This is a genomic window from Actinoplanes sp. NPDC049668 (assembly GCF_044465445.1).
In the GTDB taxonomy this organism is placed as follows: Bacteria; Actinomycetota; Actinomycetes; order Mycobacteriales; family Micromonosporaceae; genus Actinoplanes.
The window spans coordinates 148089-205445 of the sequence record NZ_JBITLR010000010.1 but is presented as its reverse complement, the minus strand read 5'-3'; the positions used below and the strand labels follow the sequence as shown (position 1 = coordinate 205445).

The following is a 57357-nucleotide window of genomic DNA, read 5'->3' as shown; positions in this document are numbered from 1 at the left end:
GCGACGTGGGCAACACTTTCGAAGATCCCCGGTTCACCGCCGTCGGCCTCTTCTCCGAGGCGTTCACGGGCCTGACCAGCCGCTTCGCCGTGCAGTTCGAGCAGCACCGGGTCTCGCCGGTCGAGTTCGAGGTGCTGATGCGCCTGGCCCGCTCGCCGCAGCACCGCCTGCGCATGACCGATCTCGCCGGCCAGACCTCGCTGTCCACCAGCGGCGTGACCCGGGTCGTCGACCGCATGGAACGTGGCGGCCTGATCCGCCGCGAGGCCTGCCCCAGCGACCGCCGCAGCTCCTACGCGGTCATCACCACGGCCGGAATCACCCGGCTCGAGGAGATCCTTCCCGGGCACCTCGAGCTGGTGCAGCAGTGGTTCATCGGTCAGCTGGAGCCCGCACAGCTCGACCAGATGCTGGATTCCCTGCGGATCATCCGCGACGCGGTCAACCCGTGCGCGACCGCGGGCAGCACCGGGGAGGACCACCACGGCCCGGCAACCGGCCCCGTCGTGCCGGTCGGCTGACCCACGAGACAACCGGCAGAAGTACCGGCAGAACCGCCGTGCGCCGCGGCAGAAACCCGCTTATCTTCGCAAATCCGCACCCCGCCACCGCTAGGGTGATCTCCGCAAGGGGGACGCGGCGCGGCCGAGGCCGAGGCGGGGCGATCGGGGGAGTTTTGTCCTCGCCGCGTTACCGGGGCGTTGTGACGACCGGCGTGTGGGGGCCACGGAAGACGCCGGTCGTCCCACGCCCCCGGAGTGAGCCTTACTCGATCTGCCGGGTCAGCTCCGCACCGAGCAGGTCCCGCTCGCCGGGCATCAGCGTGATCCCGCCCGTCCGGCAGAGTTCCCGCAGCCGCCGCACCGCCTGCTGCCGGCGATCCGGATCCGGGGTGCTGCGAACCAGTCCGACCAGCGCCTCGACCGTGTCCCGCGGATCATGCCGGCCGTCGTACGCGCCCGCGGCCGCCGCGAAACACTCGGCCGCCCGCGTCTGGTCGCCGCGGCGCAGCGCCAGCTCCGCCTCGACGATCGCGGCCGGCCCGTCGGCGGGCTCCGAGCTCTCCGCCGGGCGCAGCTCGGCCAGCACCGCGGCCGCCTCGTCGACCCGGCCGCCGCCGGCCAGGGCCAGCCCGACCGTGGCGAGCACCCGGCGCCGGTGTCCCGGGTCGCCGACGTCCTCGAGCTCGGCGATCGCGTCCCGGCCCAGCCGCGCCGCCTCGTCGAACCGCCCGTCCAGCCGTTCCACCTCGGCGAGGTTCGCCGCCGCGACGGCCCGCAGCCGGTGCTCGCCGCAGCGGCTGGCCAGCCGGTCGACCTCGGCGAGCCGGTCCCGCGCCGCGACCAGGTCGCCCACCCGGATCTCGTGCCAGGTCAGGTTGTTCTCCGCCACCGCCATGTCGCGGACCCGACCGCTGCCGCGAGCCAGCGCGAGCGCCTCCGTGCCGTGCCGCCGGGCCTGGTCGTAGCCGCGGGTCGTCATCCACAGCGCGGCGAGCTGGGTGTGCGCGGTGAGCTGGCCCGGCACGTCCTCGAGGGCCGAGAACTCGGCCAGCGCCGCCTCCGCCGAACCGATCTCCTCGGCGCCCGACCCGTGCTCGAGCGCCAGCTGGGCCAGCCCGACCTTCGCCCAGGCCCGTACGGCCGGGTCCGCGTCGGCCGTGCGCGGGTCGGCCAGCAGCCGGCGCAGCCACTGCCGTCCGGTGACGTCCCGGCCGCGGAACCGCCACCAGCGCGGCAGGGCGGTCGCGATGCGCAGGGCGGTGTGCGGCTGTTCCTGCGCCGCGAAGGTGAGCGCGGCGCCCAGATCGCCGGCGACGTCGTCGAGCCGGGCGGCCGCCTCGGCGAGCCGGGCACCGTTCAGCTCCGGCGCGGTCCCCTGCGCCAGGTCGGCCATGACCTCGGCGTGCCGGCGGCGGGCGGCGTACAGGTCACCGCCGGCGGCGGCGCGTTCGAGCGCGTAGTCGCGGACCACATCCAGCAGGCGGAACCGGAGCGCGCGGGCGCCGCGGGCGCTGAGCAGGCCGAGCTCCAGCAGCCGGTCCAGCAGGTGCACCGCGTCCTTGGACCGGCCGTCCTCGATGACCGCCTCGGCCAGGTCCAGCGACCAGCGGTTCCGGAAGGTGGCGAGCCGGTGCAGGTCGCGCTGCTCGTCGGCCGGGAGCAGGCGGTAGCTGGCCGCGACCGCGTCCCGCACCGAGACGACGCCGCCCTCGGCGGGACGGCCGGACAGATCGAGGACGCGGTCGCCGTACCGGTCGAGGATCTCGGCGACGGTGAGCACCCGGCCGCGGGCGGCGGCCAGTTCGAGCGCGATCGGCAGGCCGCCGAGCCGCCGGACCAGCGCGGACAGCGGCGCGACCTCGTCGGGCTCGACCGGCGCGCCGCGCACCCGGGCCAGGCGGTCGAGGAAGAGCGCCACGGCCGGGTAACCGGCCACGTCGGCCAGCGCCGGTCCCGCATCGCAGGGCGGCGCGACCAGCGGGGCGACCGGCCAGACCCGCTCGGTCGGCAGGCCGACCGGATGCCGGCCGGTGGCCAGGAAGCGCAGCGTGGGGTGCTGGCGCAGCAGCCGGCTCAGCGCCTCGGCCACCGCCTCCGGCGCGCGCTCGACCGCGTCGACCAGTAGCAGCGCGGAGCGGCCCGCGAAGCGTGGAACCAGGTCGTCCGGCCGGCCGACGCCGAACACGGCCGCGACGCCGCCCAGCACCTCGCCGGCGGTCGAGCCGTCGGTGACGACGATCCCGGCCACGCCGCCCGGGTGCTCCGGCGCGACCCGGTGCGCGAGCGCCAGCGCCAGGCTGGTCTTACCGACGCCGGCCAGACCGACGAGGGTGATGCCGCGCGGGCCGTCCTCCTGCGGCCGCGAGAGGCGGCCGAGCAGCTCGACCACGTCGCCGTCGCGGCCGATCAGGTCGGCGGCCGGCGGCAGGCGGACGAACCGGGGTTCCGCGGCGGCCTCGGACTGCTGGCCGCGCGCGGCGGCGAGGAACGCCAGCCGGTCCGCGCCGGCGAGGCCGAGCGCGGCGGCCAGCAGCTCCACAGTGGTGCGCTGTGGCCGGGACGCGCGGCCGCGCTCGAGGTCGCGGACCGTGCGGACGCCGACCCCGGCCCGGGCGGCCAGCTCGTCCTGGGTGAGCTTCGCCCGCAGCCGGTACCCGCGCAGCACGGCGTCGAACCCCGGGCCGACCTGGCCCGCCCCGTGCTCGGACGTCATACCTTCGAACCTAGGCACCCGTGTCGATGGATGCCGACTTCAACCGGCCATTTGTCGAGTAACCGACGGTTGCGCCGTCGGATTTACCGCAGAAACCGACCGGGCGTCCAAGATCTACAGTCCGAGCCCGCGGGCGATGATCATCCGCTGCACCTCGGACGTGCCCTCACCGATCTCGAGGATCTTCGCGTCCCGGTAGAACCGGCCGACGGCCGACTCGTTCATGAAGCCGTACCCGCCGTGCACCTGGGTGGCGTAGCGGGCGTTGTCCATGGCGGCCTCGCTCGAGTAGAGCTTGGCGAGGGCCGCCTGGTGCTTGAAGTCGCGGCCCGCGAGCATCCGCGCCGCGGCGTCGTAGTACGCGACGCGCGCGGTGTGCGCCCGCATCTCCATGTCCGCGATCATGAACTGGACGGCCTGGTAGTTGCCGATCGGCTGGCCGAACGCCTGGCGCTCCTTGGCGTACTTGACCGACTCGTCGACGCAGCCCTGTGCCAGGCCGACCGACAGCGCGGCGATGGCGATCCGGCCCTCGTCGAGGATCCGCAGGAACTGGGCGAAGCCCCGGCCGCGCTCGCCGAGCAGGTTGGCGGCCGGCACCCGGACGTCGTCGAAGGCGAGCTCGTGGGTGTCCGACGCGCACCAGCCGACCTTCGAGTAGCCCGGCGCGACCGTGAAGCCGGGCGTGCCCGACGGCACGATGATCGTGGAGAGCTCCTTGCTGCCGTCCGGCCTCGTGCCGGTCGCCGCCATCACCGTGACCAGGCAGGTGATGTCCGTGCCGGAGTTGGTGATGAACGCCTTCGAGCCGTTGATCACCCACTCGTTGGTCCGCTCGTCCAGGACCGCCCGGGTGGTGGTCGCGCCGGCGTCGGAGCCCGTGCCCGGCTCGGTGAGCCCGAACGCCGCGAGCGCCTCGCCGCTGGTCAGCCGGGGCAGCCAGGTGGCCTTCTGCTCCGGCGTACCGAATCGGTAGATCGGCATGGCACCCAGCGAGACGCCCGCCTCCAGGGTGATGGCCACGCTGCTGTCGACCCGGGCCAGCTCCTCGAGGGCCAGGCAGAGGGTGAAGTAGTCGCCACCCATCCCGCCGTGCTCCTCGGCGAACGGGAGCCCGAACAGGCCCATCTTGCCCATCTGCCGAATCAGGTCGTACGGGAAGGTCTTGCGCTCGTAGTGCTCACCGATGACCGGCGCGACCTGCTCGCGGGCGAACTCGCGCACGCTGGCGACGAGCGCCTCCTGCTCCTCACTGAGCCGGAAGTCGACCATGACGTGTCCTTTCTGGACCAGAGACCTGCTAGACCGGGGTGACGCCGTGCCGGCGCCGGGAGAAGCCGCGGTCCTTGCCGCGGGCGGCGGCGAAGCGGCTGATCAGCTCGCCCCGCAGGTCGGCGGGCTCGACGATGGTGTCGATCACCAGCTCACCGGCCAGTCGCATGATGTCGATATCGCGCTCGTACTCCGCGCGGCGCTCGGCCACGAAGGCCTCCCGCTCGTCCTCGGGCAGGGCCGCGATCTTGTTGGCGTACACCGCGTTCACGGCCGCCTCGGCGCCCATCACCGCGATCTTGGCGGTGGGCAGGGCGATGGTCGCCTCCGGGTCGAAGCCGGGGCCGGCCATCGCGTACAGGCCCGCGCCGTAGGCCTTGCGGACCACGACGCAGATCTTCGGCACGGTCGCCTCGGAGATCGCGCTGATCATCTTGGCGCCGTGCCGGATGATGCCCTGCTTCTCGACCGCGCTGCCGACCATGAAGCCGGGCACGTCGGAGAGGAAGATCAGGGGCACGTTGAAGGCGTCGCAGAGCTGGACGAAACGGCTGGCCTTGTCGGCCGAGTCGACGAAGAGCACGCCGCCCTTGAACATCGAGTTGTTGCCGACCACGCCGACGACCTCGCCGTTCAGCCGGGCGAAGCCGACCGTCAGCTCGCGGGCCCAGAGCGCGTGGATCTCGAAGAACGAGCCCTCGTCGACGATGCCCTTCACGTAGCGGCGCATGTCGAAGGCCTGCCGCTCACTCGCCGGCACCAGGGCGGAGAGATCCACCTTGGCCGGTTCGGCCGCGTCGGCGGCCGGCGGCTGCTGCGTGTAGTTCGACGGCAGGTAGGACAGGTACGAGCGGACCACCTCGAGCGCGTCCCGCTCGGTCTTGCAGAGGAAGTGCCCGACGCCGGACTCCGCGCAGTGCACCCGCGCGCCGCCCATCGCCTCGAGCGTCGTCTTCTCCCCGGTGACCATCTCGACCATCCGGTCGGAGCCCAGGTACATGCTCGCGTTGCCCTCGACCATCGCGACCACGTCGCAGAACGCCGGTATGTAGGCCCCGCCCGCGGCCGACGGGCCGAACAGGGCGCAGACCTGGGGAATCGATCCCGAGGCGCGGACCTGGGTGTGGAAGATCTTTCCGGCGCCGCGCGGGCCCGGGAACAGGTCGACCTGGTCGGTGATCCGCGCGCCCGCGGAATCGACGAGATAGACCATGGGTACGCCGTTCGCGTACGCCCGCTCGATGATCCGGATGATCTTCTCGACCGTGCGGGCGCCCCAGGAACCCGCCTTGACGGTCGAGTCGTTGGCCATGACGCACACGTCGCGCCCGTCGATCCGGGCGTTGCCCGTGATCACGCCGTCGGCCGGCAGGCCCTCCGCCAGGGTGTTGGCGTACAGCCCGTCCTCGACGAAGGAGCCGTCGTCGACGAGCAGCGCGATGCGCTCGCGGGCGAAGAGCTTGCCCTTCGCGGCGTTCGCGGCGTGGTAGCGATCCGCACCGCCCGCCATCGCCCGCTTGCGCGCCTGCGCGAGCGCCTCTTGGTCGACTGCCACCTGGCCCCCTTCATGCTTCCCTGAACGATCGTTAGGGTAGCGCATTCCGGTGGCTGAGACCAGAGACGCCGAACGGGAGCCCCCGCTGCTCGCGGGGACTCCCGTCCGTCTGGTGCGGCCGGCGCTGTGGAGGAGCGCCGGCTTACTGCCCGACGCCGAGTGGCGTCGCTCGGGTCACGCCCGGGACCGGCGTGACCCGGGCCTCTTGCGAACTAGCTCACTTGTTGAGCGTGTCCATGACGTTCAGGCCAGCGACGTTCAGGCCACCCGCGTTGCTCAGGCTCTGGGTGAGGCCATCGATGCTCTCGATGCCGCTCGACTCGCCAACCATGGCCTTCTTGGCGCCCTTGCGACCCTGGTCGCCGTAACGGTCGTCGTTGTCGCCCGCGTACTGGTCGTCGTTGTCACCGGCGTTGTCGGGACGGGTGGCCGGACGCGCCGGACGCGCCGGACGGTTGCCCTTGCAGCCCTTGACGACCGTGACGCTGCTGACGCAGCCGCTGGTGCCGATGTTGTTGGCGCAGGACGCACCGGCGTTGGTCGCACCGAGCAGCGCGAACGAGTTGCCGCAGATGTTGACCGGGATGTTGATCGGCGCGGCGACCTGGGTGCCGTTACCGATGCCGAAGTTGCCGGCCGTGCTCTGGGTGAGCACGTCGGGGATGCCCGACTCGGTCTTGGCGGCGGACCGGGAGTGGCCCGCCGACTTCTTCTCGGTCACCTTGGCCGACTCGATGTTGTTGACGCAGGAGGCCTGCGCCTGGGTCAGCGCCAGGACGGCGAGCGAGTTGCCACACATGTTCACCGGGATGCTGACCGGCGTGTAGAACTGCGTGCCGTTGAAGAGCCCGACGTTGCCGGTGCTGCTCTGCCCGACGACCTTGCCGCCCCGGCAGGCCCGGCCGGCGCCGCCGCGGCACTCTTCCTTGCCGCTCTCGATCCGGTTGACACCGGTGCCGGCCGCGCTGGTGATGCCCAGGAACGAGACGCCGTTGCCGACCATGTTCACCGGCAGCGAGACCGGCATGTACACCTGGGTGCCGTTGCCGATACCGAAGTTGCCCTGCGAGACCTGACCGACCTGGTCACCGCCCCGGACCACGACGCGGCGGTTCTTGCCGCCCTCGGCCTTGCCGGACTCGATGAAGTTGCCGCTCTGCGCCGCCGCGGTGCCGAAGCCCAGGACGGAGTCGGAGTTGCCGGTCAGGTTCACCGGGACGGACACCGGTGCGATCACCTGGGTGCCGTTGAGCACGCCGATGTTGGCACCGGAGCTCTGGGAGTTGACATCGGCGTGCGCGGCGCCCGGGGCGAACAGGAGCGCGCCCGCGGCCAGGGCACCGACGTTCAGAGTCTTACGAACCCAAGTCTTCATGGAAAGAAGATGCCTTTCAGAATTGTCAGAGAATGGTGAGACGCGTATTCAATTGATCGGTGCTTTCGGGCGCAGCGGTGCCCTGGCGTTATTTCGACTGCCCTGACCCCGCCTGTCGACATGCGCCCTGGATTTGTGGCGCCTTCGGTGCGGTGAAAGTGATGACCTGGGCCTAGAGGTGATTCGCCGCCTGTTCGCAGGCGGGTGAGGAATCGGGCCCGTGGTGCGGGCGCACGGATCCGCTGATGATCAGTGGATTTGGTACGCGCCGGCCGGTGTCAGCACTAGTCAGGTGAGACGGTCGGTGCCTCGGCGTCATGCCGCCGGACCTCGACATCTGTCGCGATCGGCAGCCGGTGGCGAGCCACCGTGCTGTCCGCGACCTTGGCCGGAAGGAAGGCCGCTGAGCCACCATCCGTCGCAGATCCCGGCCCGGAGGCCGGGACGCCATTCGCTGCCCCGAGGTTTCCCCGCAGAGGTGCGGGTGCGTCACCGCCGGGTGTGTCGCTGACCATCTTCGGCTCGGCCACCGTGACGGCGGCGTGGTGCCGATCGGCAGCAATCGAGTGCTGCCGGGTGACGGTCGTTCTTCCCACCGTGCCCCGCCGGTCGAGCGCAGGCTCTACCGCCGGAGTCTCCTCGCCCGTGACAACCGCTCCGCCGAGCTCGTCGGCGCCGACCTCGTCGACGCCGATCCGGTCCGCACCGGAACGCTCGGCATCCGCCTCGGGTACGTCGTGCTCCGAACCGGAGACGACGACTCGGTGCGCGGAGTGCTTCACCGGCGTCGCCGTTGCCGCCAGGTCGTTCAGGAGGCGGCCCTGCGGCAGATCGGTGATCGAGGCGAGTTTGCGGGTGTCCACCGCTTCGCCGGCAAGGCGAATTGGGCTGGTCAACCCCCTGACGACGCCGTTGACCCCGCCGTGGGCGGAATCCGCGCCGCTCCTGCTTCCTGTGGTCCGGTTCAGCGTTCCCGCGACCCTGTTGGGCAGCGCTACCGCGGAACCGAGACCTCGGTGGTCGGATTCCAGTGGCTTGGTGGCCACCTTGAGGATCCGATTGACCACCGGCTTGTGGCGGTCGCTGCCGTGCACCGCGGTACCGATGATCGACGAGTCGAGGGTGAGTCCCCCGTCCGCCGAATCACGGTCCGCAGCTTGCGCGGCAGCACCGGTGAGCAGCCAGGCGGCGCCGGCCAGGCCGCCGACGACCAGTGCCCGCAGGGCCCACCGGGAACCGGTGCGACCTGCGCGGTGCCCGCGGCGCCGCTCCGCCCCCTGGCTGTGGGGCGGCATGGGCGCGGCGACACCGGTGGACGGAACGGACGCGGGCGGGAATGCCGTGCGCGCATCGCGCTCGACCTCCGGCCCTGTCATTGGTCCCGCCCCTCGTCGTCGACTTCAGACCTGCAACCGAATACGTCTCGAATGAACGAGGCGATATCGGCCGCTCGGTATTGGTAACGAAGCGGCACAGCGGGAGTCACGCAAACAATCGGGAAAAATGATCGCTTCGCGGGAACGCCGAAACGATCGGGAAAGCGGAGGTGAATCAGACCAATCGGGCACGAGGGCCGGCGCGGAGAACACCCGAGGGCAGCGTGCGCCCGAGCAGGCCCTCGGCGAGCTCCGCCACCCGGATGAGTTCTTCCAGGTCGATTCCCGTGTCGATGCCCATGTCCTCGAGCATGTGCACGACCTCCTCGGTCGCGACGTTGCCCGAGGCACCCGGCGCGTACGGACAGCCGCCGATGCCGCCGACGCTCGCGTCGAACTCGGTGATGCCCAGGTCCAGGGCGGTCAGCACGTTCGCCAGCCCCGTACCCCTGGTGTTGTGGAAGTGCAGCAGGTCCGGGCGTACCTCCGACAGCAGGTCACGGACCCGGCGCGGGGTCGCCATGCCGGTCGTGTCGCCGAACGCGATGCGGTCCGCGCCGTCGGCGCGGACGCGCTCCACAATGGAAGCCACCCGTTTGGGGTCGATGTCACCCTCGAAGGGGCACCCGAAGCTGGTCGCGACGATCACCTCGAGCTTGGCGCCGGCCTCGTGGATCAGCGGAATCAGACCGGTGATGTCGTCGAGCGACTCCTCGGTCGAGCGATTGAGGTTCCGGCGGTTGTGTGTGTCGCTGGCCGACACCACCACCTCGATCTCCTTGAAGCCCGCCCGGATCGCGCGCTCAGCGCCGCGGGTGTTGGGGATCAGCGCCGAGTAACGGATGTCCGGATTGTGCCAGGAACGCGCCCAGACCTCGTCCGCGTCGGCCATCTGCGGAATCGCCCTCGGGTGCACGAACGAGACCGCCTCGATCCGCCGCACCCCGGTGCGGGAGAGGGCGTCGATCAACCGGACCTTGTTGTCGGTCGGAATCGGCTCCTCGTTCTGCAGTCCGTCGCGGGGCGCCACCTCGCGGATCGAGACGGTCTTCGTCATGTCAGGTCACCCCTTCTTGGGCTTCTCACGCATGCGGCCGACGATGCCGGTGTCGTAGTCGCCGGAGAGGAACTCGGCGTTCTCGAGCAACTCGGCGAAGAACGGCAGGTTGTTCTTGGGCCCGACGATCTCGAATCCGGCCACCGCGGCCCGGGCCTTGGCGATCGCGTCGGCCCGGTCCGCGCCGACGAGGATCAGCTTCGCCATCAGCGAGTCGTAGTGCGGCGTGACGGTGGTGTCCGGCCCGTAGCCGGAGTCGACCCGGACGCCCTCGCCGGACGGCTCGATCCAGGTCGCCACCTTGCCCGGGCCGGGCAGGAACCGCTTCGGATCCTCGGCGTTGACCCGCAGCTCGATGGCGTGACCGGTGGTGGCGTGCACCGTCGCCGGGTCGAACGTCGGCGCCTCACCCGACGCGATCCGCAGCTGCTCCTCGACCAGGTCGATGCCGTGGATCAGCTCGGTGATCGGGTGCTCGACCTGGAGCCGGGTGTTCATCTCCAGGAAGAAGAACTCGCCGGTCGCCGGGTCGAGCAGGCACTCGACGGTGCCCGCGTTGCGGTACCCGACGGCCTCGCCGGCCCGGACGGCCGCGGCCAGGAACCGCTCGCGCAGCTCGGGGCCGACAGCGGGCGAGGGTGCCTCCTCGACCAGCTTCTGGTTGCGGCGCTGCACCGAGCACTCGCGCTCGCTCAGCGCGACCACGCGGCCGTCGGCGAGGCCGAGGATCTGCACCTCGACGTGGCGTACCCGGGGGAAGTAGCGCTCGATCAGCACCGACCCGTCGCCGAACATGCGCTCGGCGAACGCGCGGACCTTGTCGTACTCGGTGCGCAGGCCGGCCTCGTCGAACGCGGTGGCCATGCCCATGCCGCCGCCGCCCGCGGCGGCCTTGACCATCACCGGGTAGCCGATGGTCGCGGCGGCCTCGATCGCGGCCTCGACGGTCGCCGCCGGGTCGTGCGTGCCGGGGGCGACGGGAACGCCGGCCTCCGCCATCAGGTTCCGAGCATTGATCTTGTCGCCCATCGCGGTGATCGCATCGGCGGACGGACCGACCCACACCAGGCCGTTGGCCTCGACGGTACGGGCGAAGTCGGCGTTCTCGCTGAGGAAGCCGTAGCCGGGGTGGATGGCCTGTGCGCCGGTCGACTTCGCCGCGGCCAGGATCGCCTCGGTGTTGCGGTAGCTCAGCGCCGGGTTGGCGGGGCCGACGCAGACCGCCTCGTCCGCCTCGATGACGAACGGCATGCCCTCGTCGGCCTCGGAGTAGACCGCGATCGACCGGATACCCAGCCGCTTCGCGGTGCGGATGATCCGGCGGGCGATCTCACCACGGTTGGCGATGAGCAGCGATTCGATCATTTCTCTCCCTCGTGCGGGCGCGCCGAGGCCGCGCCTGTCTGTCCAGGCCGGAGCCGCGCCCTATCCACCGGGCCCGGGCCCGGTCCCGCGGTTATCTGCCGATGAGGGCGTGTGCCGTCGCCTCGCGAAGCAGGACCGCGCGGCGCCGGCGGTCCACCTCGCCGCCCAGGAAGGGCGTCGAGTTCATCAGGCCGAACGCCGAATGTGCCAGCACCCGCGCCTCGCCGCCCTCCAGGTCGGGGCGCAGCGTCGCCAGCACGCCGACCCACTCCTCGACGTAGAGGCGCTGCAGGCGGCGGATCTGCCGGCGCGGCTCCTCGGGCAGGCGGTCCAGTTCGTGCAGGTGCAGGGCGATCACCGCGGGGTTCGCCAGGGCGAACTCCACGTGGAACTCGATCAGGTCGGTGAGTGCGGCGTGCGCGTCCTCCCGGTGCCGGCCGACCCGCTCCCTGCCGCCGTGCAGCAGGCCCTCACTGACGGGGATGAGCGCGGCCACCAGCATGGCCTCTTTGCCGGCGAAGTGGTGATAGAGGGCCGGGCCGGTCACGCCGGCTGCGGAGCCGATGTCGTCCATCGACACACCGTGGTACCCCCGGGCGGCGAAGAGGCCGACCGCAATCTCGAGGATCTCGTCCCGGCGCGAGCGCCGCCGGGGGGCCGGCGGGCCGGGACGCTGCTGCTGATCTACCGTCACCTGGCAACTCTAACCTGCTGTCAAGCCGATGCCTTAACGGCCGTTCAGCTGATTACTGCTCCTCGACGCCTTCGGTCCGGCGCAGCCTCGCCGCCTGCTCGTCCGCGCCCCGGGCCTCCAGCGCCTCGGCGAGCACCCGCGCCGCGACCTGCCGCGACGGCGCGTCCTGAGTCATCTCACCGAGGACCGGCCAGAGCAGGTCCTCTGTCTCCTGCGGGCGGCCGGCGCGCAGCAGCGCCTCACCGAGCATCGTCGCGACCTGCTCGGCCTCGCTCCGGGCGCCGATCGCGCGCAGCCGCTCGGGCGAACCCGTGACGTACGGCACAGCCTCGACCGCCCGGCCGCGGGCCAGCAGCAGCCGGCTCATCTCGAACCCGAGCATGGCCCGCTCCCAGATCGCGTCCGGCTGCCCGGCGGCGCCGTCACCCAGGCCGGCATGCCGGCGCTCGGCCAGCTCGAAGGTCTCCTCGGCCGCCGCGACGTCGTCGGCCCAGTGCAGGGCCATCACCCGGCGGCGCAGCAGCCGCAGCTCGCCGATCGGGTCGCCGGCGACGCGCAGGTCCTCGGCGCCGGCCCCGAACCACTCCGCCGCCTCGGCGTCGCGGTCCAGCCGGAAGAGCAGGTCGCCGCCGTTCTCGCGGATCTGACCGCGGCCGGCCAGGTTGGCGCCGAGCCGCTCGACCAGCGTCTCGTAGAGCGCCAGCGAGCCGGCGCTGTCACCGAGCTCGCGGTAGAGGCCGGCCAGCAGGAAACGGGTGTTGTCGGCGGCCTCGTCGTGGCCGAGCCGCTCGAACGCCGCCAGCGCCTCCTCGCCGACCTCGGCCGCCTCGACGACCCGGCCCGCCTGCCGGTAGGCGTCGGCCAGCTCCTGCCGGACGAACGCGCCGCCCTCGTCGAGCTCCTGCTCGGTGCAGAGGGCGACGGCCTCGACCAGGTCGTCGACGGCCTCGTCGGCCCGCTCGAGCTCGACCAGCGCCCGGCCGCGGCCAAGCCGCGCCGTCAGCGCGCCCTCCGGGTCGACCGCCGCCAGCACCTCGCCGAACGCGGTCACCGCCTGCTCGGGGTCGTGGGTGAGCTGACCGAAGAGGACCGAGGCGTCGGCCAGCCGCGCGGCGGGCCCGTGCTCCAGGAAGTAGGCCCGGGCGTCGGTCGCCGCGGCGAGGGCCTCGTCGTTGCGGCCGGCCGCCGCCCGGTTCGAGGCGCGCCGCGCCAGGTAGAAGGCCGCCAACCGGGCGTCGCCGGTCTCGGCCGCGGCCAGCTCCGCCTTGTCGTGCGCCTCGTTGGCCTCGTCGGGGCGGTCCTGCAGGAGATTGACCAGCGACAGCCGGGACCAGGCGGCCGCGCGCCGGCGGGCGTCGCCGTGCTCCTGCTGGTAGGCGGCGTCCGGCTCGACCAGGGCCCGGCCCTCGTCGGCCCGGCCGGTGCAGGCGAGCGCGACGCCGAGCCGGCCCCTCGCGACCGAGGCGTCGATCTCGCTGCCGGCCTCGGTGAACAGGTCGATCGCCCGGCTCCAGGCCTCGGCCGTGCCCTCGCGGTCGTCGGCGCGCCACCGCTGGCCGCCCAGCAGCATGGCCCGCCGCGCCTCGCGCATCGCGTGCGGCGCCGCCTGGGCGAAGCGGGCGTCGTAGATCGCCAGCACCGCGTCCGCGGCGTCCTCGCGATCCTGGTTCTCGTGCTCCTCGGCCAGCTCGAGCAGGGTGTCCGCGGAGGCGTCGGCCGGCACCTCCACCGGCGACGGCTTCGCGGCCGCCCGTGCCTGCGGCTTCGGCGCGGGACGGCGGCGGGTCGACGGCGAGAGCGGGAGCACGACGTCATAGGGCTCGGCGGCGATCTCCTCCGCGATCTGCCGGCTCTGGGTCGTCGTGCCGTTGCGCGCGTCGAAGCGCAGCGCCAGCCCGGTCGCGTGCGCCGCCAGCTCCTCGGCCAGCGCCGCGGCGGCGATGTCGCCCTGCTCCCGGCGGTGCACGATCGTGTCGCCGTGGCCGAGCTCGACGAGCCGGCGCAGCAGCAGCGCCGCCGACGCGGCGAAGTTCATCCCCGCCGCCGGCGACGGCGCTCGCTCGAGCCAGTCGACGTGCCGCTGCAGAATCTCCAGCCCGCGGTTCTCGTTGCCGGTGCGCGCGCAGAACGCGACATGGTCGCCGATGTCCCACAGATCGGCGAGGTTGCCGCGCATCAGCCGGTACGACCGGCGGTGCGCGTCCGCGGCCTGCTCCAGCCTGCCGGTACGCAGATAGGGCACCATCAGTCCGCGGAGGATCGTCTGCGGCTGCTCGTTGCAGGTGAGCCGGCCGGCCAGCACCGGCTCGGCGAGCGCGACCGCCTCCTCGTCGCGGCCCCGCCCGGACAGGTAGGTGACCTGCGACGACGGGTCGCAGCCCGCGCAGTCGGAGAGGTCGTCGCGGGGCGTGGTGTTCCACCGCTCGTAGAGCGTGTCGGCCTCGACCTCGAGACCGACGTGCCGGGCCACCACGTAGCGGTGCTTGTGCACGGCCTGCAGGCTGTGGCCGGCCTCGCGGTAGCGGCGCTCCATGTCGTCCAGCACCGCGTAGGTTCGCTCGAGCGGGACCTCCGGAAACTTCGTCAGCGCCGACACCATGTACTTGAAGTGCCAGTACAGCGTGTGCCGGCTGCGCGCGTGGAACGGCGCCGGGTCGCGGTCGAAGTCGCTCAGGCACCAGGAGAACGTCACGAACGACTTCGCGACCTCGCCGCCGTAGGTGTACGCGGTGGTGGCCAGGATGCGCGCCTCGTAGCCGAGCTCCCGCTCGCCCAGGGCGTCGGCGTGCCGGATGACCTGCTCGACCAGGGCGATCTGCGCGGCGCCGTACGGCATCCGGTGCGCCTCGCGGAGCAGCGCCCACAGCTCCTCGACCGACCTGCTCACCGCTCCTCCCCGGGCACCGCCCGGCCCAGCAGGCCGAGGAACGACGTGTTGAGCAGCGCCGCGTCGGCGGGCCTGATCGGGTGGTAGCCGAGCAGCAGCGCCTGGCCGTACAGCGCCTCGACGGCCAGGGCCGTCAGGTCGGGATCGCCGAGCGCGGTCACCCGGCGCACCAGCGGGTTGCGGTGGTTGAGCACCAGCTGGGGCCGCTCGGGCGCCTCGGTGTCGGCGAGCGCGTCGAGCACGCCGCCCCACAGGTCGTCGGCCTTCGCGCGGGTCGCGGTGAACTCCTCGTGGAGATGCGCTGCCCGACTGACCAGGTAGAGGGCCGGCAGATTCGCCGGCTCGAAGGCGCGCACGACGACCTCGCAGCCGAGCCGGTCGAGCCGGCGCTGCGCCGCCGACAGGAACGGGCGCAGCCGCAGCTCGACCGCCGCGTCCAGCGCCTCGAACCGGGTCGCCAGGTCGGTCGGCTCCAGCCGCTCGACCTTGATCTCCCGGTCCAGCTGCGGCAGCCGCTCGATGATCTCCGCGTCGTACGTGTAGCCGCCGTTGATCAGGCCGACGTCCTGGGCGGCGGCGACCGCCGCGAGCTGCCGGAACTCGTCGGTCGTCGCCGCGTACCGCAGGAGGCCGTGCCGGGCCCGGAACTCGGCGAGCGTGGTCTGGCCGGCGTTGGTCTCCATCGGCCACCACTGCTCGACCAGGCGCAGCATCTCGTCGTCGTGCAGCGCCAGCGCCTTGACGCCCAGGTGATGGATGCGCAGGAACTCGGCGAGCCGGCGCGGGTCCGACGACGAGAGCCGCACCAGCCAGCCGCGCAGCTGATCCGCGATGGCCTCCCGGGTGGCCTCGAGCAGGCTGTCGTCGTAGAGGGCCTCGCGGCTGGCGGTCGGCCGCAGCTCGGTGCTGTCGACGATGCACCGGGCGAAGAAGGCCCACTCCGGCAGCAGGCCCTCGACGGCCTCGGCGAGCAGCATGCGCTTGAGATAGACCCGGTGGCCGCCGCGGGTCGCGGGATTGACCGGCGTCGGCAGCACGAACGCGGCGCCGGTGAGGCCGGCCTCGGGCACGTCCAGCTCGATCACGTCGAACGGGGTGAAGCCCAGGGTCCGCTCCGCGTACGCGATGCAGGCCCGGCGGCCGGCCGCCCAGGGCACCTCGCCGACCGTGACGACGGTGCCGTCGACGGTGACCTCGACCGGCAGCAGCGAGCCGTAGAGCGTGGCGAGCTGGGTGACGGTCGCCCCGACCAGGTACATCTCGGCGCCGCGACGCGGTAGCAGGGTGACCGTGGTGCCGGGCTCGCGCTCGGGCCCGGTCCGCACGTCGTAGCGGCCGTCGGCGTAGCCGGTCCACAGCACGGGCGGGGAGCCGGCCTGGCGGGTGTGCACCCGGATCTCGTCGGCCACCAGGAAGCAGGAGAGCAGGCCGATGCCGAACTGGCCGAGGAACTCATGGCGGGCGAAGCCCAGCTCGTCCCTTTTGGAGCTGCGGCCGATGGTGGCGAGCAGCTCGTGTACCTGCGCCTCGGTGAGGCCGATGCCGTCGTCGGCGATGCGCAGGCTGCCGTCACCGGTCGCGTCGGCGGACTCGATGACGATCCGGCCCGCGGTGGCCGGCTCGCCCTGCCGGACGGCGGTGATCGCGTCCACCGCGTTCTGCAGGAGCTCGCGCACGTAGACCCGCGGACTGGCGTACAGGTGATGGCTGAGCAGGTCGACGATGCCCCGAAGATCGACCTGGAAGGTGTTGCTCACTGCTGGTTCTCGCCCTCCCGTCGGCGCTGTGGTCGCTCAGGCTACAGGGAGGCTACGACGTTCCGGAGTTGATTACGCCCGCGTCGACCAGCGCGGAAACCCGGCCGGGGCGTAGTCGACGGTGGACACCCGGCTCATGAGATCTTGCCGGGCTCCGTGCCCTTCACGATGGGTGCCCGGACCAGGTTGCCCCACTCCGTCCAGGAGCCGTCGTAGTTGCGCACCTGCGGAAAGCCGAGCAGGTGCTGCAGCACGAACCAGGTGTGGCTGGACCGCTCACCGATGCGGCAGTACGCGATGACGTCGTCGCCGGTCTCCAGGCCCAGCTCGTCCCGGTAGATCCTGGTGAGCACGTCGGCCGCCTTGAACGTGCCGTCGTCGTTCGCCGCCGACTTCCACGGCTTGCTGACCGCGCCGGGGATGTGACCGCCGCGCAGCGCACCCTCCTGCGGATACGCCGCCATGTGGGTCAGCTCGCCGGTGTACTCCTGCGGCGAGCGCACGTCGACCAGCGGCCGGCCGCTCGCGACGTGCGCGCCGACCTGGTCGCGGAAGGCGCGGATCTGGCCGTCCTCGCGCACCGGCACCGGATAGCGCGCGGTCGGGCGCTCGGTGCGGTCGCGGGTCAGCTCGCGGCCGTCGGCGACCCACTTCTGCCGGCCGCCGTCGAGCAGCCGGAGGTCACGATGTCCGAAAAGACTGAAGACCCAAAGGGCGTACGCAGCCCACCAGTTGAAATTGTCGCCGTAGAACACGATCGTGTCGTCGCGCCCGATGCCCTTGGCCTCGCACATGGCGGCGAAGGCGGCGGGGTCGAGGTAGTCGCGGACAAGCTGGTCGTTCAGCTCGAGATGCCAGTCGACCTTCACCGCGCCGGGGATGTGACCGCTCTCGTAGAGCAGCACGTCCTCGTCCGACTCGACGACCACCAGGCCGGGGTCGCCGAGATGCGCCGCGAGCCACTCGGCGGTGACGAGCATGCCGGGGTGGGCGTACGCCTGCAGGTACGGCGCCGGATCGTTCTCGACTGACATGGTTCACACGCTATCGCGTCGGCGGCGGATAACCGGATGTTCTGGGCGCCGGCCGTACCTAGGCTGCGAATCATGCTGCTGCGAATGTCCACGATGCTGCTCAAGACCCTGCGCGAGGAGCCGGCCGAGGCGGAGGTGCCGAGCCATCGGCTGCTGCTGCGCGCCGGTTACATCCGGCGCGCGGCACCGGGCGGATTCACCTGGCTCCCGCTCGGCAGGCTGGTCCTCGACCGGGTGACCCAGGTGATCCGGGAGGAGATGACCGCCATCGGCGGGCAGGAGGTGGCCTTCCCGGCCCTGCTGCCCCGCGAGCCGTACGAGGTGAGCGGCCGCTGGACGGAGTACGGCGACGAGATCTTCAAGCTGCGGGACCGCCGCGGCGCCGAGTTCCTGCTCGCGCCGACGCACGAGGAGCTGTTCGCCCTGCTGGTGCAGGACATGACGAGCTCATACCGCGACCTGCCGCTGACCCTGTTCCAGATACAGACGAAGTTCCGCGACGAGGCCCGGCCCCGCGCCGGCCTGCTGCGCGGCCGCGAGTTCCTGATGAAGGACTCCTACTCGTTCGACCTCGACGACGCGGGCCTCGGCGCGGCCTACGCCCGGCACCGGTCGGCCTACCAGCGCGTATTCGAGCGCCTCGGGCTCGAGCACACCATCGTGTCGGCGACCTCCGGCGCCATGGGCGGTTCGGCGTCGGAGGAGTTCCTGGCCTCCGCCGAGGTGGGCGAGGACACGTTCGTGGGCTGCACCGCCTGCGCGTACGCGGCGAACACCGAGGCGGTCGTCACCCCGGTCCCCGCGGTAGCCGGGCGCGAGCACCCCGGGCTGACGGTCCACGACACCCCGGACAGCCCGACCATCGCGTCGCTGGTCGACCTCGCCAACGAGCGCGCGCTCGACGGCCGCACCGACTGGACGGCCGCCGACACGCTCAAGAACGTCGTCTTCACCGTCCACCACCCGGGCCGGGAGGACGAGCTGCTGGCGGTCGGCGTGCCCGGCGACCGCGAGATCGACACCAAGCGCCTCGACGCCGCCCTGAGCCCGGCCACCGTCGCCGTGTTCGACGACTTCGAGGCGCGCCCCGACCTGGTCAAGGGCTACATCGGCCCGCAGGGCATCAAGATCCGCTACCTGGCCGACCCGCGCGTCGCGCCCGGCACCGCGTGGCTCACCGGCGCCAACGAGCCCGGCCGGCACGCGACCTCGGTCGTCGCGGGCCGGGACTTCACCCCCGACGGCACCGTCGAGGCAGCCGAGGTCCGGGCCGGCGACCCCTGCCCGGCGTGCGGCACCGGTGCGCTGACCATCCGGCGCGGCATCGAGATCGCGCACATCTTCCGGCTGGGCCGGCGCTACACGGACGCCTTCAAGGTCGACGTGCTGGGCGCGGACGGCAAGCCCGCGCGCCTGACCATGGGCTCCTACGGCATCGGCGTCTCGCGCGCGGTCGCCTCGATCGCCGAGCAGCACCGCGACGACCGCGGCCTGCTCTGGCCGGACGAGGTCGCGCCCGCCGACGTGCACGTGATCGCGGCCGGCAAGGAGGGCCAGGTCGAGGCCGCCCTGGCCCTGGGCGCGGAGCTGCTCGCCGCGGGACTGCGGGTGCTGGTCGACGACCGCCCGCAGCTGTCGGCGGGCGTGAAGTTCACCGATGCCGAGCTGATCGGAATCCGCCGGATCGTCGTGGTCGGCCGCCGTCTCGCCGAGGGGTACGCGGAGCTGCGCGACCGCCGTACCGGCGAACGGCGCGACGTCCCCCTCACGGACGTACTGCGTGTAATCAAGGAGCAGGCCGGGTAAGCGGCCGGAGACGGACACGACACGGGTGGAGGGCTACGGCCAATGGCGAGGACAGCTGTCGCTGACGTGATGACCCGGCGAATCGTCTACCTGCCCGGCGACACGATGCTGGACGAGGCCGCGCAGGCGATGCGCGACCAGGCGATCGGCGATGTGGTGGTCACCGACGGCCCGACCCTGGCCGGCATCGTGACCGACCGCGACATCGTGGTGCGGGCCGTCGCCGCCGGCCTACCGACGCAGACGACGACGCTGGCGTCGATCGCCTCCCGCGAGCTGATCATGGTCGAGCAGTCGGCCACAGTGGAAGAGGCCGTGCAGGCGATGCGCGACCGGGAGGTCCGCCGGCTGCTGGTCTGCGACGCGGACCGCAACCTCGTTGGCATCCTCAGCCTCAGTGATGTTGCCCTCCTACCGGCCTCGGCGGCGCGGGCCTCGGCACCGGCACAGGCGCGGCCGACGTAGGGTCGAGACGTGAGCGACATGCCGCCGAAGCTGGCCGAGATCGTCGAGGACTTCGCCTCCGCGCCGCGCGACGTCGTGCTGGAGATGCTGCTCGAGTTCTCCGACGCCGTGCCGCCCCTGCCCGACGGGCTCAAGGGCCACGAGGGCATGGAGCAGGTGCCGGAGTGCCAGACGCAGTTCTTCCTGCGCGCCGAGGTGCAGCCGGACGACACGGTGCTGACCTACTTCGACTGCCCGCTGGAGGCGCCGACCACCCGCGCGTTCGCCGGCATCCTGGCCGAGGGGCTCGAGGGCGCGTCGGCCGGCGCGATCCTGGCCGTGCCCGACGACCTCTACAACCGGATGGGCCTGGCGACCGCGATCAGCCCGCTGCGCATCCGCGGCGGCACGGCGATCCTGGGCCGGCTCAAGCGCCAGATCCGCGAGCAGGAGGACGCGAAGTCGTGAATGTCGAGGTCTGGTCCGACGTCATCTGCCCGTGGTGCTACATCGGCAAGCGCCGCCTGGAGACCGCGCTGCGGGACTTCGGCGGCGACGCGACGATGACCTTCCGGGCCTACCAGCTGGATCCCACCCCGGTGCCGCACCCGGTGCCGATCAGGCAGGCCCTGGAGGCGAAGTTCGGCGGCCGGGACCAGGCCGATCGGATGTTCGCGCACGTCACCACGATCGCGGCGGCGGACGGCCTGACCATGAACTTCGACACCGCGATCGCCGCCAACACCTTCGACGCCCATCGCCTGATCGCCTGGGCCGCCACCCAGGAGCTGCAGCTCAGCATGATCGAGGCGCTGCAGCGGGCGCACTTCACCGACGGCGTCGACCTGGGCTCGCACGCCGAACTGGCCCGGCTCGCCGGCTCGATCGGCCTCGACGGGCAGGCCGCGCTCGCCTACCTGGCGACCCCGGCCGGCACCGACGCCGTGAACGCCGACCTGGCCGAGGCGCGCCAGCTCGGCATCACCAGCGTGCCGACGTTCGTGGTCGACCGGAAGTTCGCGATTCAGGGCGCTCAGGAGCCGGCCGTGCTGCGCTCCGCGTTCGACGAGATCGCCCGCCGAGAGGCCGTTGACACCCCTCGATGAGGTTCCACGTGAAACGTCATCGACGGGCTCGATTGTCCCGCCGCATGGCGATCCGCTGCGCGGGATCCAGCCCGTGCGCGGCCTCCTCGTCCATCAGCCGCACCAGTTCGGGGCCGCGCTCGCCCGGGTCGAGCGCGACGAAGCCGATCCGCTCGTAGTACGGCCCGTTCCACGGCACGCCCCGGAACGTGGTCAGCGTCAGCGCGGGAACTCCCTGACCGGCCGCCCAGGCGCCGACGTGGTCGATCAGCCGGCGGCCGACGCCGCGGCGCGCGTGCGCGGGCAGCACGCTGATCTGCTCGATGTGCGCCAGCCCGTCGACGGACATGACCAGGACGAACGCGATCGGGGTGTCCGTGGAGTCGACGACGACCCAGCTGCGCCCGGCCCGCACGAACTCGGACAGGGCCTCGGTGGTGGGAACCGGGTGTTCGGCGATGTCGGGCATCCCGACGTCGCGGAAGAGCTCGCCGGCCGCCAGCTCGATCTGCTGGATGACGCTCAGATCGTCGAACCGGGTGAGCCGGATGAGGCTCACGCTTCGGCACCGACCTCGCGGGCCAGGCCGTCGATGACCTCGGCGCCGGGCAGCGCGCCCAGCGCCGCCCCCGGGATGGCGATCTTGCTGTGCCGGACCCCGGACCCGATGATCACGTGCGGCGTCGCGGCCACCCGGGCGTCGACGAGCACCGGCCATGCCGACGGGAGCCCGATCGGGGTGATCCCCCCGTACTCCATGCCGGTCAGGCTTACCGCGTCGTCCATGGGCGCGAAGCTGGCCTTCCGGGCGTCGAGGAGGCGGCGCACGGTCCCGTTCACGTCGGCGCGGGTCGTGGCCAGGATGACGCAGGCCGCGTACCTGGTGACCTCGCCGCGGCGCCCGGCGACGATCACGCAGTTCGCCGACTCCTCGAGGCGCACCCCGTACGCCTCGCAGAAGGCCGCCGTGTCGGCAAGGCCGGGATCGATCGGCGCGACCATGACCTGATCGCGATCGGTCAGAGCCTCGGCCGACCAGGCCTCGAGAGCGGCCGCGACCGGCGCCGCGAGCAGATCGGGCCGGGAAATCGTGGGTTCGAGCTTCAGGGTTCCGAGCACGCCCGACATCCTCCCCGAGCGCCCGCCCGTCGGCCAGCCGATTCACCGGCGCTCAGTTTTGCTGTGATCTTGCCGACATTCATTGGATGGAGGAGAGACGCAGCGCGCGGGTGGGCACGGTCAGCGGCCTCGCCCTGCTGACGGGCGGCACGGCCGTCGCCGCCGTGACCGGTGAGACCCAAACGATCTTCTCCTCCACCCTGCTCGGGCTGCTGGCGGTGGTGCTGGGCCACGCGCTGCTGACCGAGATCCACCGCCAGGCGCACCGCCGATCGCCGGGCTGGGCGGTCCAGGACACCGCCAACTCGGCGCTGCTCGCCGTGCTTGCGGCGGTCGCGCTGACCGCGACGGTCCTGCCCACGATCACGCCACCAACCCGGGCCGTCTGCCTGACCTTAACCATCGGGTACGCCCTGAGCTGCGTCTACTTCGTGCGCGAGCGCCGCCGGGCGATGACAACACCAACCACCTAGGCGACCGGCGCGACGTGATTCGGGCTCGATCAGGTGTCGCTGAGGTCCAGTCGCCAGCCGGTCGCATGCTCATCCGGATTCGGAAGCCGACCATGTCGATCCCGCTCCTACCGCCACGAACAACTCGAAAACAAGCTCCGGGTCGACTTGGATGACGGCCAACGACACCCATCGGCCGTGCTCGGGGCAGCTCCACGCCAGCATCTCGCTCGTCTGGCTGCGAAAGAAGGTCGACCGCCCCGGCAACCGCCTCGTCGGCGGGGCCTTCGCGCCAGGAGAGGTTGCCCTGCTCGGCCGGCCCCACCTCTCGCTGAGCGTCTCTGCGAGTCGGTCACGCTCTTGTTCGATGGCGCCCGGACGGGCTCGACGACCTCCTCGCTCCGGCGGGCGACATGGTGGTCCACGTCCTTGAACGCGTCCCGCCGTCCGTAGGCAGTCATCAGGGCGCCAACCGCCAGTTCGAACTCCTCGGGGTCGCTCCTTCACCTCGGGGAAGCTGGAGCCGGGCAGGTCGCGGGCGTCGTGATCCGCGAGGCGTCCTCAGTCCTCGACGAGAGGCAGGGCGACGATTATCGGCGGGATCGGAACGCCCGGCCCGTCCGGGCTCACCTCCGGCAGCGGCACCCAGGCGAGGGCGACCGGCAGCGGCCCGCCGACGTGCGGCCCGAGCTGCGGCTCCCCGTCGGCGACCGTCACCGCGAACACCGAGGTCATCCCCGACGGGTACGGGGTGTCCAGCACGAAGCGTGCCTCCTTCACCACCAGGCCGACCTCCTCGAGCACCTCGCGCCGGACGGCGTCCTCCGGTGTCTCGCCGGGGTCGATGCCCCCGCCGGGCAGCGTCCACCATTCGCGGTTGCCGTCGCGCAGGCTCCGCTCGTGCACCATCAATACCCGGCCGTCCCGCACGATGATGGCCGCGGCTCGCTTCCGTCCACTCACGAATGCAGGCTAGCTGCCTCACCGTGTCCGCAAGGTCACGGGGAACCCACGACAGCAAGAAACATGAAACCCCGCCGCCGAACCGCGGCCCCAGCCCACCACCGACGCCCGGCCGAGCGGTGCGCCACCGGTTTTCGCGCGACCGGCGGGTGCGGGCGCTGGTCGCCCTGCGCGCGCACCGCACCGCCTCGGCTCCGCAGGCACCGGCGAGACGGAGACTGAGCCTGCCACGGACCGTCATGATCCGCTAGACGCTGCGTAGCACCCGCTCGAAACTTTCCGGGCGCATCGGGCGTGCGTGGTCGCGCCGGCTGTCAGCGAGTGCCTTCAACACCGCGACGCGCTCCCGCTCCGGGAGAATTCCGGCGAAGGGCGAGGTCTCCCGCAGGTCGACCGCGAAGGCGGCGGACGACGTGAGCGCCTCGAGCACCGCCTCGATCCCCTCGTCGAGCACCGCGTCCCAACGGTCGAGCCACTCCCAGGCCCGGCCCTCCGGATGCATCCGCCGCAGCCGCCGCAGGTTGATCTCGGCCGCCGCCAGCACCGCCCGCGGGTCCCGGACCAGCCGGCCCGCGACCGCCCGGTGCAGCCACAGCTTCTCCTGCTGCTCCCTGTTCATTTTCGGACGGATCAGCGCCTCGACGTCGCTGCGGCGGATGCGCCGCTGCCGTTCGATCGTCACGTACGGCAGCAGCCCGCGCAGGCAGAGGTCGGCGACGTGCGCCCGCGACGAGCGCAACAACACGGCGGCCTCGCCGGTCGTCAGCAGCTCTCGGTTGCGCATCGTCACACGTGGATATTGGCGTTCCGCCGGACGCCGACGCAACAACCGAACGGCTCTTGACTCTTTCATCATGGCTTAGCGGAGATCACCCGGCCGGGCCGTCCACTCACGCGTGCGGACCCACCGCGACGGGACCGACGGTCAGCTCCGCCCGGCCCTCCAGGATCTCGGCGACCCGGTCGGCCTCGGCCTCCAGCAGCCGCAGCAGCCGCCCGTTCAGCGGCGCGAACGGCTCGACCGTCACCGCGATCCGGCGGCCCGACCTGCGCTGATGCCAGACGCCCGCGACAACCCCGTCGACCAGCAGCGCCGGCACGTTGCCCGCCTGGCCGTTGGTCAACGCCCGCTCGGCGGCCCGGCCGGGGAACAGGGTCGCCCGGGGCGTACACCCGATCAGGTACGCGTCGAAGTACGGCAACAGCCGGAGCCCGCCGTACCGGCAATCCTCGAACGCGGTGTCGCCCAGGGCGACCCAGGCCTCGACGCCGTCGAAGTCGACCGGCTCGATGAGACCCGCGAAGCGGGTGAAGAGCCCCGCCGCCCAGGCGGGCGAGGCGGCCAGCCAGCGCGCGAAGTGTGCCGGTGTCGCCGGCCCGTATGCCCGCAGGTACCGGGTGACCAGTGCCGCGAGCGCCTCATCGGCGGGCGCCGGCCGGAAGCCGGCGATCCGGCGCGCGGGACTCAGGTACGTGGCCCGGCGCGCGCGGTCCGGCCCGAAGCACATGGCGCCGCGGTGCATCGCCACGGCCTCGGCCTGCCGCCAGCGCGGCCACAGGTCCTGAAACGCCGGCATGACACGATCGCCGGCCCAGGGCCCGGCACGCTCCACGATCGCCGTGGTCAGCTCGTCGACGGTCAACGGGGCGTCCGCGGCCGCGACGGCGTCGGAGATCGCGGCGACCACCTGGTCGGTCTGGGCGCCGGTCATTCGCACCTCGGGCGCGAAAGGGCTCGGGCCGCTCGGCACGGCTTGGAGCGCGCCCGTCCACATCGGGAGATCCGCGGCGGCCAGCAGGTGCACCGTCCCGCGTGGACCGCGCGATTTGACCAAGGAACAACCGGCGGCCTCCGCCCAGAGCGCGCCGCGCACGCCGGCCCGGGTCACGCCGCCGGTCCGGATGCCGATCGACACCTCGGCGGCGGACATGACCTGTGCGTGGATCCCGAGCGCGCCGGCGGCGGCCGCGGCCGAGTCGCCGGCCCGGTCGCCGTCCGTGAGGTGATGCCGGGCCAGCCGCCGCGTGGACACTTCTTCCCAGGTCAGCCGCACTTCAGTCACCGTACGCCGCGGGTGGCGGCGGCGGGCCGCGGCGTACGGCCGAATCGCGATCGACCCGCGCCGGGGCCGCCGTCTAGGGTCGCCCGATGACCAGCCTCGAGCGGCTCCACGAGCGGCACGCCGCCGCGCTGCTGCGCTTCGAGCGGGAGAACAGGGTGTTCTTCGCGCGCTCGGTGCCGGACCGAGGCGACGACTACTTCGCCGGCTTCGCCGCGCGCCACGCGGACCTGCTCGCGGAGCAGGCCACCGGCCTGATCCATATGCATGTCCTGGTCGACGGGCGCGGCGCCGTGCTCGGCCGGTTCAACCTCGTCGACGTCGCCGACGGCAGCGCCGAACTCGGCTTCCGGGTGGCCGAGCGCGCGACGGGCCGTGGCGTGGCGACCGACGGCGTTCGCCGGGTCATCGAACTGGCCGCGGACGACTACGGCCTGCATACGCTTGTCGCCTCCGCGGCGCTGGACAATGCGGGCTCGCTCGGCGTGCTGCGGCGTACCGGATTCGCCGCGGTCGGCGAGGTGGTGCTCGGCGGGCAACCCTGCCTGCGGTTTGTCCGCGCTCTTACCCCCGCCCGGCCGGGGCCCTGACAAGGGGCCCGATGGAGCTGCGCCCCGGACTCTGCCCGCCGGCCGTTTCCGCGGAGCGCGTTACGCAGTTCGGCGCCATCGCCCGACTCCTCGAGTGCGGCGAACCGGCCACTCCTACAGCACTTCCTTACGCACAGGGAATCTCGCGATGTCGAGGATTTCGCACTCGTAGCGGCCCGCCCTTCGCGGCCGAGGGTCCCCGACATCACCCGCGACGAGCTGGTCGAGATCGTTCGCCGGATCCTCGCCGCCCCGGACTACTACTTCCGCCTCCTGTGACGACCAACGTTCAGCACCCCGGGTAGGAGATCTGATCTTCTGGCCGCCGCCGAGCTGGTGGACGCGCCGCAGGAGCGCATCGTCGACACAGCCCGAGTTACCGACGCATCACACTCCGACCGCCCGGCGGCACCACCTGCCGGCCGAAATCCCGTGAGAATCGTTCTGGCATAACGTCGGATCGGTGGCGAGCCGTTCGTAGGACAGGTGGGAGGCGGCAGAGCGACGCCGCCGGGACAAGGGAGCGATGGGATGACGCAGTACCTGATCTCGTTCAACGAAGGCGCGATGGACCACATCTCCGCCGAGGATCTGCCCGAGGTGGGCAAGGCCGCGCAGGCGGTGTGCCAGGACGCCGAGACCGCCGGCGTGTTCGTGTTCGGCGGCGGACTCCAGCGCCAGCGGGCAAGCGTCGTGACCAGTGACGGGGTGGTCTCCGACGGCCCATACCCGGAGACCAAGGAGGTCATCGGCGGTCTCGTGATCGTCGACGTCGCCACGCGCGAGGAGGCCCTGACCTGGGCCGCGAAGATCGCCGCCGCCTGCCGCTGCGCGCAAGAGGTCCGCGCGCTCGGGGCCGACCCCGAACTGGAAGCCCTGCTCAGCGAGGCAGACACCCCACGATGACACGCAGGCCGGTGACCCGGGACCGAGCTTGATCCGACTCCTGGTCCCGCCGCCTAACTTGCCGCCGCGATGATCGATCCTGGCGGTGCCCTCGGCCTCCCTGTCGAACCCAGGCCCGTCGATCCCGGCCGGCGATCTATCTCCTTCGTCGTCCGCGGCAGTGACACAGACAGCACCCGGGGCATCCGCTTCGAGGCGGACACCGACAGCGGCACGGCGTACTCAATCGGCTGGTCGATCGGATTCGGCGAGGGCACCGCCTGCCAGAAGTACTTCAAGCCCCAATGCGAAACGCCGTGGTCGACGACGATCCCCGAAACGGCGTACCGGCAAGGTGGCCTGATTGCTGACTTCTTTGACGGTGGGTGTCAGGCGAGGTCGGTCGGGTAGGGGCGGTCGGTCACGAAGCTCTTCATCACGAGGGTGGAGTTGAGGCGCATGACACCGGGCAACGTCGACAGCACGTCGTCCTCCAGTTGCGCGTAGGCGTCCAGGTCGGTGGTGCGTACGCGGAGCAGGTAGTCGGGGTCGCCGAACAGGCGCTGGGCGAGCAGGACGTTCGGAATCGCGGCGGCGGCCGCTTCGAAGCCCAGCAGGGTGGCGCGGTCCTCCTGCTTCATCGTGACGAAGACCAGGGCCTCGAACCCCAAGCCGAGGACCTTCGGATCGACGACCGCCCGGTATCCCACGATCGCGCCGGAGGCCTCCAGGTCCCGGACCCGGCGATGCGCCGGAGAGACCGTCAATCCGACCCGTGACGCCAGGTCGGTCAGACTCAGCCGGCCGTCAACCTGCAGCTCCGCAAGAATCTTCCGATCCAACGCGTCCATATCCACAATCTTTCCACAGCTTGCCTTTGACAGCGCAAAACCGAGAAGCACATTCTGTCACTGAATAGCTACGCTTCCTTCCGTGGAAGTCACCGTCGTACTCGGGTTCGCGGCGATAGCCCTCACCCTCATCGTGGTGCCAGGCCCGGACTGGGCATATGTGCTCGCCGCCGGAGCCCGCGACCACGTGGTGATCCCCGCCGTCGCCGGCGTCATGGCCGGCTACGCCCTCATCACCGCTCTTCTCGTCGTCGGTGTCGGCCAACTGGTCGCCACGGTCCCGCCGGCCCTGACCACACTCACCGTCGCCGGAGCCGGCTACCTCACCTATCTCGGCATCCGCGTCGTGCGCAGCCCGGGGCGCATCGAACAGGCCGACGCCGCACCGACGGCATCGCCGAGCCGCTACTTCGCCCGAGGCATCGGCGTCAGCGCGCTCAACCCCAAAGGGATTCTGATCTTCCTGTCGATCCTGCCGCAGTTCACCCGGACCCCGGGCGGCTGGCCCCTGCCGACGCAGTTCGCCACCCTCGGCGGTGTCTTCATCCTGATCACCGCCCTGTTCTACCTACCGCTGGGCTACGCAGCCGACCGCGTCCTCGGCACACGCCCCCGCCTGGCCCAGGTCACCATCAGAATCGCCGGCACCGCCATGATCCTCGTCGGCGCAGTCCTACTCATCGAGCGGCTCGTCGAAACCGCCCCCTAAGCGTTCAGACTGCGGCCGACAGTCCTGTAGGGACCTCTGTAATCGGCAGCCTCGCCCGGCTGGCTGATGCCGTCTGGGCCGGCCGCTTGGCATGATGGGGCCTTCATGAATACCGTTGATCTTTGCCGCGACAGCTTGGACGGGTTGTCAGTGGGCGATGCATTGGGTGCGCAGTTCTTCGTTCCAGGCACTTCTTATACCGAGCTGGTGGCCGGTCGCCCTCCTCGCGGCCCGTGGCCCTGGACCGATGACACCGAGATGGCCTGCACCGTCGTCAGCGAGCTGCAGGCTCGCGGCGACATCGACCCCGACCACCTGGCCGCCGCCTTCGCGCAGCGGTACGAGCCATACCGCGGCTACGGCGGGGGCGCGGTCGTCATCCTGCGCCAGATCCGTGAGGGAGCTGACTGGCGGCAAGTGGCACGCTCCGCCTTCGACGGCCAGGGTTCCATGGGCAACGGCGCAGCCATGCGCGTGGCGCCCCTGGGCGCCTTCTACGCCGGCGACACCCGGGCCGCGGCATTGCGCGCGATGCGCTCGGCCGAAGTAACCCACGCCCACGCCGAGGCTGTGCTCGGAGCTGTAGCAGTGGCCGTGGCCGCTGCCGAAGCAGGTCACGCTCGACGAATGGATCACCGGCCTGAGCCGGAGGCACTACTGCAGGTGGTACTGGAGCACCTCGTCGAGAGTCGTGTCAGAGCGGGCATCCGGCGGGCTGTCGTCCTTCTCGGTGCCAGCGTGGCCGAGGCCGCCTACGAGCTGGGCAACGGAGCGCGGGTGCTGGCGCAGGACACCGTGCCCTTCACGCTGTGGGTGGCGGCCACTTTCCTGCACGACTACCCCGCGGCGATCTTGGCTTGTATCGAGGCCGGCGGTGACGTGGACACCACCGCCTCCATCGTCGGTGGCATCGTCGCCGCCTACACCGGCACCGGCCCAGGCGGCATTCCCTCGTCCTGGCTCACCGCACGCGAGCCGCTACCGCCGTGGGGCCGCGACCTAAACACGTGTCGCGCATCCGATGCGGTCCCAGCGATCTTGCTGCCCGCTGCGCCGCAGGTCAGCGGCCATATCAGTGGAGCCCTGGGGACCTGAACCCCAAGGCGTGATCATGGAATGAGGAGGGTCCCACGCAACAAAGTCTCAAAGGTCGCGCCCACGAGGGCCGGTTGGAGCGAGCGGTTGGAGTCAAGCTGGGGTCACCTCTCCCGCCTGCCAGGCAGCGCCCCAGTGCAACCTTCCATGCCGCCATGCCAAGTAGACTTGACGTCAAGATAACTTTACATCAAGATGCGTCCATGCCGACGACCGCGACGCCGAGAGGGCGTACCACCAGCATCGACCGAATCGCTCGCTGGGCCCTCGACCCTGATGGCGATCTTTACGGCGACGAGCGTGAACGGCTGCACTGGTACGAGGGCATCGCGGTGGCGGCCTCCATCCAATGGCTGGCAGTGCCGTGGGTCGCTGCGGTCATGGTGTGGAGTCAGGGGCGCGACGCGGTCACGCCGTTGGCGGCAGTTCTAGCCGCGCTCTATTTGCCGGTTCTGATTACCGGGTCATACGTTCAACGGCGCCGCATCGAGACCACGCCGACGATCTGGTCCAGGAAGCGTGTCATCCTCACCGTGCTGCATACGCTGCCCTACCTGCTGTTCGCCGTTGGTGCGATGTACTTCATCGTCGACTCCGCTACCTTCATCGGCGCCGGCGTTGGGATTCTGGTCGGAGCCGTCGTCGGCATTCTCATTCTGCGTTTCAGGACCGTCCGCCGCCGTCGTCGCGACGCCGCCTACGCCGCGGCCGGAGACGTCGAGTAATGGCCCCACCTTCCGGTCCAGTGCGGTCTAGCACACATGACGGAATCACCGGCGATCTCATCCGTCAGACCAGACGTGCCGCCAGCCTCACTCAGCAGGATCTCGCAACAGCAGTCCAGGTCAGCCGACAGACGATTATCTCCATGGAAACCGGGGACTACGCGCCTTCGGTCTACCTAGCCATAAAGGTTGCCAGGGCGCTCGGGACGACAGTCGAGCACCTGTGGGGACCCTCAACGTCCTGAGCCCGCGGTGCCACGGGGGTGACCGAAGCTCAGACGAGTGGCGATTCACGTCGCTACTACCGCTTTGCCATCCCGTCCGCCGTCGACCCGCACACCGCGGAGCGAGCCTGGGTCGACGGTGGGCGGGATCGCGCCACCATCCCAGAAGCCTGAGCGATCCCGCCGGAGGAAGCCGGCCGATACTCGTCGCCGCCGGTGCGGACCGCCGCGTCGGCCCGGAGGCGCTGCCTGTGCTCTCTGCCGTGAGGGCCTGACCAAACCGAATTGGATTGCCGCGGTGTCGCCCGACCGGCAGGCTGTCCGGTCATGAGACCGCCAGAGGTGATCGACGCTGGCGAAGTCGTACTCCGGCGATGGGAGCATGCCTGGGCAGACGCTGCTACAGCCGCTGTCCGCGAGTCACTGCCGGAACTGAAGCCCTTCCTGTCATGGGCCTCCGATGCGTACGACGCCGAGACATCCCGTACCGCCATCGAGAGGGCGATGGAGAACTGGGACAAGGGCTCTGCGTTCAATTACGGCATCTTCGCCGGGGCGGGTGAGCTCGTCGGCGGCGTCGACCTGATGACCCGGATGGGGCCTGGCGTGCTCGAGATCGGTTACTGGATGCGCACGGCGTACACCGGGCGTGGCTACATGACCGCGGCCGTCGAGGCAGTGACCCGCGTGGCGCTCGCGCTGCCGGGCATCGAGCGCGTGGCAATTCGTCACGACATGGCGAACGCGGCCTCGGCCGCCGTGGCGGTCAAGGCCGGATTCGTCGAGGTTGGTCGCGTAGAAAGCGAACCGGAGGCGCCCGGCGAGACAGGTACGGACGTGATTCGGGAGCGCCGCGTCCATCTTCGTACGTAGCGGATCTGCGTCGCACGTGCACTTCGGGCCGCGCCGCGGGATCGTCGGAGACGCGCTCTAACCAGCCGCTGCCAGCCGCTGGGACATTCCGTGATGTGTCCCGGAAGTGTCCCCAACGATCTTGGCTTTGCGTTTTGCCTGGTGAGAGGCGTGGAAAGTGGAGCCCAGGGGACTTGAACCCCTAACCCCCGCCTTGCAAAGGCGGTGCTCTGCCAGTTGAGCTAGGGCCCCCGGTGGGTATTGCTAGCGCAGATCGGGCGACGTCGTCGCCTCGTGCCACAGGGCGCGCTCGTCGCTGGACGCCTTGACCTTCTTGACGATCAGGGCGGCCGCGCCGACGACCGCGGTAAGGATCAGGAGCTTCTTCAGCATGTCTGGATCCCCTCAAAATCTGCGGCTGAGGATGTGCACGGTGGGGCTAGCTGGAATCGAACCAGCGACCTCAGAGTTATCAGCTCTGCGCTCTAACCGACTGAGCTATAGCCCCGTGACAGCGATCCGAAGATTACCGTATCCCGTCTCGGTCCCCCAAATTGGGGGCGGCCGCCGTGTCTGGCACGGCGGCCGCAACCGGGAGTCTCGGGGTCAGTCCCGCTCGGCGAGCGTCAGCTCGATGCCGCCGACCAGGTCCGCGCAGACGTTGTAGATGAAGGCGCCCAGCGTGGCCAGCGCGGTGAAGAGCACCACGTTGACCGCGCCGATCAGCATCGAGGTGCCGATGACGCCCCACGCCGTGATGCGGAAGCCGCCGTCGGCAGCGCCGTCGGTGCCGCCGCTGGCGTTCACCAGGCTCTGCAGGCTGGTGTTGACCTCCTGCCAGACGCCCATGGCGTCCAGCGACAGGTAGAGCACCGAGGTGGCGACGACCACGACGATGAACAGGACCACCGACACGGCGAAGGCGAACTTCATCACGGACCACGGGTCGATCCGCTTGAGGTTCAGCCGGGCGCGGCGCGGGCCGCGGGCCGCGGCCGAGCTGACCGCCGAGCGGGCGGAGCGGACGGCCTCCGACACCCGGGCGGCGCCGACTGCTGCCGAGCCGCTCACGGCCGTGGCGGCGGCGGGCCGCTTGGGCGCCTCACCGGCACGCTGGGGGCCCGCGCCGGGCTTGGCCGACGGTATGACACCCGGGCGCCCGGGCTGTGCGGCCTGGCCCGGGGCGGCGGTTCCGCCGCTCGTGCCCTTCGTGACGATCGGCACGGAGGCGGAACCCTTCGCCACCGAGGGGCCGGCGGGGCCGGCAGGACCGGCGGGGCGCTTCGGCTCGGTCTGCCCGTCGGTCTTCTCCGCGGTCGGCTCACCGGGCGGCGGGGTCATGCCCGGCGCACGGGTGAACTTCGGTTGGGTCGGGGCATCGGCGGGTACCGCCGCCCGTCCGGCGGGCTCGCGGCCGGCCGAGGGGGTGCCGTCCGTCTTCGACCCCTCTTCGACCGGAGTTGCCGAGGATCCCGGGCCCCCCGACTTCGCCTGTGTCTCCGGCATCAACTAGTCCTGTTCGTCAGGCTCGTCGGCATTGCGAGCAAGCGCCACGATGGTTACACCTTCTGGGAGGTCCATCAGCTTGACCCCCATTGTGTTCCGATCCCGCGTGCGCCGTACAGGCTTCACGGGAGTCCGGATGACACCACCATTGCTGGTGATGGCAAATAGTTCATCCTCCGGGTCGATCACCAACGCTCCGACCAACCCACCACGACGCTCCGTGATCTTGGCGGTCAGCACGCCCTTGCCGCCCCGGCCCTGCACCGGATACTCCTCGATCGGCGTCCGTTTCGCATACCCGCCGTCGGTGGCGACCAAAACGTCGAGGCCCTCACGAACCACCTCCATCGCCAGGAGCTGGTCGTCCTCGCTGAAGCGCATGCCGATGACACCGGAGGTAGCCCGGCCCATCGGGCGCAGCGCCTCGTCGGTGGCGTTGAACCGGATGGCCTGCGCCCGCTTCGAGACCAGGAGCAGGTCATTCTCCGGCGCGGCCAGTGTGGCACCCACCAACTCGTCATCCTCCCGCAGGTTGATGGCGATGATGCCACCGCTGCGGTTGGAGTCAAATTCTTCGAGGCGGGTCTTCTTCACGAGACCATTCTTGGTTGCCAGCACAAGGTAGGGCTCGACCTGGTAGTTCGGGATCTGGATGACCTGGGCGATGTGCTCGTCGGGCTGGAAGGCGAGCAGGTTGGCGACGTGCTGGCCCTTCGCTACCCGGTTCGCCTCGGGCAGCTCGTACGCCTTGGCCCGGTAGACCCGCCCCTTGTTCGTGAAGAACAAGATCCAGGAGTGCGTCGAGATGACGAAGAAGTGGCTGACGATGTCGTCCTGGCGCAGGGACGCCCCGCTCACGCCCTTGCCGCCGCGCCGCTGCGACCGGTACAGGTCGACCTTCGTGCGCTTCGCGTAACCGGTACGTGTGATGGTCACCACAACGTCCTCGCGCGTGATGAGGTCCTCCATGGAGACCTCACCGTCAAACGGGATGATCTGGGTCTTTCGGTCATCTCCGAAGCGGGACACGATCTCGGCCAGCTCCTCCGAGACGATGGCCCGCTGGCGCTCCGGCTTGGCCAGGATGTCCTTGAGGTCGGCGATCTCGATCTCGATCCTGGCCAGCTCGTCGATGATCTTCTGGCGCTCGAGCGCCGCCAGGCGCCGCAGCTGCATGTCCAGGATCGCGGTGGCCTGGATCTCGTCGACGTCGAGCAGCTGCATCAGGCCCTGGCGCGAGTCCTCGACCGTCGGCGAGCGCCGGATCAGGGCGATCACCTCGTCGAGCATGTCGAGGGCCTTGACCAGGCCGCGCAGGATGTGCGCGCGCTCCTCGGCCTTGCGCAGCCGGTACGCGGTGCGCCGGCGGATGACCTCGATCTGGTGATCGACGTAGTAGCGGATGAACTGGGCCAGGTTCAGCGTGCGGGGCACGCCGTCGACCAGCGCCAGCATGTTCGCGCCGAACGTCTCCTGCAGCTGCGTGTGCTTGTACAGGTTGTTCAGCACGACCTTCGCGACGGCGTCGCGCTTGAGGACCAGGATCAACCGCATTCCGGTACGCCCGGACGACTCGTCCCGGATGTCCGCAATGCCGGTGAGCTTGCCCTCCTTGACCAGCTCCGCGACCCGCTCGGCGAGGTTGTCGGGGTTCACCTGGTACGGCAGCTCGGTGACCACGAGGCACGGCCGGCCCCGGGCGTCCTCCTCGACCTCCACGACGGCGCGCATCCGGATCGAGCCGCGGCCGGTGCGGTATGCGTCCTGAATCGCCTGCTGACCGACGATCAGGCCCCGGGTGGGGAAGTCGGGCCCCTTGACGATCTCGAGAACCGCCTCGAGCGTGGTGGCCTCGTCCGCCTCCGGGTGGTCCAGGTACCACTGGACGGCCGCGGCGATCTCCCGCAGGTTGTGCGGCGGGATCTTGGTGGCCATGCCGACGGCGATGCCCTCGGAGCCGTTGACGAGCAGGTTGGGGAAGCGCGCCGGCAGGATCGTCGGCTCCTTGGTCCGGCCGTCGTAGTTGTCCTGCATGTCGACGGTGTCCTCGTCGATGTCGCGCAGCATGTCCATCGCCAGCTGCGAGAGCTTCGACTCGGTGTACCGCATGGCGGCCGGCGGGTCGTTGCCCGGCGAGCCGAAGTTGCCGTTTCCGTCGATCAGCGGGTAGCGCAGCGACCAGGGCTGGCCCATCCGGACCAGGGCGTCGTAGATCGAGGAGTCGCCGTGCGGGTGGTAGTTACCCATGACGTCGCCGACGACGCGGGCGCACTTGACGTAGCCGCGGTCGGGCCGGAAGCCGGCGTCGTACATCGCGTAGAGGATCTTGCGGTGCACCGGCTTGAGGCCGTCGCGCACGTCGGGCAGGGCCCGGCCGACGATGACGCTCATCGCGTAGTCGAGGTACGACCGCTGCATCTCGACCTCGAGGCCGACCGGCTCTACGCGCTGGCTCACGCCGCCGCCGGGCTCGTCCTGCGGTTCCTCGGCGGGGATCTCGGGAGTATCCGTCACAGTTAACCCTTACTGACGTTCGAACCCGACAAACGGCGTCGAGCTACGCATTTCTCTGTGGATAACGCTGTGGAAAGCGGTGTATCGCTGTGCATAACCCGAGGTGAGCGGCGTCGCCCGACGCCGCTCACCGGAGGTCAGATGTCCAGGAAGCGCACGTCCTTGGCGTTGCGCTGGATGAAGGAGCGCCGCGCCTCCACGTCCTCGCCCATCAGGACGCTGAACAGCTCGTCCGCGGTCGCGGCGTCATCGAGGGTCACCTGGCGCAGCGTGCGGGTCGCCGGATCCATCGTCGTGTCCCACAGCTCCCGGAAGTTCATCTCGCCGAGACCCTTGAACCGCTGGATGTCGTCGGGCTTCGCGTTCGGCTTCTTCTGCTGGCGCAGCTCGACCAGCCCGTCCCGCTCCCGGTCGGAGTAGGCGTACTGCGCGTCGTCGCCGCGCTTGTTCCACTTGATCTTGTAGAGCGGCGGCGCGGCCAGGTAGACGTGGCCCTGCTCGACCAGCGGCCGCATGAAGCGGAACAGCAGGGTGAGCAGCAGCGTCTGGATGTGCTGGCCGTCGACGTCGGCGTCGGCCATCAGCACGACCTTGTGGTAGCGCAGCTTGGCGATGTCGAAGTCTTCGTGGATGCCGGTGCCCAGCGCCGTGATCAGCGACTGGACCTCGTTGTTCTTCAGCACCCGGTCGATCCGGGCCTTCTCGACGTTCAGGATCTTGCCGCGGATCGGCAGGATCGCCTGGATCTGGCTGTCCCGGCCCTGCTTGGCCGAGCCGCCGGCCGAGTCGCCCTCGACGATGAACAGCTCGGACACCCGCGGGTCGGTCGACTGGCAGTCGGCCAGCTTGCCCGGCATCGAGCCGGACTCCAGCAGCGACTTGCGCCGCGCCAGCTTGCGGGCCTGCTGCGCGGCGATGCGCGCCCGGGCCGCCTGGGTGGCCTTGGTGATGATCTGCTTCGCGTCGGCGGGGTTGCGGTCGAACCAGTCCGCGATCTGCTCGTTGGCGATCTTCTGGACGAAGCCCTTCATGTCCGTGTTGCCGAGCTTCGTCTTCGTCTGGCCCTCGAACTGCGGGTTGGCCAACTTCACCGAGACGATCGCGGCGAGACCCTCGCGGATGTCCTCGCCCGAAAGCTTCTCGTCGCTCTTGAGGAACTTCTTCTCGGCGCCGTACCGGTTGACGATGCTCGTCAGCGCGGCCCGGAAGCCCTCCTCGTGCGTGCCGCCCTCGTGGGTGTTGATCGTGTTGGCGAACGTGTAGACCGACTCGCCGTACGACTCGTTCCACTGCATGGCGACCTCGACGGCCATGCCCTGTTCCTTGGCCTCGGTCTCGAACTCGATCACCGACTTGTGGATCGGCGTCTTGGTGTTGTTGAGGTGGCGCACGAAGTCGGCGATGCCGTTCTCGTACATGAAGGTGACCTCGCGGGGCTTGCCCTCCTCGTCGAGGTGCTCCGGGCGCCGGTCGACCAGGTTGATCGTGAGGGCCTTGTTGAGGAAGGCGTACTCCTGGATCCGGCGGTAGATCGTCTGCCAGTCGAACTCGATGGTCTCGAAGATCGTCGGGTCGGGCCAGAACTGGACCTTCGAGCCGGTGGTCGAGGTGGCCTCGCCCTTCTCGAGCGGGCCGGGCTTGGACGCGGTGTACTTCTGCCGGTACACGTTGCCCGACTTGTGGATCTCCACGGCCATCCGGGTGGACAGCGCGTTGACGACCGAGACGCCGACGCCGTGCAGACCGCCGGAGACCGCGTACGCCTTGCCGTCGAACTTGCCGCCCGCGTGCAGGACGGTCAGCGCGACCTCGACACCCGGCTTCTTGAGCTTGGGGTGCAGGTCGACCGGGAAACCGCGGCCGTTGTCGGTGACGGAGACGCCACCGTCGGGCAGCAGGACAACGTCGATGGTGTCGCAGTGGCCCGCGAGCGCCTCGTCGACGGCGTTGTCCACGACCTCCCAGACCAGGTGGTGCAGGCCCCGCTCGCCGGTGGAACCGATGTACATACCCGGACGCTTGCGGACCGCCTCGAGGCCTTCGAGCACGGTGATTGACTCGGCACCGTATTCCTGCTTCTTCTCTGCCACCCTCGGCCACTTTCTCGGACCGTCCCGCGTCGCGGGCCGGACACGGGGTTGGCGGGCAGTCGTCGACGGCCGGCGGGCAGGGCGAACCACCGGCGACGAGCCGCGGCTTTCAGGCGGACCACCGGTGGAACCGAGCGCGCCGGTCGCCGCGGTCAGCCCGCGGATCGTGATCGGCTGGAAAAATCGCGTAGCGTGACGTTGTAGCGCCACGAGAGAGACTTTCCCGGTCACCGCCGATTCTACTCCGTCCGAGCGAGATATAGAGGGTCCGGCACCCTCTTCCGGGTACCTCAGATTGCCGTAGCGCGATTGAGGGGCGCACCCACGAGTCCCCCTACACGGAATGCGGGCGCCCCGCAACGGCGAACCGTTCGGCGCCCGGCCCCGGGCGCGCACCCGGGAGCGGCCGGGCCACGCGCTGCGACACTGCCTGACGGCGGCAGGCGGCAGTGTCGTAACCTCGCCCGCGCGGGCCGAAACACGGCCATGAGGGTCCGCAGCCGGCAGTCGAGGAGAGGTGGGCCCCCATGGCGCTGGACAAGGGGCTGGACAACGTCGCCGTGCATTGGCCACGGACGAACCGGTTCTACGACCCGGTGGCCCCCGCCGAGTTCGTCGACTTCGGCGCCGTCGCCGACGCGCCGGACATCGCCGCGCCGACCGGCGCCCTGGCCCTGCACATCGCCAAGACCGGCACCGTACGGGCGACCGCGTACACCGAACTGGTGGATCTGCTGCTGGGGCTGGAGGGCGTCCTCTACGCCACCGACGCGGCGGCCGAGGACGAGGACCCGGTCATCGACCCGGACGGCTGCGCGTGGATCGCCGGCGGTCTTGAGCGCTTCGTCGAGGGCCACCAGGAGCACGGCGACCTGGTCACCTTCGACAGCGTGGCGAGCGTGATGCGGGCCGCCGTCGCCGCCGGGCGCCTGGCCGAGCAGCAGCTGCGGTGGCTGGACCACCGGCTCGCGGCGCTGCGCGACGAGTCCGGCAACGCGCCGCACTGGAGCTTCGCGCGTACCGAATTGGCGATCTTGGCCGGCTTCTACCGCCGCTGCGCCGAGCGCGGCTTCGCCGTCTTCGCCGACTACTGAGCCACTAGCCGTACGTGTCGCGGGGGCCGCGGCCCTGCACCCGGCGTGGGCCCTTGTTCCATGAGGGAGCCGCCGGGCCGTGGATGTTGAGCTTGGTGACCACGTTGTGGCCGACCTCGGCGGCGATCCGCTTGAGCAGGTTGCCGGCGAGCAGCCGCAGCTGGGTGGCCCACGCCGTCGACTCGGCCTCGACGGTCAGCACGCCGGCGTCGAGCTTCACCGGCCGGCTGTGCTGCGCGATGTCCGCCCCGACGACCTTCTCCCAGGCGCCGAAGACGGTCGCCTCCGCGGCCGGCTTCTGCCAGCCGCGCTGCTTCATGATCCGTTCGAGCATCACGCCGAACAGCTGCGGGTCGCGCGGATCGGGCCCGGGACCGGAATAGCCACGCAGCCGCCGGCCGGTCCCCTCGCCGGCCCCGGTGCGGCGGCGCGGTGCCTGCTGCGCGGCACGGCGCTTGGCAAGAGCGGCATCCAGTACGGCACGAGCAAGCTCGGGGCCGCCCGCCGCGGCCGCCGCGGTGGTCTCGGCCGTGGCCGCGACCTCCGGCGGTGTGGATGGCCGGCGAGACCCGGAGCCGCCTTTTGCGGACTTCTCCGCGGATGGCTCAGCCACGGGTCACCGTCCCAGCTCCGACGTCGTAGCGGGCCCCTCGCAGGGCCGCGGGCACATCCTCCGGCACCGCGCAGGTGACGAGCAACTGCGTCGCGTCCGAGACCAGCGTCGCCAGCCGCTCACGGCGGCCGGAGTCGAGCTCGGCGAAGACGTCGTCGAGCACCAGCACCGGCTCGATGCCGTCGGCCCGCAACAGGTCGTACGCCGCCAGCCGCAGGGCCAGCGCGAACGACCAGGACTCGCCGTGGCTCGCGTAGCCCTTCGCGGGCAGCTCGCCCAGCGTCAGCGACAGATCGTCGCGGTGCGGGCCGACCAGGGTGACGCCGCGCTCGATCTCGTTCTGGCGGCGCTCGGCCAGCGACGCCAGCAGGGCCTGTTCGAGCTGCCCGCGATCGGCGACGAGCGCGTCGCCGAGCCGCGACGCGTACGCGATCGAGGCCGCCGACCGGCCGGCCGCCACCGCGTCGTACGCCTTGGTCAGGTGCGGCCCGAGCGCCGCGACCAGGTCGAGCCGGCCGGCGAGCAGCTCGGCGCCGTGCTGCGCCAGGTGCTGATCCCAGACCTCGAGCGTCGAGAGGTCCTGCCCGCGGGCCCCACCGACCTTGCGCGTCAGGTACGCCGTGCGGAGCAGGGCGTTGCGCTGCTTGACGACCCGGTCGTAGTCGGCGCGCACCCCGGCGTAGCGGGGCAGCCGGGCGACGAGCAGGTCGTCGAGGTAGCGGCGGCGCTCGCCGGGGTCGCCGCGGACCAGCTCCAGGTCCTCCGGCGCGAACAGCACCATGCGCAGCGCGCCGAGGACCTCTCGGGAACGGCGCACCGGCGACCTGTTCAGCCTGGCCCGGTTCGCCCGGCCCGGCACGATCTCCAGCTCGACCAGCAGCTGGCGGCCATCGTGGACGATCTCGCAGCGGATCACCGCCGAGCCCGCGCCGGCCCGGACCAGCGGCGCGTCGGTGGCCACCCGGTGACTGTCCAGGGTGGCCACGTAACCGAGCGCCTCGACCAGGTTGGTCTTGCCCATGCCGTTCTGCCCGACCAGCACGGCCGTGCCGGGATCGAAGTCGACCGCCACCCGCTCGTACGAACGGAAATCGGTCAGTTCGACCCGGCGTACGTACATCTCAGCCGACGACGGCGTGGCCACCGAACTGCTGGCGCAGCGCGGCCACCGCCTTCATGGCGGGAGAGTCGATCTGCCGCGACTCGAAGCGGGCGAACAGCGACGCCGCGATGACGTGCACCGGGACGGCCAGCCGGACCGCCTCGTCGACCGTCCAGCGCCCCTCGCCGGTGTCCTCGGCGTAGCCCTTCAGCTTGGCCAGCTCCGGGTCGCCGTCCAGGGCGCGGTCGAGCAGGTCCAGCAGCCAGGACTTGACGACGCTGCCCTCGCGCCAGCTCTTGATCGCGCCGGGCACGTTGTCGACGTACTCCGAGGCCTCGAGCAGTTCCCAGCCCTCGGCCAGGGCCTGCATCATGCCGTACTCGATGCCGTTGTGGACCATCTTGGTGTAGTGGCCCGCGCCGACCGGGCCGGCGTGCACGAAGCCGTACGGGCCGGCCGGCTTGAGCGCCTCGAAGATCGGCATGCAGTGCGCCACGTGGTCGGCGGCGCCGCCGACCATCAGCGCGTAGCCGTTCTGGTTGCCCCAGATGCCGCCGGAGACGCCGCAGTCCAGGTAGCCGATGCCCTTGGGCGCCAGCCGGGCGGCGCGCGGCTGGTCGTCGGTGAACTTCGAGTTGCCGCCGTCGATGATCATGTCACCGGGCGAGAGCAGCTCGGCGAGCTGATCGATCGTGCTCTCGGTGATCTCGCCCGCGGGGACCATGGTCCACACGACCCGCGGCGCCGCGAGCTTGCCGACCAGCTCGGCGATGCCGGCCACGTCGGAGACGTCGGGGTTGCGGTCATAGCCGACGACCTCGTGCCCGGCGGAACGGATCCGCTCGCGCATGTTGCCGCCCATCCGGCCGAGACCGATGAGGCCGAGCTGCATGGTGTCCCCCTAGATGTTGGCTCTCTCAGCCCAGTATCAGCGTGTTACGCGGATGGGCATGATCAGATAGCGGTATCCCGGCATGATTTCGCCGTCTTCCGCTGCGGGGGAGATCACAGCCGGCTTAAAGGCGTCGACGAACGAGAACACGGCGGTCGGTGCGCCGAGGTTCTGCAGCCCGTCGATCAGGTACTGCGGGTTGAAGCCGATGGTGAGCGGCTCGCCGGTGAAGGTCGCCTCCATGGCCTCGCTGGCCCGCGCCTCCTCCGTGCCGCCGGCCTCGACCACCAGGCCGTCCTCGCCGAAGCTGAGCAGCACCGGGGTGGTGCGCTCGGCGACCAGGGCCACGCGGCGGACGACCTCGACGAGCGCGGAGACGCTCAGCCGCGCCTCGGCGTTGTGGTTGGCCGGGAACAGCGAGCGCACCGGCGGGTAGTTCGCACCGTCGAGCAGGCGGCTCGTGGTCCGCCGGGTGCCGCCGGCGAACCCGATCATTCCCTCGCCGGCGTTGCCCTGCGCGAGCGCGAGGGTGACCTCGCCACCGAGCGGGCCCATGGTCTTGGCGGTGTCGTTCAGCGTCTTCGCCGGGACCAGCGCGTTGAGGCTGATGTCCGGGTCGTCCGGGCTCCACTCGAGCTCGCGCATCGCGAGGCGGTAGCGGTCGGTGGCGAGCATCGCCATCGAGGTGCCGTTCAGCTCGATCCGGACGCCGGTCATCATCGGCAGCGTCTCGTCCCGGCCGGCGGCGATGGCCACCTGCTGCACGGCGGCGGCGAACGCCTGCGCGTTGACCGTCCCGGCGCTGGACGGCATGTCCGGCAGGGTCGGGTAGTCCTCGACCGGCATCGTCGGCAGGGTGAAGCGGGCGCTGCCGCAGACCAGTTCGAGATGCGCACCGACGGCCGCGATGTCGACCGGCTTGTTCGGCAGCGCCTTAGTGATCTCAGCGAGCAGCCGGCCGGATACCAGGGCGGCGCCGTCGGCGTCGGCCTGCACCTCGACGCTGACCTGACTGGAGACCTCGTAGTCGAAGCCCGAGACGTGCAACCTGCCGTCGATCACCCGCAGCATGACGCCGGCGAGCACCGGTACCGACGGGCGGCTCGGCAAACTCTTCGCCGTCCACGCCACGGCGTCGGCGAGTGCGTCTCGCTCCACCCGGAACTTCATGCCATGCCCTCCGCGTCACTCTTCCTCGACGAACCAACTTCGGATGTGCTGGTGGCGCCCACTGAACTCTATGGCTCGGGTCGGTGCTCCGTGCGCCCGGCCCCGGTGCTGCGAACTGAGCCAGGGATGGTTCGAGGCGGCAAGCCGCTCATCCACACCTTCCCCAACGCTGATGATTGCTTTTTGTTGTCTCAGAGAAATATCTAGTCGTCTTCATCGGTCCTGTGCAAAGTGTGGAGAACTCTTGTTTGCGCAGGCCAGCACGTTTTCCACCGGTGATTCACAGGTGGAAAACCAGGGTACAAACCCCGGTCTGCGTCCACAGTCGTCGACCCGACCGCGGTTGTCCACCGTTGTCCACCGGCTATCCACCGGTTATCCACGGGGTTTGTGCCCAGGCCTGGGGATAACGCCGGAACGCTACCGGCTCGTCGTCCCCAGAACCTTCAACAGGAAATCCACACGCGTCCACAGCCTGTGTGGAGTCCGGTGACGGTGCGTGTCTGTCCACATCGATTTCCCCAGGGGTCATCCACATCTGTGGGGTACGGCGGTATGGGTTGTCCACCGCTGGGGATAACTACCTGTGAACGCCTGTGAACTTCTGTGGATAACGTTGGCACGATCCGGTGCCGTCCCGACGTTGACACGAAAGGGTTGGGGAAAACCCCGCGATCGTGGACCGCTCGACGCTCCTGTGGGGACGACAACACCCGTCCGAGACGGCCCGCCAAGCCAGTCGCCTCGCGCCACCCGGCTCGTGCCGCGACCACGAATGTGGACCATGTCGATTGACACGCCGTCCAGCTTGTCGGGTGCGCGGCGGCACGGGCTTCAGGCTGTGACGGTGGCAGATCCCGTTCGCACACGGCGGCTCAATGACCAGGCGTCAGATACCACCCGTCGCGACACTGGTTCACCGATCCGATGACGCCGGGCGACGGTCGTGCCGACCGCGACCGGCGAGAACACGGTGCCGGCGATCACGGAGTCGACCGGCCGGCGACGCCCGCCGAACTGTTCGCCGGCGCGCGGGTCGCTCGCCTGGCCACAGTCGACGACACCGGCGCGCCGCACCTGGTCCCGATCGTCTTCGCCCTGGTCGGCGACGTCATCTACAGCGCGGTCGACGACAAGCCGAAGCGGCATCGCCGGCTGCGCCGTCTCGCCAACGTCGCTCATGAGCCGCGGGTCAGCGTGCTCGCCGACCACTACGACGACGACTGGACCCGACTGTGGTGGGTCCGCGCCGACGGCACCGCCGCCGTACTGCCCGACTCGGCCGATGGGCTCGCGGCCCTCGCGGCCCGGTACCCGCAGTACACGGCCGCACCGCCGGCCGGGCCGTTTCTGCGCATCGAGGTGCACCGCTGGTCGTCCTGGTCCGCGCACTGAGGGCGAGGCGCGATCTGGGCGGCTGAGCAGGGCCGCCACCTGCCCTTCTTTACACCGTGAACCTTCGTGGTCACGGCACCAGCCCGCTTCACTCGGCCAGACCGTGGCGATAGCTACCAACGCGGCACCAGCCCGCTTCACCCGGCCAGACCGTGGCGATAGCTACCAACGCGGCACCGTCGACTCCGATGACAGCTCGACGGCGGCAGGGCGCTGACCGGTCGCCTCGGCCTCACCCACGACGGGTCGAGTTGGCAGTGACGCCGTGGGGCCCGCGCCGCAAGTGTTGACGGCCACCGGCGGTGTGTCTCGGCCGCGACGGGTGGGTGCGGTGGCAGATCGACAATCGGTCTGGCGGGGCATGCGGAGGTGACTGGACACTTTTCAACCTCGCGTGGGCCAGGCGGAGTTCGACGTCTTCATGGGGAGCCAGCCCGACTGGTCGTTAAGTTCGGCGCGTTGCGTCAGCCGGGCTCATGGTAGGTACGGCGGCTTGAGGGCTGCCGTCCTGCGATGGGTTGACCGGGTGGTTTTTAGGTGAGTTCGAGCGCCAGATGCTGCCTACATCGAGCGCCTTGGTAGCCGGGGCCATCCTCGTGTCGCTGAGTTCGAGCGTCATCCGGTGGGATGGGTGTTGAGGGTCGTCAGTCGAACCAGACGACGAGTCGTACGCCGTCTTCTCCGAAGCGTTGCGCCAGGGTTCGCATGACGGCGAAGACGTGTTCCCAGCCGGTTCCGGGTCCGAGTACGTCGGTGCGGGTCACCTGGTCGTATGTGAGCGTGGTGGTGCCGTGCTGCCAGCTGCCGTATGTGGCGTCGATCGGTGACTCGCCGGCTGGAGGCGGTCCGTACTCAGCGACGACATCGGCAGGCCATTCATCGTCGACGCGGTAGCGGCGGCAGAGACCGGACCCGTTCTCGTTGATTTCCAGGACGCCGCGGGCCAAGGGGGTGACGGTCATGTCGAGGTCGCGCAGTTCGGGCCAGGACACCCAGGTGCTGCCACCGATCGCCGCATCGGTTTCCGCGGAGTGGCTGTAGTCCTTGCGAACAGCTTCTGACACGTCGGCCGGGAGGCCGCGACCTTCGGCGACCGGCTCCCAGCCGTTCCAGTTGCGGATGCCGAACAGGCAGCCCAGCGGCGAGTAGTCGCCACCGGGATAGAGCGGATGGAGATCCATGCAGTACACCCACGGCGCCGCACGGTCGGTGCCGATCGACTCGTCGAGTGCGGCGGCACCAATCAGGTCCCGAACCTCGATCGCACCGTAGATGTCGGTTCCCATGGATCGGAATCCTAAGCTTTGTCGATCTTGTCCTGTCCCGCTGCTGCACTTGGGCTTGTTACCGAGTTCGCCACGGGTGTCGGTGGAAGCATCGGCGGGGTCGGGACGGAGGTCTGCCGATACCGCGGATGTCGAGGGTCGAACCTTCGTGGCGATCCGCAGGGACTCGTGGCCGGGCCGTCGCGACGAAATACCGGGTAAGCCGGGACACGGTCAGTGACGCCTGGGCGTCGGCGCGGCCGGGCGAACGCAAGCCGTGGCCGCCGCGGCCGTCGGTGCTGGATCCGTTCACGACGGTCATCGACGAGATCTTGCGAGTGGACCTGGAGGCGCCCCGCAAGCAGCGGCACACACCGCGAAACGGATCTACGACGGGTGATCCACGAACACGGCATGCAAGGTTTGCGGTTACCTCGCCGAACGCACGCCAACGATCCGGGCCGAGGATTCTTGGTTGCGCCAGCGGTCCACACCTGAGTTCCAGCTGATCCGGCTAGCAGGCTCCGTCAGCTGTGGCGCCGACAAGGCGCAGAGGCGGGCCGTCCCCGAACGCCCGGCGAACTACGCTGCTCAAGACCCGCTGGTCACGTGCACTTCTTTCCGGTCAGAGGTTCCGGTCGCGCACGGCGCCCTCGATCCTCAGCAACAACCCGCTGAACAGCATTACGAGCCCCCAGAGGACCCAGCCGTTACCGGGACTCAGCTCGAACTGGGCGACCAGCAGACAAACGACGCCGAGCACCGCGAGGACGTTTCCTCTGACGGCTGTGTTGGGTTTCGTGTTCACGGCGGGAGTGTAGAGCCATGATCATCGTGTGAGCGGTCGCGATTTTCTCGGGGTGCGCGGCGGGTTTGTGGCTTGGGCGCTTGAAGCGGCCGGCCATTTAGGAAGTCCGTGGTGGCGGATTGGTGGCCGGGTCCGGCTGGGTTGGGCGGCGTCGGGATCGGGTGCGGGTCAGCCCGGCGGCGTGGGTCGGGGAGGGACCGGCCACGGGCTGGTCCGGTGAGGTGGCCGGCGCGGTGGTTGCGGTTGTGGTGGCCGGTGTGCGTACCGGAAGATTCGGCGTTTGATCAGGTGTTTTGTTTGATGCGGTTGGTGAGTTCCGCGATCTGGTTGTAGAGGGAGCGGCGCTCGGCCATGTGCTGGCGGATCTTGCGGTCCGCGTGCATGACGGTCGTGTGGTCGCGGCCGCCGAAGGCCTGGCCGATGCGGGGTAGTGAGAGTTCGGTGAGTTCGCGGCAGAGGTACATCGCGACCTGGCGGGCGTTGACCAGGACGCGGGAGCGGGAGTGGCCGCGGAGGTCTTCGAGGCTGACGCCGAAGTAGTCGGCGGTCGAGACCATGATCTGGTCCGCGGTGATCTCCGGGCCGGCGCCGTCGGGCATGAAGTCGCGGAGTACCTCCTCGGCCAGGGAGAGCTGCACCGACGAGCGGGTCAGGCTGGCGAAGGCGGTGACGCGGATGAGGGCGCCCTCGAGTTCGCGGATGGAGTTCGAGACGCGGGAGGCGATGAACTCCAGGACGTCGTCGGGGGCGTACATGCGTTCCTGCGCGGCCTTCTTCTGCAGGATGGCGATGCGGGTCTCGAGGTCCGGCGGCTGGATGTCGGCGAGCAGGCCCCACTCGAACCTGGTGCGCATCCGGTCCTCGAGCGTGGCGAGCTGGCGCGGCGAGCGGTCCGAGCTGATCACGATCTGCTTGTTGGCGTTGTGCAGGGTGTTGAAGGTGTGGAAGAACTCCTCCTGCGTGCGCTCGCGGTTCTCCAGGAACTGGATGTCGTCGATCAGCAGGATGTCGACGTCGCGGTAGCGGCGCTGGAAGGCCTGCGTCTTGTCGTCGCGCAGGGAGTTGATGAAGTCGTTGGTGAATTCCTCGGTGGAGACGTAGCGGACCGAGCGGGCGTGGCCGAGGGTCGTCGCGTAGTGGCCGATCGCGTGCAGCAGGTGCGTCTTGCCCAGTCCGGAGCTGCCGTAGATGAACAGCGGGTTGTAGGCCTTCGCCGGCGACTCGGCGACCGCTACCGACGCGGCGTGCGCGAAGCGGTTCGAGGAGCCGATGACGAACGTCTCGAACATGTACTTCGGGTTCAGACGGTTGCCGTCGTTGCCGCCCGGCCGGCGGTCGCCCGGCTGGCCCCGCATGTCCATCGGTGCCCGGCCGGGGCCGTTGTCGCCGCCGTGCCGCAGCTGCACGTTGTCGTCGCGGCGGTCCTGGCCGAGCAGCGCCGGGCGGTCGTCGGGGCGGCGCTGGTTGTCCCGCAGCTGTGCCGGGTCGGTGGCCATCCGGTGGCCGCCCTGGTCGTTCGACGGGTCCGCGAAGTGCGGCATCTGCCGGGGTGCCTCGCGGCGCTGCGGCTCCGGATCGGTGCGGGTCGGCACCGGGGCCTTCGGGTCCTTCAGCTCCGGTGCGGGTGACTTGGCCGGCTCGGGCTGCTGCGGCAGCGGCGCGGCGAACAGCGCGTCCTGGCCGTCGCGCGGGTGTCCCGACTGTGCTGGGCGTGGGAAGGGCGCCTGCGCCGAGCCGGTCGGGCCGTCGGCGGACTCGTAGTTCTGCTGCGGGTAGCTCTCCGGGTGACCGAACGACGGCGCCTGGGAGTAGCGGTCCGGGTAGGCCGGCGGCTGCTGGTCGGCGTAGTGCGCGGGCGGCAGCTGCGTCGCAGGCTCCGGCGGTGGCGTGCCGTAGACCGTGCCCGGGTGGCCCGTGCCGTCCTCCGGCGGGCGCACGGTCACGGCGACCTGGATCGGCCGGCCCAGCCGGCGCGACAGCGCCTCGGTGATGGCCAGCCGCAGCCGGGACTCGATCACGTCGCGGGTGTAAGTGTCGGGCACCGACAGCAGCGCGGTGTCCTCGACTATGGCGCGCAGACGGGTGAGCCGCAGGTACGCACGCTGCTGTGCGGACGCGATCTCGTCCGCCAGCTCGTCCGTCGCAGCGGTCCACACCCCGCCAAGGTCGACCGTATCGGCCACCGCCGCGCCACCCCCATCGCCGCCGGTTCCCCGGTGGCCTTGTCCGGCTTCCGCCGTTCCTGCCTGTCGTCGCCCGTAGGTGCGACGGACCGGCTTCCCCCAACCCAGCACATTCAACCTGTTGAACGTGCGCGGCGGCGCCGGCTATCCACAGGTTATCCACAACCTGTGCACTTGTCGGCGGTCGCTCCCCGGCCGGATGGTCGGCAGACTTCCCGGAGCCTGTGCTGGCGCGGGAAAACAGGCTCACCGTGCCGAACGATTTACCGCCTCGTCCGGTTTTGGCCAGCTCGACGCGGTATGCGAACAGCGCTGAAGACCAGCAAACGGGCACGCTAACAGCGCGGCCGGTCCCGCATCAACCGCCGGTACCCACCCCGGGTAAGACCTGGCACGAAAAGATTCACTCCGTACGCGGAAAGGCCGACCTCGGTGACGGAGCGCAGCCTTCCCGGCGCGCCGCCTCGGTGATGGTTGACCACCGTATTGGCGCTGCGTAGGGTCGGGCGGTTGCTCCGCCGCACTCTGCTAAAGTGGCGTCTTGCAGCTTTGATGCCCCCTGGACGCCCACGGGTCGTCCGACGAAGACGGAGTTTTGACGTGAGCAAGCGCACCTACCAGCCGAACAACCGTCGGCGCGCGAAGACCCACGGTTTCCGGCTGCGCATGCGCACCCGTGCCGGTCGTGCCATCCTCGCCACCCGTCGCGCCAAGGGCCGCGACAAGCTGTCGGCCTGAGCCGAAGCTGGTCAGGCCGGATGCCCGGGTAGTCGTGCTGGCCGCGGCGCAACGACTGCGGCGTAGCACCGACTTCGCCGCAGCGGTTCGCGGTGGTCGCCGGGCAGGCCGCGGCACGGTTGTCGTCCATCTACTTCTCGATGAGCCGGCGCAAGCCTCCACGGCGCGCGCCGGCTTCGTCGTGTCCAAGGCCGTCGGCAACGCCGTCGTTCGCAACAAGGTCCGGCGGCGGCTGCGCCACCTGGTCCGTGCCCGCCTGACCGAACTGCCCGACGGCACCCTGCTGGTGGTCCGCGCGCTCCCGGCCTCGGCCTCCGCCTCGTACGAGAAGCTCGGCACCGACCTGGACGCCGCCCTCGCGGCGGCACAGTCGCCCCGGCGGCGGCGATGACCACGCCACGCGGACCGGTCGCCCGGGTGCTGACGTGGGGCATCGTCGCGTACCGTCGTTACTTGAGCCCGGCACTGCCGGCCCGCTGTCGGTTCTACCCCTCGTGCAGCGCGTACGCCCAGGAGGCAATCGCGGTGCACGGCGCTCAACGAGGGACCGCCCTGGCGATCTGGCGGCTGTTGCGCTGCCACCCCTTCCACCCTGGCGGGTTCGATCCGGTGCCTGACCCGATCCGTCACCGTCCTGCTGATGTGACTGGAGCATGAATTGAGTCTCGACTGGATCTACTACGCCATTTCGTGGATCCTCCTTCGCTGGCACGGCCTGTGGGAAGCCATCGGCATCCCCGCGACCCCTGTGCTCGGCACCAACTGGGCCTGGATCCTGGCGATCGTCTTCCTGGTGGTGACGCTCCGGATCATCCTGTTCCCGGTCTTCGTCAAGCAGATCAAGTCCCAGCGGGCGATGCAGGCGCTGCAGCCCAAGGTGAAGGAGCTGCAGGAGAAGCACAAGGGTGACCGCGAGACGCTCCAGAAGGAAATGATGGAGCTGTACAAGGTCGAGAAGGCAAACCCGCTCATGGGCTGCCTCCCGATGTTCCTGCAGATCCCGGTCTTCCTCGGCCTGTTCCACGTCCTGCGCCGGCTCTCCCCGGACAACACCCAGAAGACCCTGTACGGCTGGACGGTCGAGCAGTTCGACAGTGCCACCCACGCGGCGCTGTTCACCGCGCCGCTGCCGTCGAAGTTCGGCTCCTCCCCCGCCGAGCTCGCCGCCCTCGGCGCGAACGGCACCACGGTCAAGATCGTCGCCGGCATCCTGGTGCTGATCATGATGGCGACCACGTACCTCACCAGCCGCCAGATGATCCTCAAGACCGGCTGGGCCGAGGACCCGCAGCAGAAGATGATCCAGCGCCTGATGCTGTACGGCATCCCGCTCTCGCTGCTCGTCTCCGGCGCGCTGTTCCCCATCGGCGTGGTCATCTACTGGGTCACGAACAACCTCTTCAGCCTGGCGCAGCAGCAGTGGGTCCTGCGCAAGTTCCCGCCGCCGCAGATGGCCAACTCGAAGTCCGGCTCGACGACCCGCACCACCGGCTCGTCGGCCAAGCCCGGCGCCAAGGGCCCGAAGAGCCCGATCCAGAGCGGCCGCACCGGCGGCCTGTTCGGCCGCAAGCCGGCCGCGGAGCCGGAGACGAAGAGCCCGGTCGTGGACACCAAGGCGCTGGCGCCCAAGCCCGGCGCCAAGCCGGTGAACCCGAAGAAGGGCGCCAGACCCGCCAACAAACCGCAGGGTTGACGCGCCGCGGCCCGGACCCGGGCCGCGCGCGCCCCTGACGGCGTGGCGACAAAGACCTCCCCGCCCCGGTCTGCCCACTGGGCACCGATGCGGGAAACAGCGGACCGAGCAGGTCCGGCCCGAGTGAGTACGGAGATGAGACCGTGACCGACACCAGCACTCCCAGCGCAGAGCAGTCCTCCGAGGAGACCGCTTCCGCCACCGCCGCGGAGTCCGCCGGTACCGAGGAGACCAAGAAGTCGGAGTCCGCGACCACGGACTCGGACCTGTTCCGGCAGAGCGAGATCGCCGCCGACTACGTGGAGGGCCTGCTCGACATCCTCGACTACGACGGCGACATCGACGAACTCGTGTCGGCGGGCCGGCCGATGGTCGAGGTCGTCGGCGGCCGGCTGCAGCCGCTCGTCGGCCAGCGCGGCGCGACGCTGGAGGCGCTGCAGGAGCTGACCCGCCTCGCCATCTTCCGGGCGACCGGGTCGCCGAGCCGGCTGCTGCTGGACATCGGCGGGTACCGGGCGACTCGGCGGAAGGAGTTGACCGCTGTTGCGCGCAATGCGGTCGAGAAGGTCAAGGAGCACGGGGACGCGGTTCGGTTGGAGCCGATGTCGGCGTTTGAGCGCAAGTGCGTGCATGACGTGGTGAACGCGATTCAGGGCGTGCAGAGTGAGTCTGAGGGCGTTGAGCCGAGTCGGCGCATTGTGGTTCGGCCGGCTGACTGAGCTATGACTGACCCACGCTTCGGCGCGGGGGACCACGGCCTGGGTGACGTCGTACCCGGGCCGTTGTCGTCTCCGCCGCCTTTCACTGATTCTGCGTCTTCGTCTGGTCGCGCGGGTTCGTCTGGTGCCGTGGGCGCGTCTGGTCCCACGCGCTCGCCTGGTCGCGCGGGTTCGTCCGATTCTGCGCGCTCGTCTGGTGGCGCGGGCTTGTCCGGCCCCGTGGACTTGCCTGGTCCCGCGCGTTCGTCTGATTCCGTGGGTTCGTCTGGTTCTGCGGGTTTGTCTGGTCCGGTGGGGGCGTCTGGTTCTGCGGGTTCGTCCGGTCCCGCGGGTTCCTCCGGTCCCGTGGGGGCGTCTGGTCCTGTTCCCTCGTCTGGTCCCGCGGGCTCGTCTGATCACGTGGGAGCATCCGATCCTGTAGGCGCTTCTGGTCCTTTGGGTTCATCAGGTCCTACGCGTTCCGCCGGTCCTGCCGGCGGCACGCGGTCTTCCGTGACTTCTGCTGGGTCGCCGGTTTCCAAGCCTTCGGGCTCCGGGTCTGTGGCGCCCTCCGTTGATCCGCCCGCTGAGTATCTGGCCGCGGCTGAGCGGGCCTTTGGTGATCGGCTTCCCCTCGCCGTGCGGTATGCGGAGTTGCTGGTGACCGACGGCGTGGTGCGAGGCCTGATCGGCCCGCGCGAGGCACCCCGCGTGTGGGAACGCCATCTGATCAACTGCTGTGTTATGTCCGAGATGATCCCTATCGGCGCTTCGGTGATCGACGTGGGGTCTGGTGCCGGTTTGCCCGGTATCGTGCTTGCAGTGGCTCGGCCTGATCTCACGATCACCCTGGTCGAGCCGCTGGCACGACGAACCGCTTTCCTGTCCGAGGCGGTGACCGCGCTCGGGCTCGACGCGACCGTGACGGTCGTCCGGGGCCGCGCGGAAGATCTCGTTGGTGGACCCCCCGCCGCCGCCGATGTCGTCACCGCGCGCGCGGTCGCGCCGCTGGACCGGCTCGCCGGTTGGTGCCTGCCCCTCGCCGCCGTCGGTGGCCGGCTTCTGGCGCTCAAGGGCGCCTCGGCCGCGGAGGAGGTGGCGGAGCACCGCGAGGCGATCGCCCGGCTGGGCGGCGCCGAACCGGTGGTCCGGCTCTGCGGGGAAGGGCTGATCGATCCGCCGACCACCGTCGTCGAGATCGTGCGGGAGCGTGCCGTCGTGGGACCAAGGCCGAGGACGTCCGGAAGGGCGGCCGACCGGGGCCGCTCTACCGGCAGCGCCGGCGGGCGGAGCTCCGGGAAGAGGAGATCGCGGAGGGGATAGATGGCCAGGCGGGGCGTGCGGAAGCGAACGGGGAAACTCCCACGGCCCAGTCGAGGCTCAGGGAGGGGGGACGTTTCGGCGGAGTGGCCCAGGCCAGATTCGGAAGCCGACGGTCCTCCGGATCGCCCCTCTCCCTCTTCTATGGCGGACCGGGCTCGGCCCGGCGGGGAATCCGCACCCGCGGCCAGGGCCGATCCGTCCCTGGCGGCGCCCGGTCATCCGCGATCGGACCGAGGATCTAGGCCGTCCGATGGTCGTTCACGGTCAGACGTAGGGCCGACGTCAGCGGGTGGTCTTGCGCGGTTGGATCAAGGCTCGAATCCAGGAGACGGTCATCCACGGTCACGCGTGGGTTCGAGGCCGTCGGAAGTTCAGACGCGGTTGGATCAAGGCTCGGAACCAGCAGGCGATCGTCCACGGTCAGACGCGGCTTCGAAGTCGTCGAGTGGCAACCCGCAACGAGACCGCGGTCCGAGGTCAGCGGACGGTCTTTCGCGGTCAGCCCTCCGCCACTCGGAGTCGGCAGACGGTCAACCACAGTCAGACTCGGACCCCAAGCCGACGGACGACGTCCGGAATTCAGGCGGAGCCGCGGTTGATGACAACCGTGATGGGGTACCCGCTACCCGACAACGAACGCTGCCCACCTCCCGAGTGGCACGCGCAGCAGGTTCGCGCCCGGCGTCGCCGCCGACAGGCGAGGTCGCGGACGACGCTCGGCCGGCCCTCTCGCAGCCTGGTCCCCCTGGCCCCGGCCCGGTCGCGGGCCGATCTCCCGGCGATCCCCCCGGCCCGACAAGGCTTCAAGATCCCACCGAGCCAACCCCCATCGCGGGCTTCACCTCCGGGCCCGGCGATGGTCGGCCTACCAACAGACCTCGGGGGTACGCCGGAACGCTGCGGAACGTGTCCGGATTCATGGTCTTCGAGACGTCGGAAGGGCTGTTGACATCGACTCATCAGGCGGACAATCGTGGCGACGTTCGCCCGGCGGCCGTAGGCTGGCCGCGCGTCGATAGTGTGGACCGGACGGTGGGAGAGCCAGGCGCCCCGCCGTTTCCTGCCGGACCGCACGTTCGCGGTGCCGACCCAATCCAAGCAGGCAGGGAAAAGACGGTGCATGACTATGGCAGGGGCCCCGACGGCGCCCCAGGCTGGGATCGTGTTTCACGTGAAACCGATCCATACGCTGACCACGATCGAAGCGTGAGCCTGAATGTGAGCTTCGAGAGCGGGGAGCAGGGCGTGCCTCAACCACGGGCTGGGAACGGCGGCCAGGTCTACGGCACCCCGATGAGTGAGTCCGACGTCCCCACGGGCGAGCCCCGCCGGTCTGCTCCGGCCCCGCGCTCCGACCCTTCTGAGCCGGGAGGTTCCGGCATTTCGGTCACCTCGGCAGCTTCGGCCCAGCTCGCTGGGTCTTCAGGGTCGGGTCACCCGGTCGCGGTGGTGGCGCAGCCTGTCGGCGGCGACGGCGGGTCGGCAAACGAACATGTTTCACGTGAAACGCCGGATGGGTACGAGGGCGATCCGCCGCTCGCCATGGAAGCGTTGCGTGCTGTGCAGATCCTCAATCCGAGCGGCGAGATCGTGATGCCGCGCCCCGACCGTCCGCGGGTGTTCTGTGTCGCGAACCAGAAGGGCGGCGTCGGCAAGACCACCACGACGGTCAACCTCGCGGTGGCGTTGGCGCTACACGGAAACCGTGTGCTCGTCGTCGACCTCGACCCGCAGGGCAACGCGTCGACCGGCCTGAACGTGCCGCACCACGCGGGCGTACCCGATGTCTATGACTGTCTTATCGACAACGTGCCGCTCGCGGATGTGGCGCAGCCGGTCGAGGGGATCCCGAACCTGTTCTGCGTGCCGGCCACGATCGACCTGGCCGGCGCCGAGATCGAGCTCGTGTCGGTCGTCGCGCGCGAGTCGCGGCTGCAGCGCGCGATCACGGCACACCCCGAGAAGTTCGACTACGTCTTCATCGACTGCCCGCCCTCACTCGGCCTGCTGACGGTCAACGCGCTCTGCGCGGCCCAGGAGGTCCTCATCCCGATCCAGTGCGAGTACTACGCGCTCGAGGGTCTGAACCAACTGATCAACAACATCAATCTGGTACGGCAACATCTCAACCCGACGCTCGACGTCTCCACGATCTTGCTCACGATGTACGACCGCCGCACGCGTCTGGCGGACGCCGTGGAGCAGGACGTCCGGAACCACTTCGGCTCGAAGGTGCTCGAGGCCGTGATTCCGCGGAACGTTCGTGTGTCGGAGGCTCCGAGCTACGGCCAGTCTGTGATGACCTACGATCCGGGTTCGCGGGGCGCCACGAGCTACTTCGAGGCGGCTCTGGAGATCGCGATGCGCGGGGTCAACACGGGAGGCGCGGCATGAAGAACCGTCCACGGGGCGGCCTCGGCCGCGGCTTGGGTGCACTGATCCCAACCGCGCCCCCGGCCGGTGCGGGTGTAGCGACATCGGAGGAACCGCCGCCGTCGATACCCCCTGCCCTGCAACCGTCGACCCCTTCCGAGCCGGCACCCGCGTCCACCCAGTTCATAGCGCCCGCCGAGACCCCGCCGCCCGCGGCCTCCGCCGACAACGGTGACAGCGGCCTCGCGCCGGTGCCCGGCGCGCGCTTCGCGGAGCTCCCGGTCACCTCGATCGAGCCGAACGCGAAGCAGCCGCGCCACGTCTTCGACGAGGACGCGCTGGAGGAGCTGAAGACCTCCATCCAGGAGGTCGGCTTCCTTCAACCGATCGTCGTACGCGACGTCGGCGACGGCCGGTACGAGCTGGTCATGGGTGAGCGTCGCTGGCGGGCGGCACAGGCGGTCGGCAGGGAGACCATCCCCGCGATCGTCCGCGACACCCGCGACGACGCGATGCTCCGCGACGCGCTGCTGGAGAACATCCACCGGGCGAACCTGAACCCGCTCGAAGAGGCGGCGGCGTACCAGCAGCTGCTCGAGGAGTTCGGCGCGACGCACGAGGAACTGGCGCGCCGGATCGGTCGAAGCCGTCCGCAGATCTCCAACACCATCAGGTTGCTGAACCTGCCGGCGCCGGTGCAGCGCCGGGTCGCGGCGGGAATCCTGTCGGCCGGACATGCGCGTGCACTCCTGGGCCTGGACGACGGCGAGACCCAGGAGAAGCTCGCGCTCCGAATCGTGGCCGAGGGGCTCTCGGTCCGAGCGACCGAGGAACTGGTGTCGCTCGCGATCGCCGACGGCCCGGTCAAGAAGTCCGCGCCGACGCGGCGACCCAAGGTGCACGCACCGGCGCTGAACGATCTGGCCGATCGGCTGTCCGACCGCTTCGACACCCGCGTCAAGGTCGACATCGGCCGGAACAAGGGCAGGATCACGATCGAGTTCGCGACGGTCGACGACCTGGAGCGGATCGTCGGGATGATCGGCGTGGAAGAGGAAGGCTCCGACGCGATCGAGGAGTAACCGATCAGCGCCGAACCGGGTTGTTGCCGGCGGCAGGGCTTGGAATGCAAGGCACGTGATCCCCCGGATCACGTGCCTTCTTCATATCCCGATGTTGATCCTCAGTTTGGGGACGATTTTGGCACCCGGTCGCAGCCGTGAAACATGAGGTCAAGTCGGTTCTGGATGATCGTCAGTTCTGTCAGAGCCATTCTCCTGAGGTTTCTGAAAGCTCCGGATCTTCCCGCTCGCCCAAACTCCCCGCCCGAAACGTCATGATTTGGCAGCCGAGCCTGCGAGGAGCCCTCATTCGCCCGCGAAACGTGAGCCGACATCGCAATTCCGGCTGGTATGTCTCTATGAAACTATGCACTGATGTAGATATGTAGGCGCGCGTCTCGTCGCGCCGGCACCTGATTGCTGTCTGAGATCCGCACTGCCTCAAAGCGACGCGATCGGCTGGATCTCGCTCGTCAAGGTTCGTCGCCGCGGTGCCAACCTGGATTCACCGCTTTGCCGCATCGAAGGGCCGAGCGCCACTCCAGACTCGGCCAGCGGTAGAAGCACCCGCGCCATCGCGCCAAAGCCCAACCGAGTAGGAACCAGTTCCGAATCGGACTGCTTAGGATGCGGCCCCGCTGTGGGCCAGGCGTTGGCACCTCTTGTCACTCCATCGGGCTCAGGGATTAGGTACCGGACGCCTGCCGTGTCGAGACCTTCGTGCGGATCAGCCACTAGCAACGAGTAAGGCACTGGTCCTCGCCCCGCCGTTGATGCCGGGCGGCTCGTGGCAGGGCGACGGCCGGGTTTCCGGTTCGTGCGGAGCTGAATGGGTCTTGGCGCCGGCCCTGTTGCTGATCTCGGCGAAGGCTTGAGACTCGCCACCGCAACCTCGGCACGAGCCACGATGTCGACCTCGACCGCGCCCACCATCGGTGACCGCAACCTTGGCCACGAGCTACGACGTCGATCTCGACCCACCGTTGCCGACCAACGTAGGCCTCGCCCGCCGGCCCTCGGACTCGGCCCGCCACTCGGCCCCGCCGCAGCCCGATCCGCCCCCTGCCTGCCCTCGGCGTCGTAACTGCGTCCAGTGTCGGCCCGGCTCTGGCTGGCCCCGACCAACGGTCTCGGACGCGAACCGCGACCAGGACCTTGGCCACGTTGACCTGACCGCGTCCTAGTCCTGGCCCCAGCGCTAGCCGCGCTAGCGGTCTCGACAATGTCCATCCGGTGCGACCGTCGACTCCGACCGCGTCCTCGAAACGGTCCCCACGTCGCCTCGGCCATATCCATTGGCTCCCGCCTCGGCCCCTGCCTCAGCCCGGCCCAGGCCCCAGCCCTGGCCTCGGTGTCGGTCTCGGCACGGGGCTTCGGCCGGCTTCGGCCCC

Annotated in this window: 51 protein-coding genes, 2 tRNA genes and 1 pseudogene; 24 read left to right on the top strand and 30 right to left on the bottom strand. The window is 70.2% G+C overall.

Annotated elements, in window-relative coordinates:
* The first annotated feature begins 5 nt into the window (after positions 1 to 5).
* The gene (locus ACIBSW_RS36800; protein WP_354722633.1) at positions 6 to 521 is read left to right on the top strand and encodes a MarR family transcriptional regulator; all 516 of its coding nucleotides are present in this window, start codon (positions 6 to 8) and stop codon (positions 519 to 521) included.
* Positions 522 to 765: 244 nt separating this feature from the next.
* Here the strand turns inward: ACIBSW_RS36800 and ACIBSW_RS36795 are convergent, their stop codons facing one another.
* From ACIBSW_RS36795 to ACIBSW_RS36745, 11 genes are all read right to left on the bottom strand, one after another.
* A complete protein-coding gene (locus ACIBSW_RS36795) occupies positions 766 to 3216 on the bottom strand; it encodes a helix-turn-helix domain-containing protein (RefSeq protein WP_354722632.1) in 2451 nt (816 codons plus the stop codon).
* Between the two features lie 114 nt (positions 3217 to 3330).
* The gene (locus ACIBSW_RS36790; protein WP_354722631.1) at positions 3331 to 4488 is read right to left on the bottom strand and encodes an acyl-CoA dehydrogenase family protein; all 1158 of its coding nucleotides are present in this window, start codon (positions 4486 to 4488) and stop codon (positions 3331 to 3333) included.
* A gap of 28 nt (positions 4489 to 4516) precedes the next feature.
* Entirely contained in the window at positions 4517 to 6043 is a 1527-nt protein-coding gene (locus ACIBSW_RS36785) for an acyl-CoA carboxylase subunit beta (RefSeq protein ID WP_354722630.1), read from the bottom strand.
* A 217-nt stretch (positions 6044 to 6260) separates the two neighbouring features.
* Entirely contained in the window at positions 6261 to 7418 is a 1158-nt protein-coding gene (locus tag ACIBSW_RS36780) for a chaplin (RefSeq protein WP_354722629.1), read from the bottom strand.
* A 284-nt stretch (positions 7419 to 7702) separates the two neighbouring features.
* The gene (locus tag ACIBSW_RS36775; RefSeq protein WP_354722628.1) at positions 7703 to 8794 is read right to left on the bottom strand and encodes a hypothetical protein; all 1092 of its coding nucleotides are present in this window, start codon (positions 8792 to 8794) and stop codon (positions 7703 to 7705) included.
* Positions 8795 to 8969: 175 nt separating this feature from the next.
* Entirely contained in the window at positions 8970 to 9851 is an 882-nt protein-coding gene (locus ACIBSW_RS36770; RefSeq protein WP_354722627.1) for a hydroxymethylglutaryl-CoA lyase, read from the bottom strand.
* A gap of 6 nt (positions 9852 to 9857) precedes the next feature.
* Positions 9858 to 11216 (bottom strand): biotin carboxylase N-terminal domain-containing protein, encoded by a 1359-nt coding sequence (locus ACIBSW_RS36765; protein ID WP_354722626.1) that lies wholly within the window; start codon positions 11214 to 11216, stop codon positions 9858 to 9860.
* 91 nt (positions 11217 to 11307) lie between these two features.
* Positions 11308 to 11910, bottom strand: a complete 603-nt coding sequence (locus tag ACIBSW_RS36760) for a helix-turn-helix domain-containing protein (RefSeq protein ID WP_354722625.1) — start codon at positions 11908 to 11910, stop codon at positions 11308 to 11310.
* A 52-nt stretch (positions 11911 to 11962) separates the two neighbouring features.
* On the bottom strand, positions 11963 to 14797 hold the full coding sequence (locus ACIBSW_RS36755; protein WP_354722624.1) for a tetratricopeptide repeat protein: 2835 nt from the start codon (positions 14795 to 14797) through the stop codon (positions 11963 to 11965).
* Complete coding sequence (locus ACIBSW_RS36750; protein ID WP_354722623.1) at positions 14794 to 16554, bottom strand: HSP90 family protein; 1761 nt, start codon at positions 16552 to 16554, stop codon at positions 14794 to 14796. Before ACIBSW_RS36750 ends, ACIBSW_RS36755 begins: the two co-directional genes overlap by 4 nt.
* 134 nt (positions 16555 to 16688) lie before the next feature.
* Positions 16689 to 17588, bottom strand: coding sequence for a sulfurtransferase (locus ACIBSW_RS36745; protein WP_354722622.1), 900 nt, complete (start codon positions 17586 to 17588; stop codon positions 16689 to 16691).
* Positions 17589 to 17660: 72 nt separating this feature from the next.
* Between ACIBSW_RS36745 and ACIBSW_RS36740 the strand changes: the two genes are divergently transcribed.
* From ACIBSW_RS36740 to ACIBSW_RS36725, 4 genes are read left to right on the top strand one after another with little or no spacing between them, the layout of a single operon-like run.
* A complete protein-coding gene (locus ACIBSW_RS36740; protein WP_354722621.1) occupies positions 17661 to 19394 on the top strand; it encodes a proline--tRNA ligase in 1734 nt (577 codons plus the stop codon).
* 42 nt (positions 19395 to 19436) lie between these two features.
* Complete coding sequence (locus ACIBSW_RS36735) at positions 19437 to 19859, top strand: CBS domain-containing protein (RefSeq protein ID WP_354722620.1); 423 nt, start codon at positions 19437 to 19439, stop codon at positions 19857 to 19859.
* Between the two features lie 9 nt (positions 19860 to 19868).
* Positions 19869 to 20306: a SufE family protein gene (locus ACIBSW_RS36730; RefSeq protein WP_354722619.1), complete on the top strand. Its 438-nt coding sequence runs from the start codon at positions 19869 to 19871 to the stop codon at positions 20304 to 20306.
* Positions 20303 to 20944 (top strand): DsbA family oxidoreductase, encoded by a 642-nt coding sequence (locus tag ACIBSW_RS36725; protein ID WP_354722618.1) that lies wholly within the window; start codon positions 20303 to 20305, stop codon positions 20942 to 20944. The genes ACIBSW_RS36730 and ACIBSW_RS36725 overlap by 4 nt, the downstream gene beginning before the upstream one ends.
* Before the next feature lie 16 nt (positions 20945 to 20960).
* Here ACIBSW_RS36725 and ACIBSW_RS36720 read toward each other — a convergent pair whose 3' ends face one another.
* Positions 20961 to 21482, bottom strand: coding sequence for a GNAT family N-acetyltransferase (locus ACIBSW_RS36720; RefSeq protein ID WP_354722617.1), 522 nt, complete (start codon positions 21480 to 21482; stop codon positions 20961 to 20963).
* Entirely contained in the window at positions 21479 to 22051 is a 573-nt protein-coding gene (locus tag ACIBSW_RS36715; RefSeq protein ID WP_354722616.1) for a YbaK/EbsC family protein, read from the bottom strand. Before ACIBSW_RS36715 ends, ACIBSW_RS36720 begins: the two co-directional genes overlap by 4 nt.
* A gap of 77 nt (positions 22052 to 22128) precedes the next feature.
* On the opposite strand from ACIBSW_RS36715, the gene ACIBSW_RS36710 reads away from it, so the two are divergent.
* Entirely contained in the window at positions 22129 to 22515 is a 387-nt protein-coding gene (locus tag ACIBSW_RS36710) for a hypothetical protein (protein WP_354722615.1), read from the top strand.
* A gap of 540 nt (positions 22516 to 23055) precedes the next feature.
* Here the strand turns inward: ACIBSW_RS36710 and ACIBSW_RS36705 are convergent.
* The 3 genes from ACIBSW_RS36705 to ACIBSW_RS36695 form a co-directional block, all read right to left on the bottom strand.
* Entirely contained in the window at positions 23056 to 23457 is a 402-nt protein-coding gene (locus ACIBSW_RS36705) for an NUDIX hydrolase (RefSeq protein WP_354722614.1), read from the bottom strand.
* A gap of 247 nt (positions 23458 to 23704) precedes the next feature.
* Positions 23705 to 24241: a helix-turn-helix domain-containing protein gene (locus ACIBSW_RS36700; RefSeq protein ID WP_354722645.1), complete on the bottom strand. Its 537-nt coding sequence runs from the start codon at positions 24239 to 24241 to the stop codon at positions 23705 to 23707.
* Between the two features lie 106 nt (positions 24242 to 24347).
* Positions 24348 to 25511, bottom strand: coding sequence for a winged helix DNA-binding domain-containing protein (locus tag ACIBSW_RS36695; protein WP_354722613.1), 1164 nt, complete (start codon positions 25509 to 25511; stop codon positions 24348 to 24350).
* Positions 25512 to 25606: 95 nt separating this feature from the next.
* Here ACIBSW_RS36695 and ACIBSW_RS36690 point away from each other — a divergent pair, with 95 nt between their 5' ends.
* From ACIBSW_RS36690 to ACIBSW_RS36680, 3 genes are all read left to right on the top strand, one after another.
* Positions 25607 to 26107: a GNAT family N-acetyltransferase gene (locus ACIBSW_RS36690; protein ID WP_354722612.1), complete on the top strand. Its 501-nt coding sequence runs from the start codon at positions 25607 to 25609 to the stop codon at positions 26105 to 26107.
* 531 nt (positions 26108 to 26638) lie between these two features.
* Complete coding sequence (locus tag ACIBSW_RS36685) at positions 26639 to 27013, top strand: YciI family protein (protein WP_354722611.1); 375 nt, start codon at positions 26639 to 26641, stop codon at positions 27011 to 27013.
* 69 nt (positions 27014 to 27082) lie between these two features.
* Positions 27083 to 27403: a hypothetical protein gene (locus ACIBSW_RS36680; protein ID WP_354722610.1), complete on the top strand. Its 321-nt coding sequence runs from the start codon at positions 27083 to 27085 to the stop codon at positions 27401 to 27403.
* On the opposite strand, the gene ACIBSW_RS36675 is transcribed toward ACIBSW_RS36680, so the two are convergent.
* Positions 27382 to 27894: an Lrp/AsnC family transcriptional regulator gene (locus tag ACIBSW_RS36675; RefSeq protein WP_354722609.1), complete on the bottom strand. Its 513-nt coding sequence runs from the start codon at positions 27892 to 27894 to the stop codon at positions 27382 to 27384. The two genes, ACIBSW_RS36680 and ACIBSW_RS36675, sit on opposite strands and share 22 nt — an antisense overlap.
* A 31-nt stretch (positions 27895 to 27925) precedes the next feature.
* Between ACIBSW_RS36675 and ACIBSW_RS36670 the strand changes: the two genes are divergently transcribed.
* The 5 genes and pseudogenes from ACIBSW_RS36670 (at position 27926) to ACIBSW_RS36650 (ending at position 31469) form a co-directional block, all read left to right on the top strand.
* Positions 27926 to 28552: a LysE family translocator gene (locus ACIBSW_RS36670; RefSeq protein WP_354722608.1), complete on the top strand. Its 627-nt coding sequence runs from the start codon at positions 27926 to 27928 to the stop codon at positions 28550 to 28552.
* Positions 28553 to 28657: 105 nt separating this feature from the next.
* Positions 28658 to 29542 (top strand): annotated as a pseudogene (locus ACIBSW_RS36665) (ADP-ribosylglycohydrolase family protein); the annotation flags it as partial.
* 308 nt (positions 29543 to 29850) lie between these two features.
* Positions 29851 to 30372, top strand: coding sequence for a hypothetical protein (locus ACIBSW_RS36660; protein WP_354722607.1), 522 nt, complete (start codon positions 29851 to 29853; stop codon positions 30370 to 30372).
* Complete coding sequence (locus tag ACIBSW_RS36655; protein ID WP_354722606.1) at positions 30372 to 30617, top strand: helix-turn-helix transcriptional regulator; 246 nt, start codon at positions 30372 to 30374, stop codon at positions 30615 to 30617. Before ACIBSW_RS36660 ends, ACIBSW_RS36655 begins: the two co-directional genes overlap by 1 nt.
* A 321-nt stretch (positions 30618 to 30938) precedes the next feature.
* A complete protein-coding gene (locus tag ACIBSW_RS36650) occupies positions 30939 to 31469 on the top strand; it encodes a GNAT family N-acetyltransferase (RefSeq protein WP_354722605.1) in 531 nt (176 codons plus the stop codon).
* A gap of 158 nt (positions 31470 to 31627) precedes the next feature.
* On the opposite strand, the gene ACIBSW_RS36645 is transcribed toward ACIBSW_RS36650, so the two are convergent.
* From ACIBSW_RS36645 to gyrB, 6 genes are all read right to left on the bottom strand, one after another.
* Positions 31628 to 31700: transfer RNA gene (locus ACIBSW_RS36645), tRNA-Ala, on the bottom strand.
* Positions 31701 to 31712: 12 nt separating this feature from the next.
* Complete coding sequence (locus ACIBSW_RS36640; RefSeq protein ID WP_221478940.1) at positions 31713 to 31841, bottom strand: DLW-39 family protein; 129 nt, start codon at positions 31839 to 31841, stop codon at positions 31713 to 31715.
* A gap of 41 nt (positions 31842 to 31882) precedes the next feature.
* Positions 31883 to 31956, bottom strand: a tRNA-Ile gene (locus tag ACIBSW_RS36635).
* Between the two features lie 98 nt (positions 31957 to 32054).
* The gene (locus tag ACIBSW_RS36630) at positions 32055 to 32954 is read right to left on the bottom strand and encodes a DUF3566 domain-containing protein (RefSeq protein WP_354722604.1); all 900 of its coding nucleotides are present in this window, start codon (positions 32952 to 32954) and stop codon (positions 32055 to 32057) included.
* Positions 32955 to 32957: 3 nt separating this feature from the next.
* Positions 32958 to 35468: a DNA gyrase subunit A gene (gene gyrA, locus ACIBSW_RS36625; protein WP_404799574.1), complete on the bottom strand. Its 2511-nt coding sequence runs from the start codon at positions 35466 to 35468 to the stop codon at positions 32958 to 32960.
* Between the two features lie 137 nt (positions 35469 to 35605).
* Entirely contained in the window at positions 35606 to 37558 is a 1953-nt protein-coding gene (gene gyrB / locus ACIBSW_RS36620) for a DNA topoisomerase (ATP-hydrolyzing) subunit B (RefSeq protein ID WP_354722603.1), read from the bottom strand.
* 527 nt (positions 37559 to 38085) lie between these two features.
* Between gyrB and ACIBSW_RS36615 the strand changes: the two genes are divergently transcribed.
* Positions 38086 to 38652 (top strand): hypothetical protein, encoded by a 567-nt coding sequence (locus tag ACIBSW_RS36615; protein ID WP_354722602.1) that lies wholly within the window; start codon positions 38086 to 38088, stop codon positions 38650 to 38652.
* A 4-nt stretch (positions 38653 to 38656) separates the two neighbouring features.
* Here ACIBSW_RS36615 and ACIBSW_RS36610 read toward each other — a convergent pair whose 3' ends face one another.
* Genes ACIBSW_RS36610 through dnaN form a run of 4 tightly spaced genes read right to left on the bottom strand, consistent with a single transcriptional unit; the run spans position 38657 to position 42429 of the window.
* A complete protein-coding gene (locus ACIBSW_RS36610; protein ID WP_404799573.1) occupies positions 38657 to 39265 on the bottom strand; it encodes a DUF721 domain-containing protein in 609 nt (202 codons plus the stop codon).
* Positions 39258 to 40385, bottom strand: a complete 1128-nt coding sequence (gene recF, locus ACIBSW_RS36605; protein ID WP_354722642.1) for a DNA replication/repair protein RecF — start codon at positions 40383 to 40385, stop codon at positions 39258 to 39260. Before recF ends, ACIBSW_RS36610 begins: the two co-directional genes overlap by 8 nt.
* Position 40386: 1 nt before the next feature.
* On the bottom strand, positions 40387 to 41259 hold the full coding sequence (gene gnd / locus ACIBSW_RS36600) for a phosphogluconate dehydrogenase (NAD(+)-dependent, decarboxylating) (protein WP_354722601.1): 873 nt from the start codon (positions 41257 to 41259) through the stop codon (positions 40387 to 40389).
* A gap of 36 nt (positions 41260 to 41295) precedes the next feature.
* Positions 41296 to 42429: a DNA polymerase III subunit beta gene (gene dnaN, locus ACIBSW_RS36595; RefSeq protein ID WP_354722600.1), complete on the bottom strand. Its 1134-nt coding sequence runs from the start codon at positions 42427 to 42429 to the stop codon at positions 41296 to 41298.
* Positions 42430 to 43356: 927 nt separating this feature from the next.
* On the opposite strand from dnaN, the gene ACIBSW_RS36590 reads away from it, so the two are divergent.
* Complete coding sequence (locus ACIBSW_RS36590; RefSeq protein ID WP_354722599.1) at positions 43357 to 43824, top strand: TIGR03668 family PPOX class F420-dependent oxidoreductase; 468 nt, start codon at positions 43357 to 43359, stop codon at positions 43822 to 43824.
* A 644-nt stretch (positions 43825 to 44468) separates the two neighbouring features.
* Here the strand turns inward: ACIBSW_RS36590 and ACIBSW_RS36585 are convergent.
* The 3 genes from ACIBSW_RS36585 to dnaA all read right to left on the bottom strand — a co-directional run bounded on the left by ACIBSW_RS36585 (position 44469) and on the right by dnaA (position 48080).
* Positions 44469 to 45110, bottom strand: coding sequence for a hypothetical protein (locus ACIBSW_RS36585; protein WP_354722598.1), 642 nt, complete (start codon positions 45108 to 45110; stop codon positions 44469 to 44471).
* 604 nt (positions 45111 to 45714) lie between these two features.
* Complete coding sequence (locus tag ACIBSW_RS36580) at positions 45715 to 45897, bottom strand: hypothetical protein (RefSeq protein WP_354722597.1); 183 nt, start codon at positions 45895 to 45897, stop codon at positions 45715 to 45717.
* A gap of 284 nt (positions 45898 to 46181) precedes the next feature.
* Positions 46182 to 48080 carry a chromosomal replication initiator protein DnaA gene (dnaA, locus tag ACIBSW_RS36575; RefSeq protein ID WP_354722596.1) on the bottom strand — a complete coding sequence of 633 codons (1899 nt, stop codon included), beginning with the start codon at positions 48078 to 48080 and terminating at the stop codon, positions 46182 to 46184.
* 600 nt (positions 48081 to 48680) lie between these two features.
* On the opposite strand from dnaA, the gene rpmH reads away from it, so the two are divergent.
* The 8 genes from rpmH (at position 48681) to ACIBSW_RS36535 (ending at position 55987) form a co-directional block, all read left to right on the top strand.
* A complete protein-coding gene (gene rpmH, locus ACIBSW_RS36570; RefSeq protein WP_184998313.1) occupies positions 48681 to 48818 on the top strand; it encodes a 50S ribosomal protein L34 in 138 nt (45 codons plus the stop codon).
* Positions 48819 to 48852: 34 nt separating this feature from the next.
* Positions 48853 to 49209, top strand: coding sequence for a ribonuclease P protein component (rnpA, locus tag ACIBSW_RS36565; RefSeq protein ID WP_354722595.1), 357 nt, complete (start codon positions 48853 to 48855; stop codon positions 49207 to 49209).
* On the top strand, positions 49206 to 49475 hold the full coding sequence (yidD, locus tag ACIBSW_RS36560) for a membrane protein insertion efficiency factor YidD (protein WP_354722594.1): 270 nt from the start codon (positions 49206 to 49208) through the stop codon (positions 49473 to 49475). Before rnpA ends, yidD begins: the two co-directional genes overlap by 4 nt.
* A gap of 1 nt (position 49476) precedes the next feature.
* Positions 49477 to 50511 (top strand): membrane protein insertase YidC, encoded by a 1035-nt coding sequence (gene yidC / locus ACIBSW_RS36555; protein WP_354722593.1) that lies wholly within the window; start codon positions 49477 to 49479, stop codon positions 50509 to 50511.
* A gap of 143 nt (positions 50512 to 50654) precedes the next feature.
* The gene (locus ACIBSW_RS36550; protein WP_354722592.1) at positions 50655 to 51230 is read left to right on the top strand and encodes a R3H domain-containing nucleic acid-binding protein; all 576 of its coding nucleotides are present in this window, start codon (positions 50655 to 50657) and stop codon (positions 51228 to 51230) included.
* A gap of 540 nt (positions 51231 to 51770) precedes the next feature.
* A complete protein-coding gene (rsmG, locus tag ACIBSW_RS36545; RefSeq protein ID WP_354722591.1) occupies positions 51771 to 52532 on the top strand; it encodes a 16S rRNA (guanine(527)-N(7))-methyltransferase RsmG in 762 nt (253 codons plus the stop codon).
* A 1116-nt stretch (positions 52533 to 53648) separates the two neighbouring features.
* Complete coding sequence (locus tag ACIBSW_RS36540) at positions 53649 to 54926, top strand: ParA family protein (RefSeq protein WP_404799578.1); 1278 nt, start codon at positions 53649 to 53651, stop codon at positions 54924 to 54926.
* Positions 54923 to 55987 carry a ParB/RepB/Spo0J family partition protein gene (locus ACIBSW_RS36535; protein WP_354722589.1) on the top strand — a complete coding sequence of 355 codons (1065 nt, stop codon included), beginning with the start codon at positions 54923 to 54925 and terminating at the stop codon, positions 55985 to 55987. The genes ACIBSW_RS36540 and ACIBSW_RS36535 overlap by 4 nt, the downstream gene beginning before the upstream one ends.
* Positions 55988 to 57357 lie beyond the last annotated feature (1370 nt).

Coding starts and splice junctions, on each gene's coding strand:
- ACIBSW_RS36795 (WP_354722632.1), bottom strand. CDS start 3,216: ATGACGTCCGAGCACGGGGCGGGCCAGGTCGGCCCGGGGTTCGACGCC.
- ACIBSW_RS36790 (WP_354722631.1), bottom strand. CDS start 4,488: ATGGTCGACTTCCGGCTCAGTGAGGAGCAGGAGGCGCTCGTCGCCAGC.
- ACIBSW_RS36780 (WP_354722629.1), bottom strand. CDS start 7,418: ATGAAGACTTGGGTTCGTAAGACTCTGAACGTCGGTGCCCTGGCCGCG.
- ACIBSW_RS36775 (WP_354722628.1), bottom strand. CDS start 8,794: ATGACAGGGCCGGAGGTCGAGCGCGATGCGCGCACGGCATTCCCGCCC.
- ACIBSW_RS36770 (WP_354722627.1), bottom strand. CDS start 9,851: ATGACGAAGACCGTCTCGATCCGCGAGGTGGCGCCCCGCGACGGACTG.
- ACIBSW_RS36765 (WP_354722626.1), bottom strand. CDS start 11,216: ATGATCGAATCGCTGCTCATCGCCAACCGTGGTGAGATCGCCCGCCGG.
- ACIBSW_RS36745 (WP_354722622.1), bottom strand. CDS start 17,588: ATGTCAGTCGAGAACGATCCGGCGCCGTACCTGCAGGCGTACGCCCAC.
- ACIBSW_RS36740 (WP_354722621.1), top strand. CDS start 17,661: ATGCTGCTGCGAATGTCCACGATGCTGCTCAAGACCCTGCGCGAGGAG.
- ACIBSW_RS36735 (WP_354722620.1), top strand. CDS start 19,437: ATGGCGAGGACAGCTGTCGCTGACGTGATGACCCGGCGAATCGTCTAC.
- ACIBSW_RS36715 (WP_354722616.1), bottom strand. CDS start 22,051: ATGTCGGGCGTGCTCGGAACCCTGAAGCTCGAACCCACGATTTCCCGG.
- ACIBSW_RS36710 (WP_354722615.1), top strand. CDS start 22,129: ATGGAGGAGAGACGCAGCGCGCGGGTGGGCACGGTCAGCGGCCTCGCC.
- ACIBSW_RS36700 (WP_354722645.1), bottom strand. CDS start 24,241: ATGCGCAACCGAGAGCTGCTGACGACCGGCGAGGCCGCCGTGTTGTTG.
- ACIBSW_RS36690 (WP_354722612.1), top strand. CDS start 25,607: ATGACCAGCCTCGAGCGGCTCCACGAGCGGCACGCCGCCGCGCTGCTG.
- ACIBSW_RS36685 (WP_354722611.1), top strand. CDS start 26,639: ATGACGCAGTACCTGATCTCGTTCAACGAAGGCGCGATGGACCACATC.
- ACIBSW_RS36680 (WP_354722610.1), top strand. CDS start 27,083: ATGATCGATCCTGGCGGTGCCCTCGGCCTCCCTGTCGAACCCAGGCCC.
- ACIBSW_RS36660 (WP_354722607.1), top strand. CDS start 29,851: ATGCCGACGACCGCGACGCCGAGAGGGCGTACCACCAGCATCGACCGA.
- ACIBSW_RS36655 (WP_354722606.1), top strand. CDS start 30,372: ATGGCCCCACCTTCCGGTCCAGTGCGGTCTAGCACACATGACGGAATC.
- ACIBSW_RS36640 (WP_221478940.1), bottom strand. CDS start 31,841: ATGCTGAAGAAGCTCCTGATCCTTACCGCGGTCGTCGGCGCGGCCGCC.
- ACIBSW_RS36630 (WP_354722604.1), bottom strand. CDS start 32,954: ATGCCGGAGACACAGGCGAAGTCGGGGGGCCCGGGATCCTCGGCAACT.
- ACIBSW_RS36615 (WP_354722602.1), top strand. CDS start 38,086: ATGGCGCTGGACAAGGGGCTGGACAACGTCGCCGTGCATTGGCCACGG.
- recF (WP_354722642.1), bottom strand. CDS start 40,385: ATGTACGTACGCCGGGTCGAACTGACCGATTTCCGTTCGTACGAGCGG.
- gnd (WP_354722601.1), bottom strand. CDS start 41,259: ATGCAGCTCGGCCTCATCGGTCTCGGCCGGATGGGCGGCAACATGCGC.
- dnaN (WP_354722600.1), bottom strand. CDS start 42,429: ATGAAGTTCCGGGTGGAGCGAGACGCACTCGCCGACGCCGTGGCGTGG.
- ACIBSW_RS36590 (WP_354722599.1), top strand. CDS start 43,357: ATGACGCCGGGCGACGGTCGTGCCGACCGCGACCGGCGAGAACACGGT.
- ACIBSW_RS36585 (WP_354722598.1), bottom strand. CDS start 45,110: ATGGGAACCGACATCTACGGTGCGATCGAGGTTCGGGACCTGATTGGT.
- yidD (WP_354722594.1), top strand. CDS start 49,206: ATGACCACGCCACGCGGACCGGTCGCCCGGGTGCTGACGTGGGGCATC.
- ACIBSW_RS36535 (WP_354722589.1), top strand. CDS start 54,923: ATGAAGAACCGTCCACGGGGCGGCCTCGGCCGCGGCTTGGGTGCACTG.